Source organism: Cellulosimicrobium sp. 22598 (genome assembly GCF_052044445.1).
GTDB classification, from domain to species: Bacteria; Actinomycetota; Actinomycetes; order Actinomycetales; family Cellulomonadaceae; genus Cellulosimicrobium; species Cellulosimicrobium cellulans_G.
Window position 1 is genome coordinate 56,287 of record NZ_JBQEMZ010000006.1, and the last position, 57,018, is coordinate 113,304.

The window sequence follows — 57,018 nt, forward strand, 5'->3', positions numbered from 1 at the left end:
GACGTCGAGCTCCTCGACCTTGCGGCGCGCGGGCTCCTCGTCGAAGATCCGCGGCGGCACCTCGACGCCCGCGTTCTGGCCGCCCGGCACGGCGTCGGCGTTCTGGTTCGCCGCGTCGCCCGAGCCGACCACGGTGAACGTCGGGGCGGGCGACGGCTCGACGGGGACCGGGCCCGAGCCGCCGTCGAGCGTGACGGGCACGTCGTCGGCCTCCGGCTGGATCGGCACCACCGGACGGGGCAGCGTGTGGGCGCCCGTCGTCGGCGCCGGCGCCGGCGGCACCGGGCGCGCCGCCGGGACGGCCGGGATCGCGCTCGTCGCCGGGCGCTGCGCCCCGGCCACCTGGCCGAGCGCGCGGGCGTCGCCACGGACCTGCGGCGCACCGCCGTCGAAGCCCGCGGCGATCACGGTGACGCGCACCTCGTCGCCCAGCGCGTCGTCGATCACCGCGCCGAAGATGATGTTGGCCTCGGTGTGAGCGGCCTCGTGGACGAGACGCGCCGCCTCGTTGATCTCGAAGAGCCCGAGGTCGGAGCCACCCTGGATCGACAGGAGGACGCCGTGCGCGCCGTCGATGCTGGCCTCCAGGAGCGGCGACGAGATCGCCATCTCGGCGGCCTGGACGGCGCGGTCGTCGCCTCGCGCGTTGCCGATGCCCATGAGGGCGCTGCCCGCCCCCTGCATGACCGACTTCACGTCGGCGAAGTCGAGGTTGATGAGGCCCGGCGTCGTGATGAGGTCCGTGATGCCCTGCACGCCGGAGAGCAGCACCTGGTCCGCCTGGTGGAAGGCCTGGAGCGCGCTGACGTTGCGGTCGGACATCGACAGGAGGCGGTCGTTGGGGATGACGATGAGGGTGTCGACCTCGTTGCGCAGGTTCTCGATGCCCTGGTCGGCCTGGACCGAGCGACGACGACCCTCGAACGTGAACGGGCGGGTCACGACACCGACGGTGAGCGCGCCGAGCGAGCGAGCGATCCGCGCGACGACGGGCGCGCCGCCCGTGCCGGTGCCGCCGCCCTCGCCCGCGGTGACGAAGACCATGTCCGCGCCGCGCAGCACGTCCTCGATCTCCTCGGCGTGGTCCTCGGCGGCCTTCTTGCCCACCTCGGGGTCCGCGCCGGCACCGAGCCCGCGCGTCAGCTCGCGGCCGACGTCGAGCTTGACGTCGGCGTCCGACATGAGGAGCGCCTGCGCGTCCGTGTTGATGGCGATGAACTCGACGCCCTTGAGGCCGACCTCGATCATCCGGTTGACGGCGTTCACGCCCCCACCGCCGATGCCGACCACCTTGATCACTGCTAGGTAGTTCTGCGGAGTTGCCACGTCAATGCCTCTCGATCGGTCAGCCCTGAACCTTCACCCTCAACTAGAGGGTTATAGTTATGTCAGGTCGTTCATGGGTCGACCGTAGGTGTCGACGTGCCCATCATCAACGACCGCCTCGCGCGTGTCGGGTATCGCCGTCCACGGCGCTCCCGTGCTGCTCACCGCGTCACCGGCATCGTGGGTGCCGAGACGTCGTAGAGCGTCACGCCCGCGTTCTCGGGGACCGCGCGCAGCGTCTGCAGGACGCGGACCTTGAGCGCCGCCTCCTCCGCGCTCCCCCACTCCACCACCACGCCGTCCCGCAGCGTCATCCGGACCGCGTCGCGCGTCGGGGCCGACACCTCGGCGACCTGCGCGTGGAGGTCGGCCGGCAGCGCGTTGAGGAGCACGAGCGCCGCGTCGAGCGCCTTGGCGCCACGGTCGTCGAGCGGGGCGTCGATCTCCGGCAGCCCCTCCGGGGCGGCGGGGTCGGTGCGCACCTGCACGCCGTCCGCGTCGAGCAGCGCGAACCCGCCGTCCACCGGGACCGCGACCACCGGCTCGCGCGACTCGAGCAGCACGGTCAGCCCGGCCGGCCAGGCGCGGCGGATCTCGACGTCGCGGACGCCGTTGAGGGCCAGGACCCGCTCGCGCAGCGCGACCGTGTCGAGCCGCGGCAGCGGCACCCCGGCGGACTCCGCGACCACGGCCTCGACCTGGGCCGGGTCGATCACCGTGCCCTCTCCCGAGATCGTCACGTCCTCCGGGTCCAGCCCGAGCACCGACGAGAAGAACGCGACCCACACGAGCGCGGCCACCACGAGCGCACCCGAGACCCACCCGAGCACGCGCGTGCGCACGCGGTGCCGGCGCATCGCGTCGCGCTCGGCCAGCCGCTCGGCCATCCCGTGCGACACCACGCCGACCGGGGCGGTCGGCGTCCCGCGCGGGGCGGTCGGCGTCCTCGCGGAACCCCGCGGCCGCCCTCGGACGCTCTGCGGACCCGTCGCGGGCCCGCTCGCCCGGGGGCGCTCGGTGGTCGACGGCACGAGCTCGCGCCCGGCGGAGGTCACGCGGCGGACGGGCCGTGTGGGCGTCTCCTCGGCCGGCGCCCGGGTGACCGGCTTCGGCGTCCCCGACCGTGCCGGGGACGCGGGCCGCGCCGCGCGCTCCCCCGCCCCCGACCGGTCCGGTCGGGGTGCGGCGGGTCGGGGCCGGGGCGGCGGGCGCATCAGGCCGCGCCCCCTCCGGGAGCCCCGGCGCCGGCGGTCCGCTCGGCGATCCGCGCGAGGACCACCGCGCCCAGCTCCGTCACGTCGCCGGCGCCGACCGTGAGGACGAGGTCCCCCGGCCGCGCGGCGTCGGCGACGCGGCGCGCGGCCTCGACCCGGTCCTCCACGGCCGCCACCACCACGCCGGGAGCGTCCATCAGGTCCGTGATCGTGCGCGGTCCCACGGTCGGGTCGGGGTCCTCGCGCGCGGCGTAGATCCCCGTGACCACGACCTCGTCCGCGGCCGCCAGCGCCCGCGCGAACTCGCGCGCGAACGTCGCCGTGCGCGAGTAGAGGTGCGGCTGGAAGAGCACGAGCACCCGGCCTCCCGCGGCGACGGGCCGCGCGGCAGCCAGCAGCGCCGCGACCTCCGTCGGGTGGTGCGCGTAGTCGTCGACGACCCGCACCCCGCCCGCCTCGCCGCGCGCCTCGAACCGGCGTCCCGTGCCGAGGAAGCCGTGCGCCGCGGCGACGGCCGCCGCCGGGTCCACGCCGAGCACGACCGCCGTCACGACGGCCGCCGTGGCGTTCAGCGCGTTGTGGTGGCCGGGCACGCGCAGCCGCAGCTCGAGCCCGTCGAGCGTGGCGCCCCCGACGGCCCCCGCGAGCGCCGCGCGCACGCCCGCGCGTCCGTCGTCGGTGGTCGGGCGCACGTCCGACGCGCGCACGTCGGCGTCGGCGGCGGTGCCGTAGGTGACGACCGCGCCCCCGCCCGCGGCGTGGGCGGCCGCGAGCGCGCGCGCCCCGGCGTCGTCGGCGCACGCGACCAGCGTCCCGCCCGGGACGATCCGCGCCGCGAAGTCGACGAACGCCTGCTCGAACGCCGCGCGCGACCCGTAGTGGTCGAGGTGGTCCGGCTCCACGTTCGTCACGACCGCGACGTCGGGCGCGTAGTTGAGGAACGAGCCGTCGGACTCGTCGGCCTCGGCCACGAGGACGTCGGACCCGAGGTGCCCCCCGGCGACGGGCCCGTCCGCCGTGAGCACCGTGCCGCCGATCGCGAAGGACGGGTCGAGACCCGCGCCGCGCAGGACCGTCGCGATCATCGCGGACGTCGTCGTCTTGCCGTGCGCGCCGGCGACCGCGACCGAGCGCCCGTGGGCCATGAGCGACGCGAGCGCCTGCGAGCGGTGCAGCACGCGCAGTCCCGCGGCGCGCGCGGCCACGAGCTCCGGGTTCGACGCGCGGACCGCGCTCGACACCACGACCGTGTCCGCGCCCGTGACGTGGGCGGCGTCGTGCCCCGCCCAGACCTGCACGCCGTCGGACCGCAGGGCCTCGAGCGTCTCGCTCTCGCGCGCGTCCGAGCCCTGCACGCGGACGCCGTGCGCCGCGAGCAGTCGCGCGACCACCGACATGCCTGCGCCGCCGACCCCGACGAGGTGGACGGTGCCCAGCTCGTCGAGCGGGACCGGGGCGGAGTCGCCGTGCGTCGTCACGAGCGCGTCCCGGTCTCGTCGGCGGCGACCGCCTCGGCGACGAGGTCGGCGACGCGCGCCGCGCCGTCGCGCACGCCCGCCCGCGCCGCCGCGCCCGCCATCGCGTCGAGGCGCCCCGGGTCGCCGAGCAGCGCCGGGACCTCGCGCGCGACCCAGGCCGCGTCGAGCTGTGCGTCGTCGACGAGCAGGCCGCCGCCCGCAGCGACGACCGGGCCGGCGTTGAGCCGCTGCTCGCCGTTGCCGATCGGCAGAGGGACGTACACGGCCGGGATGCCCAGCGCCGCGAGCTCGCCCACGGTCCCGGCGCCCGCACGGCACACGACCAGGTCCGCGACGGCGAGCGCGAGCTGCATCTCGGCGAGGTACTCGCGCACGTCGTACCGCGCGCCCGGACGCGCGGCGACCGCGGCCGCCGCCGCGTCGCGGACGGCCGCGTCCTTCCCCTTGCCCGTCAGGTGGAGGACCTGCGCGCCCGCGCCGAGGAGCGCGTCGGCCGCCCCCGAGACCGCCTCGTTGAGGCTCTGCGCCCCGAGCGACCCGCCCGTGACGACGAGCGTGCGCCGACCCGGGTCGAGCCCGAGCCGCGCCGCGGCGTCCGCGCGCACGGCCACCGCGTCGGCCGCGCGGGCGGCCACGAGGTCCTGGATCTCGCGGCGCAGCGGCAGGCCCGTCACCACGCCGCCCTTGAGCGGCGTGCCCTCGAACGTCACCCCGACGCGCGCGGCCCACCGGGCACCGAGCCGGTTGGCGAGGCCGGGACGGGCGTTCTGCTCGTGGATCACGACCGGCACGTCGCGGCGGCGCGCCGCGAGGTACGCGGGCGTCGACACGTAGCCGCCGAATCCCACCACGACGCGTGCGCCCGTCTCGTCGATGACGGCGCCCGCGGCGTCGACCGCGGACTTGAGGCGGCCCGGGAGGTTGACCCACTCGGCGCTCGGCCGCCGCGGGAGAGGGACGCGCGGCACGTGCCGCAGGGGGTAGCCGCGCGCGGGGACGAGGTCGTCCTCCAGCCCGCCCGCGACCCCGAGCGCGGTCACCACCACACCGGGCTCACGCGCCCGCAGCTCGTCCGCCACCGCCAGGAGCGGGTTCACGTGCCCCGCCGTCCCGCCGCCTGCGAGCACCACCGAACCGATCGTCGTCACGTACCTCGTCGTCCTTCCTTGCGGCGGGTGCCGCGTCCTGGCTGTGGTCTGAAGCTGTGGGCCGCCGGAGCCGGGCGTCGCCCGGTCCCGGGGACGGGGGTCATCGCGCCCGGCGCCGGGGCCGCGCCGCCCGGCCGACGACCGCGAGCGAGCGCCGCACGACGCTCCCCCGCGCCGCCAGCGCCTCCGCCGCGCCGGGCTCGGTGCGGGCGAAGGAGATGAGCACACCGAGCGCGGCCATGGTCATGATGAGCGCGGAGCCGCCCGCGGAGACGAGCGGCAGCGGGACGCCGATCACGGGGAGCAGACCGATCACGACGCCGATGTTGATGAACGCCTGCCCGACGATCCAGCACGCGATCGCGGCGGTCGTGATCTTCACGAACGGGTCCGGGTGCCGCCGGATGATCCGGCTCGTCGCGACGCCGACGATCACGAACAGGCCGAGGACGAGCAGCGTGCCGAAGAGCCCCAGCTCCTCGCCGATCACGGCGAAGATGAAGTCGTTGTGCGCCTCGGGCAGGTAACTCCACTTCTCGCGGCTCGCCCCGAGGCCGACGCCCGTGAGGCCGCCGGTGCCCAGCGCCCACTGCCCGTGCAGGGACTGGTAGCACTCGCCGAGCGTGTCCGTGCACTCACGGTAGGTGGCCATGATGCGCCCCAGCCGGTCGCCGCCCGACTGGTTGAGGATGAACACGTAGCCCACGACGAACGCGGCGATGCCGGCACCGAGCGCGAGCAGCCGGCCGTCGGCGCCCGAGACGAAGAACGCGCCGGCGACGAGCGCCATGAGCACGAGGGCCGTGCCCAGGTCGTGTCCCGCCAGGACGAGCCCGATCACCACCACGGCGACCGGCACCGCGGGGACGAGCACGTGGCGCCACTGTCCGAGCAGCCGCTGCTTGCGCCCGAGCACCGCGCCGAGCCACAGCGCGAGGGCGAGCTTGGCGACCTCCGACGGCTGCACGTCGAAGGCGCCCAGGTCGATCCAGTTCGTGTTGCCGTTCACGTTCTTCGCGAGCGGCGTGAAGATAAGGAGCTGCAGCGCCACGGCGGCGACCAGCGCGGGCCAGGCGAGGCGCCTGTACCACGCGACCGGAATCCGTGTCGCGACCAGGAGTACCGGCAGCCCGATGAGAACGAACTGGGCCTGCTTGGCGAACGCGTTGAACGGGGACTTGCCCGCGGCGATCTCCGTGACGGCCGAGCTCGAGAACACCATGACGAGCCCGATGATCGTCAGCAGCGCGGTCGCCCCGACGAGGAGGTAGTAGCTCGTCACGGTGCTGTTCCACTGCCCGAGCCAGGGCCGCTCGGCCGGGACGGCGGTCGTGCGAGGGCGCGCCCCGCGGCCGACCGGCGGCTTCGCCCGGCCCCGTGCCGACTTCCGACCCGCGCCCGTGCGAGGGGTCGTGCGCGTCGACGGCGCCCCTCGTCCGTTCGCGGTCTGTGTCATGGCCGGACCGGCCTACCCGTGGTCGGGGCGCAGCGCGCGCGCCGCGTCGGCGAACGCGTCGCCGCGCGCCGCGTACGAGCGGAACTGGTCCATCGACGCGCCGGCCGGGGCGAGCAGCACCGTGTCGCCGGCCTGCGCGAGGCGGCGGGCGGAGTCGACGGCGCGGGGCATCACGGTCCCAGTGTCGCCAGGATCGACCCGCACGACCGGGATATCGGGCGCGTGTCGGGCGAGCGCGCCCGCGAACGGCTCCGCGTCCACGCCGATGAGCACCACGGCCCGCAGCCGGTCGGCGCGCGCGGCGACGAGCTCGTCGAACGAGGCGCCCTTGGCGAGGCCGCCCGCGACCCACACGACGGTCCCGGGCGCGAACGACGCGAGCGACGCGGAGGCCGCGTGCGCGTTCGTCGCCTTGGAGTCGTCGACGTAGGCGACGCCGTCGACCGACGCGACCTGCTCGATGCGGTGCGCGCCCGTGCGGAACGCACGCAGGCCGTCGCGCACGGCGACGGCCGGGACGCCGTGGGCCCGGGCGAGGGCGGCCGCGGCGAGCGCGTTCGCGACGACGTGCGCGGGCACGACGCCGTCGGCCCCGGCCAGGTGCGCGAGGTCGCCCAGCGTGGCGAGCTCGGCCGCGTGCGTGTGCCGGTCGGGAGCGTCCGCGGGCGCGTGGAACGCGCGGTCCACGAGCACGTCCTCGATGACGCCGAGCTGGCCGCGCGTCGGGGCGCCGAGCGTGAAGCCGACGGCGCGCGCGCCCTCGACCACGTCGGCCTCGCGCACCAGCGCCTCGGTGCGCGGGTCCGCGGCGTTGTACACGCACGCCACCTGCGCGTCCTCGAAGACCCGGCCCTTGTCCGCCGCGTACGCGTCGATCCCGCCGTGCCAGTCGAGGTGGTCCGGGGCGACGTTGAGCACCGCGCCCGCCTCGGGCGACGTCGTGTGCGTGAAGTGGAGCTGGAAGCTCGAGAGCTCCACGGCGAGCACGTCGAGCGTCGGGTCCAGCACGGCCTCCACGACCGGCGTGCCGACGTTGCCCACCGCCGCGGCGCGCAGGCCCGCGGTCCGCAGGATCGTCTCGAGCATCTCGACGGTCGTCGTCTTGCCGTTCGTCCCGGTCACGGCGAGCCAGGGCGCGGGACGCCCGGACGGGCCGTCGACGCGCAGGCGCCAGGCGAGCTCGACCTCGCTCCACACCGGGACGCCCCGCTCGGCCGCCGCCACGAGGAACGGGTGGCTCGGCGGCCACCCGGGCGAGACGACGACGAGGTCGGTCGCCGCGAGGTCGACGTCCTCCGCGGCGTGCAGGTCGGCGTCCTCCGCGCGGTCGTCGAGCGTGACGACGGCGGCGGCCCGGGTCGCGAGGGCGGCGGCGGCCGCCCGGCCCGAGACGCCGAGGCCGGCGACGACCACGCGCGCCACGTCGAGCGGGACCGCGAGGTCGTGACGGTCGCGTGCCACTAGCCGACCACCCACTCGGCGTAGAAGATGCCGATGCCCAGCGCGGCGAACAGCCCGGCGATGAGCCAGAAGCGGATCACGATGGTGACCTCGCCCCAGCCCGACAGCTCGAAGTGGTGGTGCAGCGGAGCCATCTTGAACACGCGCCGACCGGTCATCTTGAAGAAGCCGATCTGGATGACGTCGGAGAGCACGATGATGACGAAGAGGCCGCCGATGATGAGCGCGAGGAACTCGGTCCGCGTGAGGATCGACAGGCCGGCGAGCGCGCCGCCGAGGGCGAGCGACCCGGTGTCGCCCATGAAGATCTTCGCCGGGCTCGCGTTCCACCACAGGAAGCCGAAGCACGCGCCGACGATCGCCGCGGCCACGATCGCGAGGTCCTGCGGGTCTCGCGTCTCGTAGCAGCTCGGACCGGCCGAGGCGAGGCGCTGGCACGTCTGGTTGAGCTGCCAGATCCCCACGAGCACGTACGAGCCGAACACGATGAGGGACACGCCCGTCGCGAGGCCGTCGAGGCCGTCCGTGAGGTTCACCGCGTTCGACCACGCCGTGATGAGGAAGTTCGCCCAGATCACGAACAGGATCAGCCCGACCGTGGCGCCCGCGAACGCGAGGTCGAGGTTCGTGTCGCGCAGGAAGGAGATGCGCGTGGACGCCGGCGTGCGGCCGTGCTCGTTCGGGAACTGCAGCGCGAGCACCGCGAACGCGATGCCGACCGCGCCCTGGCCGATGATCTTCGCGCGGGCCGTGAGCCCGAGGCTGCGCTGCTTGCGGATCTTCGTGAAGTCGTCGAGGAAGCCGACGATCCCGAGCCCCGTCATGAGGAACAGGACGAGCAGGGCGGACACGCTCGGGAACCGCCCCGAGACCACGTACGACATCGCCCAGCCGAGCAGCGTCGCCCCGATGATGACGACCCCGCCCATGGTGGGCGTCCCGCGCTTGGTGAAGTGCGCCGTCGGGCCGTCCTGGCGGACGAACTGCCCGTAGTTGCGGTGGACGAGGAACCGGATGAACAGCGGCGTGCCGAACAGGGCGACGAGCAGGGAGACGCCCGCCGCGACGATGATCGCGATCATGCGCCGTCACCTCCGGACGTGTCCGCGCCGGCCGCGGCCAGCTCGTCACCGAGCCGCCACAGGCCGGACCCGTTCGAGGCCTTCACGAGCACGACGTCCCCTTCCCGCAGCTCGTCGCGCAGCAGCGCGGACGCCGCCTCGACGTCGGGGACGAACCGCGTCTCGTCGCCCCACGACCCCTCCTGGGTCGCGCCGTCGTGGATCCCGCCGGCGCCCTCGCCGACCACGACGAGCAGCTTGACGTTCAATCGGACCACGAGCCGGCCGATGTCGTCGTGAGCGACGCGCGAGTCCTCGCCGAGCTCGAGCATCTCGCCGAGCACCGCGACGGACCGCCGGTCGCGCCCCGCCATGACCGCCAGCGCCTTGAGCGCGGCCCGCATCGAGTCGGGGTTGGCGTTGTACGAGTCGTCGATCACCGTCACGCCGTCGGGGCGCTCGGTGACCTGCATCCGGTGCGGGCTCAGCGCGCGCGCGTCGGAGAGCCGCGCGGCGACGTCGGGCAGCGCGACGCCGAGGCGCAGCGCCGCCGTCGCGGCCGCGAGGGCGTTCGTCACGTGGTGCTCCCCGACGAGGCCGAGGGTCACGCGCGCGTGCGCCTCCGCGCCCGTCGCCCCGGACGCTCCCGGGCGCACGCGCAGCGTGAACGACGCACGGCCGGTCCGGTCGATCCCGAGGTCCTCGGCGCGCACGTCGGACGCGGGGATCGTCCCGAACGTCACGACCTCGCCCGGCGCGGCGTCGGCCATCGCGGCGACGCGGAGGTCGTCGGCGTTGAGCACCGCGACCCCGCCCGGGGCCAGGCCCGTGACGATCTCCGCCTTCGCGCGCGCCACGGCCTCGATGCCGCCGAACTCCCCGAGGTGGGCGCTGCCCACGACGAGGACCACCGAGACGTCGGGGGGCGCGATGCGGGTCAGGTAGGTGAGGTGGCCGGCGCCGCTCGCCCCCATCTCCAGCACGAGGAAGCGCGTCGAGTCGTCCGCCTCGAGCACGGTGAGCGGGAGACCGATCTCGTTGTTGAACGAGCCGCGCGGCACGACCGTCGCGCCCTCGGGCCGCAGGAGCTGCCCCAGCAGGTCCTTGGTGGTGGTCTTGCCCACGGAGCCGGTCACCGCGACGACCCGCAGGTCGCCACGCTCGCGCAGCGTCGCGAGCACGTGCCGGGCGAGCTCGCCCAGAGCGGTCTGGACGTCGTCGACGACGACGCACGGCACGTCGAGCTCACGGGCCGCGAGGACCAGGGTCGCACCGGCGGCGACCGCCCCGGCCGCGTAGTCGTGGCCGTCGACGTGCTCGCCGGGCAGCGCGACGAAGAGCGATCCCGGCTCGACCCGGCGCGAGTCGACGACGACGGGCCCCCCGACCCGCGCCTCCGGGTCGGCGGCCAGCCGTCCGCCGGTCGCTGCGGCCACCTGCGCCGCAGTGAGCTCGATCATGCGTGGTGCTCCTTCAGGTCGTCGGGGGTTCCGTGGGGTGCGCCGCCCGCGTCCCGCTCCTCGAGCGCGGCGCGCGCCTCGACACGGTCGTCCAGGGCGTGGTCGACGCCGGCGATCTCCTGCCACACCTCGTGGCCGCGGCCCGCGACGAGCACCGTGTCGTCGGGGCCGGCGGCGGCGATCGCCTCGCGGATCGCGCGTGCGCGCGGCGCGACCTCGAGCACCACGACGTCGCGCGCCTCCGGGGCGGCGGCTGCCGCCGCGCGGGCGGCGAGGGCCCCCGGGAGGACCTCGGCCCGGATCGCGGCCGGGTCCTCGCCGTGCGGGTCGTCGTCCGTGACGACGACGACGTCGGCCCCCTCGACCGCGACGCCGCCCATCGTGGGCCGCTTGCCGCGGTCGCGGTCGCCCGTGGCGCCGAACACGACGACCAAGCGACCGGGCGTCGTCGGGCGCAGCGCGTCGAGCGCGAGCGCCAGCGCGTCGGGGTTGTGGGCGAAGTCGACGACGACGCGCGGGCGGTGCGGAGGACGCGAGACGAGCTCCATGCGTCCCGGGACCGCCGGGGTGAGCCCGCCGGCCGCCTCGAGCGCCGCCTCCAGGTCGCGCGGGTCCGTGCCCGCCTCGAGCACGAGCGCGAGGGCGAGCGCCGCGTTGGCGACGTTGAACGCACCGGGCAGGGCGGTCGTCGTGCGCACCCTCCGCCCGTCGCGGTGGCGCAACGTGAACGCGGAGCCCCCCGCCGCCGACGGCTCGACGTCGTGCACGGTCCAGTCGGCGGCAGGCTGCGCGTCCGCGGCGTCCTGCGTGCCCACGCGCAGCGACGCGACCGGGATGCGGGCCGCCGCGACCATGCGCTCGCCCCACGCGTCGTCCACGACGACGACGCCGCGGCGGGCGTGCTCCGGCGTGAACAGGAGCGCCTTCGCCTCGAAGTACTCCTGGAGGTCGCCGTGGAAGTCGAGATGGTCCTGGCTGAGGTTCGTGAAGCCCACGACGTCGAACACGAGGCCGTCGACCCGGTGCAGCGCGAGCGCGTGCGACGAGACCTCCATCGCGAGGGTGCGCACCTCGTCCTCCCGCATCGCCGCGAGCAGCGCCTGCAGGTCGGCGGCCTCCGGGGTCGTGAGGCGGCTCGGCAGGACGCGGTCGCCCGACCGCATCTCGACCGTGCCGATGAGGCCGCCCTTCCAGCCGAGCGCGCGGAGCGCGTGGTCGACCAGGTAGGTGGTGGTGGTCTTGCCGTTCGTGCCGGTCACGCCGAACGTCGTGAGGTCCTGCGCGGGGCTGCTGTAGACCCACGCGGCGACGGGGCCGAGCAGCGCGCGCGGGTCCGCGGCGACGAGCACCGGGACGCCCAGGTCCGCCTCGGCCGCCAGCGCCGCGCCCTGCTCGTCCGTGAGGACGGCGTGCGCCCCGCGCGCGACGGCCGCGGGAGCGAAGCGCGCCCCGTGCGCCCGGGCACCGGGGAGGGCGACGAAGAGGTCGCCCGCGTCCGCCGTGCGGTCGTCGGAGGCGACCCCCCACACCTCGACGGGGCCCGGTGCCGACGGCGCTGCGGGCCCGTCACCTGCGCGGACGTCGAGGCCGAACCGTGCTGCCAGGTCCTCGACCGACCGACGGGTGGTCGCGGCAGGACGAAGGCGGTCGATCGGGGATGTCACGTGTAGAACCTACCGTGCCGCGACCGCCACCCCCGCAAGCCGTCCCGCCCTCGCCGCCGCTCCGGACCATGATTCACCGGACCTCCACGGACGCCGCCCCGGACGGAGCGACGGGCTCGCCGGGCGGGGCCGACCGACGAGGTGAGGTTCACCACGTCGTCGGGAGCGGCACGTACGGCTCCGTGCTCGGCTGCACGCCCTCGTGCTCGAGCGTGAAGCCCATGATCTCGCTGAACACGGGTGCCGCGACGACACCGCCGAAGATCGACGAGTGGGGGTCCTTGAGGAACACGGACACGGTGTAGCGCGGGTCGTCCGCGGGCGCCACGCCGATGAACGACGCCATGATCGAGGACAGCCTCCCGTCGGAGCCGGCCATCTGCGCCGTGCCCGTCTTGCCGGCCACCCGGTAGCCGGGCACCGCGGCGCTGGAACCCGTGCCCTCCTCGACGACCGACTCCATCATGTGCAGCACCGTGTCCGCCGTCTCCTGCGAGACCACGCGCACCGGGGCCGGGCGCTCGGCGGGGACGAACGCTCCGCGCTCGTCGGTCGTGCCGGCGACGATGCTCGGCGTCGTGCGGACGCCCCCGTTCGCGATCGTGGAGAAGACGCTCGTAGCCTGGATCGCGTTCACGGACACGCTCTGGCCGAAGAGCACGGCGTACTCGGTGCGGCCGTCCCACGCGTCGGCGGGGTGCAGGATGCCGGCGGACTCTCCCGGCAGGCCGAGGCCGGACTTCTCGCCGAACCCGAACTTGTGCAGATAGTCGTAGCGCACCTGCTTGGGGATCTTCTCCCCGACCTGGACGGTCCCGGTGTTCGACGACTCGGCGAGCACCCCGGCGAGCGTGAGCCGCTCCACCGGGTGCTCGTGCGAGTCCCGGAAGGTCTCGCCGTTGGGCGTCGTGTAGAGGTAGGGCACCTCGAACTGGGTCGCCGGGTCGGCGTACCCGCCCTCGATGGCGGCGGCCATCGTGACGACCTTGCCCGTCGACCCGGGGTCGAACACGTTCGACACCGCGCGGCTCGGCCGCGCGACGGCGTCCGTCGTGCGGTCGTTCGGGTTCACCGTGCCGGAGTCCGCGAGCGCGAGGACCTCGCCCGTGCGGACGTCCTGCACGACGGCGATCGCGTACTCCGCGCCGGTCTCGCTCACGGCGCGGTCCACCGAGTCCTGCGCCTTCCACTGCACGTCGCGCGCGACCGTGAGCTGCACGTTGCGCCCGGGCACCGCCTCCACGACGTCGCACCGGCCGGTCGGGATGACCTGGCCGCCCAGCCCGGCCTCGCACTCGCGCGACCCGGAGACGCCGGCGAGGACGTCGTCGTAGGACGCCTCGACCCCGCCGCCGCCCGCCTGCTCCTCGTTGACGAAGCCGACGAGGTTGCCCGCGACGGTGCCCGCCGGGTACGTCCGCTCGCTCGTCATGGTGGTGCGCACGTAGGCGGAGAGCCGGAGGTCGGCGATCTGGCGCTGCACCTCGGGCGTGACGTCCTTGGCGAGGACGACGTACCGGGACGTCCCGTTGAGCTGCGCGGCGAGCTCCGGGGCGGACCGTCCGAGGATCGGGGCGAGCAGCTTGGCCACGCCCACGGCACCGCCCTCCTCGAGCGGCTCGCCGTCGACGAGGTCCGCGGTACGGGGCGTGAAGTCGGCGATCGTCTTCGGGTCCGCCGCGACCGTGTACCGGTCCACCGAGGTCGCGAGCACCACGCCGTCGGCGTCGGTGATGTCACCACGGTGGGCCAGGAGCGTCGAGCTGCGCGTACGGTCGGCGCGCGCGTCCGCCGCGAGCGCCGGCCCGCGGAGCACCTGGACGTTCACGAGCTGACCCACGAAGACCGCCGTGATCACGCCGGCGACCACGATGAGCCACCGCTGGCGCCGCTCGGGACGCCCCGGCTCCCGGCTCGCCCGCGCGGGGCGGGCGGGCGGGCGGGCGCCGTCCCGCGGGGCTCGGGAGCCGGTGCCCCTCGACGACCGGGCGGACGCGGCCACGCTCCGCGTGCCGTTCGCCGGCGTCCGCGACCCGGTGCGCGCCGCGCCGCCCGCCGCGGCCCGGCCCGCGCCGGAAGCACCGCGGCCTCCCGGCGAGGGCCGGGAGGCCGTGGGGGCGGGTCGGGTCCGCTGCGTGCTCGCTGCGGGTCGCGACCGGCGGTCGCGTCCCGCTCCGGCGTCGCCCGTCACTGCCCGGCCTCCTCCAGCACGCCGCCGACGACCGTGCCGTCGGACAGCCGGAGCATCGCGGGGTCCTCCGCGGGAACCATGCCGAGGGACGCCGCGGTGTCCGGCAGCGAGGTCTTCCGGGCATCGACCTGCGCCTGCAGGCTCTGCGTGTCCTGGGCCACGCGGCTCACCTCCCGGCGCAGCTCCGACATCTCGTAGGAGTTGCGCGCCATCGTCGTGTTCACCAGGAGAGCACACAGGAGCGCGGCACCGAGGATCGACATGCAGACGACGAGGAACGGGATCTTGGACCGCGCCTGCAGCGGCGCGCGGACGATCTCGAGCCGCGAGCGGAGCGCGCGCTCGGACGCGCCACCCGGCAGCGCCGTGAGCGACGGGCGCGGTGCCGGGCGCGCCGTGCGCGGGAGCGGGCGGGCGGCGGTCGACCTCTGTGCGCTCATCGTGTCCTCTCCCCCGGGTCGTGCGGTCGGTCGGTCTGGCGGTGCGTCGGGCGCCGGTGCTGCGGCGTGGGTCGGGTCCGCTCGGCGGCGCGGAGCCGGACGGACGCGGAGCGCGGGTTGGACTCCCGCTCCTCCGCGGGTGCCTCCTCCGCGCCCCGGGTGAGGAGCCGCAGGTAGGGCTGGTCGTCCTCCGGCACCACGGGCAGCCCGGGCGGGGCGCTGACGGTCGCCCCCGCGGCCAGCACCCGCTTGACGATCCGGTCCTCGAGCGAGTGGTACGACTCGACGACGATGCGTCCCCCGACGGCGAGCACGTCCACCGCGGCGGGGACCGCGCGCTCGAGGACCTCGAGCTCGCCGTTCACCTCGATCCGCAGCGCCTGGAAGGTGCGCTTGGCCGGGTTCCCGCCCGTCGTGCGCGTCGCCGCGGGGATCGCCCCGCGGACGACCTCGACGAGCTCGGCGCTGCGCTCCCACGGGCGCTGCTCGCGACGTCGGACGATCGCCCGGGCGACGCGCTGCGCGAACCGCTCCTCGCCGTAGTCGCGCAGGATCCGCGTGAGCGCGCGCTCGTCGTAGGTGTTGAGGACGTCGGCGGCCGTCTGGCCGGTCGTCGCGTCCATGCGCATGTCGAGCGGCGCGTCGTGCGCGTAGGAGAACCCGCGGTCCGCCTCGTCGATCTGCAGCGACGAGACGCCGAGGTCCATGAGCACGCCCTGGACCGGCCCGCCGACGACGTCGGCCACGACCTCGCCGATCTCGTCGTAGACGGCGTGCACCGCGCGGAACCGGTCGCCGAAGCGCTCGAGACGGCGCGACGCGCGCGCGATGGCCTCGGGGTCGCGGTCGATGCCGACGACGCGCGCGGTCGGGACCTGCTCCAGGACCGCCTCGGTGTGCCCGCCCATCCCGAGCGTGCAGTCCACGAGGACGGCGCCGGGCTGCGCCAGCGCCGGAGCGAGGAGGTCGACGCACCGCTGGAGGAGGACCGGGACGTGCCGCTCGGCGGCGTCGTCGGGAGTGCTCGTCATGTCCGTCTCCTCTCCGTGCTGGTCGGTGGCCGGGTGGCGCGGGACGCGCCGCCGGGTGGTGCTCCTCGTCGGCCCGGCCCCGTACGGTCAGGTCTCCCTCCGCGTCCTTTCTGGCGCCGGGGAAGTGCGTCAGACCGGGCGGGAGGAGGCCTCACCGTGCGGGAGCCGGGGGTGACCCTAGAAGCGCAGGTCCGGGAACACCTCCTCCGCGGTGTCGGAGTACGCCGACTCCTGCTCCGCGAGATACGTCTCCCACGCCTGCGCGTCCCAGATCTCCACCCGCGTGCCGGCGCCGATCACGGCGACGTCGCGGTCGAGCCCCGCGTACGCCCGCAGGGGCGCGGGGATCGAGACGCGTCCCTGCTTGTCCGGGATCTCGTCGCTCGCCCCCGAGAGGAAGACGCGCAGGTAGTCCCGGGCTTGCTTGCTCGTCACCGGCGCCTGCCGGATCTGGTCGTACATGCGCCGGAACTCGTCCATCGGCAGCAGGAACAGACAGCGCTCCTGCCCCCGCGTCATGACGAGACCCGGTGCGAGCCGCGACCGGAACTTCGCGGGGAGGATGAGCCTCCCCTTGTCGTCTAGCCGTGGCGTGAAGGTGCCCAGGAGCAGGCCGGAGGAACCGCCGAGCACGTCGTCCACGAAACCGGACATGCACCAGGCACCTCCTCTCCTGCTCCCTTCTCCTCCACGGTACTCCACTTCCCTCCACCGCTCTCGGTGAATCCACCGGCTTTCACCCGCCTTCGCAGGATCTCCGCAGGTCAGGCGCGTGGAGCGCGGTGGAGGGGAGTGCTCCCCATGGCGCGTCGCGGCGGCGGCCCGCCCGCAGTGCCCCGCGGCGGGCGCGTGCCGGCGCGGCGCGTTCCCGCCCTCGCGACGACGCTCGGCGCACGGCCGGCGGTCCACTAGGCTCTTCCCACCCGCGGTCTCCCTGGTCCGCGGCCCTGCGCCATCGACGACGGAGGTCTCCGTGCTCCCCGACATCGCCCCTGTCGCGCCCTCCGACGAGCCCGGGGGCGGCCCCCTCGCGGGACTCGACGAGCTGGTCGAGACCACGGGCCGGATCCGCTCCGGCATCGAGTCCGTGGTCACGGGCCGGCCGGACCTCGTGACGGTCACCGTCGCCGTCCTCCTCGCCCAGGGTCACCTCCTCATCGAGGACGTCCCCGGCGTCGGCAAGACGACGCTCGCCAAGGCGCTGGCCCGCACGATCGACTGCAAGGTCGGCCGCATCCAGTTCACGCCGGACCTCCTGCCGAGCGACCTCACCGGCGTCAACATCTACCGCGCGGCGAACCACGAGTTCGAGTTCCGCCCCGGCCCCGTCTTCTCGAACATCGTCATCGGCGACGAGATCAACCGCGCCTCGCCCAAGACGCAGTCGGCGCTCCTCGAGTGCATGGAGGAGGGACAGACGACGGTCGACGGGACCACCCACCCGCTGCCGAGCCCGTTCCTCGTCGTCGCGACGCAGAACCCCGTCGAGATGGAGGGCACCTACCCGCTCCCGGAGGCGCAGCGCGACCGCTTCATGGCGCGGCTGACCGTCGGCTACCCCGACGTCGACGCCGAGCTCCGGATGCTGGACCGGCAGGAGTCGGACAACCCGCTGGCGCACCTCCGCCCCGTGACGACCGGCGCGGCCGTCCTGCGGTTCGCCGAGGTCGCGCGGGCCGTCTACGCGTCCACCGCCGTCAAGCGGTACGTGCTCGCCCTCGTCACCGCGACGCGCGAGCACCCGGGCCTGCGGCTCGGCGCCTCGCCCCGCACGACGCTCCAGCTCCTGCGCGCGGCGAAGTCCCTCGCGGCCATGGCGGGGCGCGACCACGTGCTCCCCGACGACGTCCAGTACCTCGCCGTCCCCGTGCTCGCGCACCGCCTCGTCATCACGACGGAGGCCCGGCTCTCGGGCCAGGACGCCGAGGCCGTCGTCGCGTCGATCGTGGCGCAGACGCCGATCCCCGCCCTGGACGCGACCGAGCGACGCTGACGTGCGCGCCCCGTCGTTCCTCGCGCGGCTCCGCGGCAGGGGCAGGAGCCTCGCCAGCGCGCGCCTGACCCGCCGCGGCACGGTGGTGCTCGCCGCCGGCGCCGCGCTCGCCGTCCTGGGCGTCACGCTCGGGCTGCCCGACCTCGTCGGGCTCGGCGTCGCCGGGGCGCTCGCCGTCGGCGCCGCCTGGTGCTGGATGGCCGTCCGTCGGATCGACCGCGGTCGTGGTGCCCTGCACGTGTCGCGCCGCGTCCAGCCGAACCCCGCCGTGCGCGGGCAGTTCACGACGGCGCGCCTCACGGTCGCGGCCGCGCGGGCGACGTCGTCCACGGCCACGACGCTCGCCCGCCTGCGGATCAGCGAGCAGGCGGCGCACGAGCTGTGCGACCAGGGCTCCCTGCGCGCCCAGGTCGCGACGGTGGGCGACCACATCGCGGTGCGCTACCGGCTGCGCCCCCTCCGCCGCGGGCGGTGGCCGCTCGGCCCGCTGCTCACGACGCGGGTCGACCTGTTCGGCCTGGTCAGCGCGACCCAGGAGCTCGGCGAGCCGACCGCGGTGGCCGTGTGGCCGCGCACGGTGGAGCTGCCCGTCCGCGGGTCGCGCGCGTTCGGCGAGCACGAGCGCTCCGCGTCGGGCGCCCGGCTCGCGTCGAGCGACGACTCGGTGCTGCGCGACTACGTCGCCGGCGACGACCCGCGGCGCGTGCACTGGGCCAGCGCGGCCCGGCACGGTCAGCTCATGGTCCGCGCGGACGAGAGCGCGGGCCTGCCGCCCGTCAGCGTCCTCCTCGACCGCGGGCTGCTGCCCCACCCGGAGCTCGCCGCGTCGAGCCCGCGCGCGCTCGCCGACGGCGAGTGGGCGGTCGAGTGCGCGGCGTCGATCGGCGTGTCGCTCCTCCAGGCCGGCCACCCTGTCCGGCTCGTCCCGACGTCGCTCGCGCCGGTCGTGTCCGGCACGGGCTTCCGCGTCAACCGCTCGGGCGAGGGCCCGGCCGACCTCCTGGACGCCACCGTCGACCTGCACGGGCACCACGTCGTCGCGGACGCCGACCGCTCGGTCGTCGCGACGTCCGAGGCGCTGCGGCGGGACCGGCGCCCGGGCGAGATCACCGTCGCGGTGCTCGGCCCGCTCGGCTCGGTCGCCCGGCACACGGTCGCGGCCATGGCCGGGGACGGCCTGCACCGCGCGCTCGTGGTGAGCGCTCGTCCCTGGGCGCCCGAGCACGCGGACGCCCTCGAGACGGTCGCGGCCCTGCGCTCGACCGGGTGGCACGCCGCGCTCGTCGACCCGTCGGCGTCCCTGGAGCACGCCTGGACCCTGCTCGTGGAGGGCTCACGATGACCACGTCCCGCCCCGACTCCACGACCTCGGTCGGCCTCCGCGTGCTCGCGACGACCGCGCTCGTCGCCGTCGCGGTCACGGCGTCGACCTACGCGCTCGGCAGCGTCATCGGTCCGGGCGGCTGGACCGGCACCGCCGTGCGGACCATCGCGGTCCTGGCCCTCGTGACCGGCGTCTCGCGGTACGCCCTCGAGCGCGGCCACGCCGCTCGCGGGGAGACCCTCGCCCCGCCGGCCGCGCTGCTCCCCTCGCTCGCTGGGCTCGTCGTCGGGCTCTGGGCCCTGCTCGGGCTCTACGGCGGCCCGACCGACCGGTTCTCCCTGCTCATCGGCCTCTCCAACGTCGACCGGGTCCTGTCCCGGCTCTCCACCGCGCGGGACCTCACGCTCGCCGAGGTCGCCCCCATCGACCCGAGCCTGCCGATCGCGCTCATGGCCGTCGGCGGCGCCGTCGTCGTGTTCCTCGTCGCCGACCTCATGGCCGGCGGTCTCCGGCTGGGTGCGGGCGTCGCGGTGCCGCTCCTCGCGCTGTGGGTCCCCGGACTCGTCATCATGGGCGAGATCCCGCCCCTGGCGTTCGTCGTGACCGTGACGGCGCTGGTCCTGCTCCTCGCGGTCGACAACCCGCACCGCACCGTGCGGCGTGGCGCGGCCGCGCGACGGGCCGAGGACCGTGCGGCCGGTGGCCTGCGTGCCGCCGGGGCGCTCGTCGTGGCGGTCGCCGTCGCGGTCGTCGCCCTGGGCCTCGGGTCGGCGAGCGCTTCTCTCCCCGAGGTCGCGTCGGCGTCGTGGTCCCGGCTCTTCTCGTCGACCGGGCAGACCGTGCGGCTCTCGGACGACCTGGACATGCGGCGCGACCTCGCCGAGCGCTCGGGCGAGGTCGTGCTGCGCTACCGCACCGACGGCGACGAGGTCGGCCCGCTCCGCGTGTTCACCCTCACGGGCTTCGACGGCACCAACTGGCGGCGCGGCGCGGACCGCGACGGCACCCCGATCGAGGCGGCCGACCAGATGCTGTGGCCCACCGACCCCGGCGGGGTCGAGGAGCCGACCTCCGTGCGTGTCACGCTCGAGTCGCTGCGGGACACGAAGCTCCCCCTCCCGACCGAGCCCCGCACCGTGGACATCGACGGCGACTGGTCGTACGACGACGTCCGCGACGAGGTGCTCGGCGAGCAGCCCACCGGCGCGGGCACCGCCTACGAGCTCGCGGTCTTCTCCCGCCCCCTCGACGCGGAGTCGCTCCGCGGGGCGAGCGGCGCGGACCCGGACGACCCCAACTACCTCGACGTCCCGGCGACCGAGCACGAGCAGGACATCCGCGACCTGGCGGCCGCGGTCGTCGAGGGGGCGCCGACCCGCTACGACCAGGCGCTCGCGCTGCAGACGTACTTCCGCGACGTCTCGCAGTTCACGTACTCGACCGAGGTCCCCCCGGGCGACTCCGGCGACGCGGTCTGGGACTTCCTCCAGGACCGCACGGGCTACTGCGTCCAGTTCGCGACGTCGATGACGATGATGGCGCGGACCCTCGGGATCCCCGCGCGCCTCGGCGTCGGGTTCCTGCCGGGCGAGCGCGTCGACGACTCGAGCTTCCAGGTCACCGGCCGCGACTCCCACGCCTGGCCGGAGCTCTGGTTCCCGGGCCAGGGCTGGGTGCGGTTCGAGCCGACCCCGGCCCAGCAGACGGGGCCCACGCCGCGCTGGGCGACGCCCGTGGCCGTCACCCCGGGAGGCCCGCAGGACCCGGGCAACGTGCCGACCCCCGGCGCGACGACCGGGGCGCCCTCGGCCCCCGCGAGCCCGGCACCCACGACGTCCGGGACCGGTGGGACGACCGGCGGCGGTGCGGACGAGGGCGCGCCGTGGCCGCTCGTCGTGGGGGTCGCGCTCCTCGTCGCGGTCGCCGTCGGCGGGGCGCTGTGGCTCGTGCTGCGGCGTCGGTCCGAGACGCCGAGCCTACGTGACGCCGAGGACGCGTGGGACGAGCTCGTCGACAGGCTCGGGGCGCTCGACGTGCGGTGGCCGACGTCCACGACTCCCCGCCGCGTTCCCGCCGCCGTCGTCGCGAGCCTGCAGGCGCGTCGCGGGCAGCACCCGCGCGACGAGGACGTGGCCGAGGCGGTCGCCGGGCTGGCGTCTGCCCTCGAGGCCGAGCGTTACGCCCCGGAACCGCGGACGGTCACCCGCCCGGAGCGGCTCCAGGAGCTCGTCGACGCGGCGGTCGACGCGGTCGACGGATCGCTCAGCGACCGTCCTGCTCGCGCCGACGGTCCCAGCGCTCTTCCAGTCGGCTGAGGAACGGCTTGCGCGTCGACTTGCTCGGCGCGGCCGGGCGGACGGTGCCGTCCGCCTCGACGGTCCCGACCGGTCCCTTGCGCGACGAGCGCGGGGACTGGAAGACCAGGACGACGCCCCCGAACATGAGGACGAAGCCGATCACCCCGAGCCAGGTCTGCGAGAGCGCAGCGCCCAGCACGAGGAGGAGGAGGCCGCCTACCACGCCGACCCCGGCCAGGACGTAGCGCAGCGCCGAACGTCGTCGTGGCGCCTGGAGCGTGTTCGCCAACCGCGGGTCGTCCGAGGTGAGCGCGCGCTCCATCTGCTCCAAGACCCGCTGCTCGTACTCAGACAGAGGCATGAGCACCCCGTTTCTCCACGCTGGTCGTGTGTCACCCTCAGGATAGATCGACATCCGCGGGGGTGGTAGTCGAGCGGGCCCTGGCGGGCCCCATGGCGATGGATCTCACGCCGAACCGCCCTCGGACCGCGTCGACGGCCTCCTCCACGCGGCGCCGCGCCGCGCTCGTCTCCTCGACGGCCTCCTCGAGCGTGGGCTGCACGACGGCCTCCGCGCGCGGCTCGAGACCCTCCGCGCGGACCCCCACGAGCCGGACGGCCAGGCCCCGCAGGTCGACGCTCGAGACGAGCTCCCGCGCCACGAGGTAGATCTCCCGCGCGACGTCCGTCGGGGCGCCGAGGGTCCGCGCGCGGGTGACGGTGCGGAAGTCGCTCGTGCGGACCTTCACGCTCACGGTGCGTGCGACGAGACCCTGGTGGCGCAGCCGGCCCGCGCACCGGTCCGCGAGCTCCAGGACGCGCGCCTGGACCGCCGTGAGGTCGCGCAGGTCGTGGGCGAACGTCGTCTCGGCGCCGATGCTCCGTTCCGACCGCTCGGGCTCGACCGGCCGGGGGTCGCGCCCCCACGCGAGGTCGTGCAGGTGCGCGCCCGCGACCTTGCCGACCGCTGCCTGGAGGGAGGCGACGTCCGTGTCGGCCAGCTCGGCGACGGTCCGGATGCCCCACTGCGCGAGGGCGCTCTCGGTCCGCTCCCCCACCCCCCACAGCGCGCCCACGGGCAGCGTGCGCAGGAACGGGACCGTGGCCGCGGCCGGCACGAGGAGCACGCCGTCCGGCTTCGCGTGCGTCGAGGCCAGCTTGGCGACGAACTTGTTCGTCGCGATGCCGACCGAGCAGGTGATGCCGTGCTCGGCCCGCACGCGGCGCCGCAGCTCGGCCGCGATCCGCGTCGGCGGCCCGAGCCGTCGCCGGGCCCCGCTCACGTCGAGGAACGCCTCGTCGACGCTCACCTGCTCCACGAGCGCCGTGATCTCGCCGATCGCCGCCATGACGGACCGGGAGACCTCGTGGTACCGCGTGTGGTCCGGCGGGACGACGATCGCCTGCGGGCACAGGCGGCGTGCCGTCACCATCGGCATCGCCGAGTGGACACCGAAGGCCCGCGCCTCGTACGTCGCCGCGAGGACGACACCCCGTTCCGCGCCGCCGACGATCACCGGGCGACCGACGAGCTGGGGGCGCCGGGCGAGCTCGACGGACGCGAAGAACGCGTCCATGTCGACGTGGAGGATCGAGCACCCCTCCTCGTCGTCGCCCCAGTCGCGGCGGACGCTCGCGCGCGGACCGCGGCTCATCGCCGCCTCACCGGGCGCTCGACGCAGGCAGCGCCCGGGTCACGACGCCACCGTCCGCAGGCCGGGCATCCGGACGAACCCGGCGTCGGGGTCGACGAGCATCGCGACCTCGTCGCGGAAGTCCTCGGCGCACGCCACGAGCTCGTCGGCCCGGCGCGGGTCCACGGCGTCGAACCGGCCCGCGTCGACGGCGGCGCGGACGCGCGCCCCGCTCGCGAAGTAGCCGGACCAGGCGGCGAGCGACGGCTCGGCGTCCGCGAGCTGGTCCCACACCGAGCGGGCCCGGCCGCGGCGCACGGGCCGGGCACGCAGCGCGACGACCGCCGCGGCGGCGCGCAGCGCACCGAGGTGCGCGTGCACGAAGCGCTCGCCCGCGTCCTGCGCGAGCGCCGCCGCGACGAGCTCCGCGTCCGCACGGTCCAGCAGCCGACGGACCTCGGCGGGGACGGCGACCGCCCCCTTCGCGCCTGCTTCGTTCGACATCGCGCACCTCCTCCTCCACTATCGAACACCTGTTCGATCCTGTCAACGTCCGGTGCCGGCCGGCCCTACGGTGAGCACATGGCTCGCCGCACCTCCCGACGTTCCCCAGGGTCCTCCGCGCCACCCACACGGTCCCGGCGCCGGGCGAACGGGAGCCGTGGCGCGGCCCCCGACCTGCCGACCGGGCCCGTGGCCACGTCGACGGGGACGGCGCACGTCGAGCGCGACCCCGACCACCCGTCGGCGGTCACGCTGTACGTCAACGGCGTCCCCAGCTCCTACCTCGACCTCGACGACCCCGGGATGCTCGCGTTCGAGTACATGCAGCAGATGGCGGCCGTCGTGGACGAGCTCGCCCCCGGCCCTCTGCGCGCGCTGCACCTCGGCGCGGCGGGGTGCAGCCTCCCGCGCTGGGTGGAGCACACCCGGCCCGGCTCGTCCCAGCTCGGGGTCGACCTCGACTCCCGCCTGCTCGAGCTGGTCCGCACGTGGTTCGACCTCCCGCGCTCCCCCCGGCTCCGGCTGCGCGCCGACGACGCGCGGCACGCGGTGGCGAGCCTTCCCGACGCCTCGTACGACGTCGTCGTCCGGGACGTGTTCGACGGCGACCGCACGCCCGACCACCTCGCGACCCGCGGCATGGCGGACGAGGTGCACCGCGTCCTGCGCCCGGGCGGGGTCTACCTCGTCAACTGCGCCGACCGGCCGCCGCTCACGACGGCGCGCCGCGAGACCGCGACCCTCGCGGCCGCGTTCGGAGAGGCGTCCTGCGCGGAGGACCGGGTCGCGGCGATCGCGGAGCCCGCGCAGCTCAAGGGCCGCCGCTACGGCAACGTCGTCCTGGCCGCGGTCCGTGCCGGGTCGGGTGCGCCGAGCCTGTCGAGCGCGACGCTGGCGCGTGCGGTCCGCTCGCTCGCCGTCCCGGCACGCGTCGTCACGGGCGACGAGCTGCGCGCGTTCGTGGGCACCGCCCCGGTGCTCGACGACCCCGAGGTCGCGCCGGCCGACGGCCCGGCGGCAGACGGGTCGTGAGACGCGACAGGAGCCGCGCCCGAGGGACGCGGCTCCTGCGACGACCGGGTGATCCGGCCGCGAGACGTCGTGGACGCGCGAGACGTCGTGGACGTCAGAGCGGACGAACCTTCTCCGCCTGCGGGCCCTTCGGCCCCTGGGTGATCTCGAACTCGACCCGCTGCGCCTCGTCGAGCGTGCGGTACCCGTTCGACTCGATCGCCGAGTAGTGCACGAAGACGTCGGCACCGCCGCCGTCCTGCGCGATGAAGCCGTAGCCCTTCTCGGCGTTGAACCACTTCACAGAACCCTGCGCCATGCTCTTCCTCTGACCTTCTGTCCGTCCGGGGACATCAGCGAGCGGACCCTTCGTCCACCCCCGTGCGCCGCAATGCCATGTCCCACGTCCTTCGCCGGCGCCCGGCCGTGTGCGGCCGGCAGGCCCGACGCCGGACCACCCCGCCGGGCGGACCCACGTACCGGCCCTGCACCGGGTCGTGCGCAAGTACGTCACTGCAACGGGTGACAGTGTGGCACGGACCACGTCCGGTCCGCCACGGAACTCGCCACCTCTCGTGATGATTTTTCGGCACATTCCGCCCCGGTCCGCGGACCGGGGCGGGTGGGGCGAGCCGCGGCTCAGTCGCCCGACTGCTGGGCGAGGAAACGCTCGAACTCCGCACCGAGCTCGTCGGCCGTCGGGATCGGCGCGGACTCGGCGAGCAGGCTCGTCCGACCCACGGAGCGCGCGAACGCGTCGTACTGCTCCTCGAGAGCGCGCACGACGGCGGCGACCTCCTCGGAGTCCCGCACCTGACGCTCGACCTCGGCCTTCGCCTCCTGCACCGCCTCCGCGAGCCCGCTCGTCGCGAGGTCCAGGCCCGTGACGCGCTGCACGTGCTCGAGCGCGACCACCGCCGCGGGCGGGTACGACGACTGCGCCAGGTAGTGCGGCACGTGCACGGTCACGCCGAGCGCGTCGTGCTCGGCGCGGCCGAGCCGCAGCTCCAGCAGCGCGGCGAGGCTGGCCGGGACCTTCACGGTGCCGAACCACGACGTGTGCTCGCCGAGCAGCTCGGGCCGGGTCGCGTGCGCCGTGACCGAGAGCGGGCGCGTGTGCGGGATCCCCATCGGGATGCCGTGGAAGCCGACCGTGAGCGACACGCCGAGGCGCTCGACGACGTCGCGCACCGCAGCCACCACGCGCTCCCACTGGACGTCCGGCTCGGCGCCGTGCAGCAGCAGGAACCCCGTCCCCTCGGCGTCGCGCACGTGGTCGATCACCAGGTGGGGCTCGTCGTAGTCGGACCAGCGGTCGGTGCTGAAGGTCATCGTGGCCCGCTTGGAGCGGTAGTCGAGGAGCTGGTCGACGTCGAACGTCACCACCCGGGTGACCTCGCCGAGCTCCAGCAGGTGGTCGACCGCCACCGCGCCCGCGCTGCCCGCGTCGACGAACCCCGCGACGGCGTGCAGCAGCACGGGCCCGGCGCCCGGCTCGGGCGGCGTGGGCCACAGGCGGGCCACCGCCTGCTCGTCGAGCTCGTAGATCCCGCGAGGGTCCAGCATGCATCCTCCTCGTGACGTCCTTCGCCCGCGCGCTGCCGACGGCGCGGCGGGCCTGACGAGGACAACACGCCTCGGCCCGCGGTTCTTCCCGGAGCGGCGGCCCGCACGCGCCCGCCCGGGACCGCGCCCAGGTCAGCGACCGGGCAGGCGCACCACCGAGACGAAGAAGTCGTCGATCTGGCGCACCACGTCGATGAAACGGTCGAAGTCGACGGGCTTGGTGACGTACGCGTTGGCGTGCAGCGAGTAGCTGCGCACGACGTCCTCCTCGGCCTCCGACGTCGTCAGGACGACGACCGGGATCTTGCGCAGCGCCTCGTCCGCCTTGAGCTCGGCGAGGACCTCGCGCCCGTCCATCCGGGGCAGGTTGAGGTCGAGGAGGATGAGGTCCGGCGTCGGGGCGTCAGCGTGCTCGCCCTCCTTGCGCAGGAACTGCAGCGCGCTCACGCCGTCGGAGACCACCGACAGACGGTTCGTCACCTTGTGGTCCTCGAACGCCTCGCGCGTCATGAGCACGTCGCCGGGGTCGTCCTCCACCAGGAGGACGTCGATCGGCTTGCTGCCGTGGCTCATGCGGGGCTCTCCTCGTCGTCGTCGCGCGCGCGGGCAGGGGTGACCTGCTCCGCGCCGTCGGGGTCGGAGCGAGCGTAGCCGACCTGCGCGTGCACGTACGCGTGGGCGAGCGTGAAGCGGATCGTCGTCCCGCCCTCGCGCGGCTCGATCCAGATCCGGCCGCCGTGGTACTCGACGATGCGCTTGCACAGCGCGAGCCCGATGCCGGTCCCCTCGTACACGTCCTTGGCGTGCAGACGCTGGAAGATGACGAACACGCGCTCCGCGTACTGCGGGTCGATCCCGATCCCGTTGTCCTCGACGGAGATCTCCCAGTGCGTGTCGCGCGCGAGCACCCCCAGGTGCACGGCCGGCGGCCGGTCCGGGTCGCGGAACTTCAGCGCGTTGCCGACGAGGTTGGCCAGCAGCTGGTGCAGGAGCGCGCGCTCGCCGACGACGACGGGCAGCGGGTCGTGCGTGATGCTCGCCCCGGTCTCCGCGACCTTCTCGGACAGGTCCTCGAGCACGCCCTCGAGCTCCCGCTCGAGGTCCACGTCGACGCGCTCGCTGCCCGTCCGGCCGACGCGCGAGAAGCCGAGCAGGTCCTGGATGAGGCGTTGCATGCGCTTGGCGCCGTCGACCGCGAAGTCGATGTACTGGTCCGCACGGTCGTCGAGCTCCCCGCCGTACCGCTTCTTGAGGAGCTGCGTGAAGCTCGCGACCTTGCGCAGCGGCTCCTGGAGGTCGTGGGACGCGACGTAGGCGAACTGCTCGAGGTCGCGGTTGGACCGCTCGAGCTCGCTCGCCTGCTCGGCGAGGAGCTCGTGCGAGCGGGCGGCGTCCTCGTGCGACGCCTTGATCTCCGCGACCTGGTTCACGAGCTCGACGCGCATGTGCTCGACGTCCTGGGCGAGGTCCGCGATCTCCGCCGGGCCCGAGGTCACGACCGGCTCGTCGAGGCTCCCGGAGCTCACGAGCCGCACGCGGTGCGCGAGCTCGGCCATCGGCTCGGTCACCCACCGCTTGAGGCACACCCAGAGGATGATCCCGACCGCGAGCGCCGAGCCGACCAGGACGAGGACGCTCCCGAAGAGCGCCCGGCTCCACCGGTCGAGCGCGTCGAGCCGCTCCACGCGCTCGGCCCGGAGCGCGTCGACGTACCGCGCGGTGTCGGCCCGGGCGGCCGCGAACAGCTCGGCACCGTGGGCCTGGTCGACCGCACGCACCCGTCCCGGTCCGTCGTCCTCGGTGGTCTCGATGGCCGGCTCGGCGTAGTCGGCGACCCAGGCCCGCACGGAGGCGTCGGACCGCCAGGCCAGCGCCGCGAGCTCGGCGTCGAACCCGAGGCGGTCGACGAGGGTGGCGTCCGGGACGACGCCCTCGGCGTCCGTCCCCACCGCACGGGTGTAGGCCTCGAGGGCGGTGTCGTCGCCGGTCGCGACGTACGCACGGACCGCGACCTCGGCGTCGAGGAGGCCCACGTACGCGGCGTCCGCCCCGGTCACGGCGTCGAAGAACGGCCCGGTGACCTCGTTCTGGATGGTGAGCACGCGCGAGAGCGCGATGGCCGACGTCGCGAGGACGCCGAGGAGGATCACGCCCGCGACGACGAGCGCCCACCCGAGCCGGCGGCGCAGGGTCGGGGCACGCCGGCGCCCGGCGCGTCCCGCGACGGCCGTCTCGCCCACCGGGGGCGTCACCGGGCCCACTCGTCCGAGTCGGCGAGGGTCGCCGTGCGCTCGCCGGGGGTGCCCTCGTCCCCGCCCCAGCCGAGCACGAGGAGCGCGGCGTCGTCGGCCAGCGGGCCGCCGTGCAGGTCGCGCACGCGGCGGAAGACGCGCTCCACGACCCCCTCGACGCCCTGCTCGAGAGCGCTGTCGACCGCGCGGCGCAGGCCGTCGACGCCGACGCGCTCCGGTCGGGCGCGCGGCCCGACCACTCCCCCCGGCCCCGCGACGGTCGCCTCGACGAGCCCGTCCGTGTAGAGCATGAGCGCCCAGCGTTCCCCGAGGTCGACGGACTGCGACGTCCACCCGCCCTGCACGGGGATGCCGAGCGCACGGCCGCGCGCGGTGGGCGTGATCTCGGTCGCGGTGTCGCGCAGCAGGAGCGGGGCGAGGTGCCCGGCGAGGTACACCTCCGCGCGGCGGCGGTCCGCGGAGACCACGACCTGGCAGAGCGTGACGAAGACCTCGGGACGGGCGCGCTCGGGCACGAGGACGCGCTCCAGGAGCGGGAGGATGCCCTCCGGCTGGGTGTCCGAGAGCACGATGGTGCGCCACGCGGTGCGCAGCGTCGCACCGAGCGCGGCCTCGTCGGGGCCGTGGCCCGCGACGTCGCCGATGATGCACAGGACGGTCCCGTCGGGTCGCTCGACCGCGTCGAAGAAGTCGCCGCCGAGGAGGCCGTTGCCGCCGGGGACGTAGCCCACCATGACGTCGAGCCGGTCGTCCTGGACGAGCGGCGTGGGCAGGAGCGCGCGCTCCAGCCGCGCGGTCTCGGCCGCTCGGACCTCGCTGCGGTACAGCGCGCGCTGCTGCTCGACGGACATGCGGCGCTGCACGGCGTAGCGCACCGACCGGCTCAGGAGGTCGCCGTCGACCTCCCCCTTCACCAGGTAGTCGTCGGCGCCGGCCGCGACGGCCTGGACGCCGAGGTCGATGCCGGAGTGCCCCGTGAGGACCACCAGGGCGGGCGGGTGGGTGCCGGTCCGCACCCGCTCGACCGCCGACAGCCCGACCGAGTCGGGCAGCCCGAGGTCGAGCAGGACGCAGTCGACGTGCCAGGAGACGAGCATCTCGAGCGCGGCGTCGAGGGTCGTCGCACGGTGGAGGTCGACCGTGAGGTTGCCGTCCGCCAGCAGCTCCTCGACGAGGATCGCGTCGCCGTCGTCGTCCTCGACGAGGAGGATGCGCAGCTCGTCCGTCGGGGCGAGGACCGCGCGCTCGGACAGCGCCTGGTCGCGCGCGTCGGCCTCGTCGCCCCGCGCCGAGGGCCGCGCGGGGACCTGACGGTCGGTCCCGGTCACGACGCCCGCTCCCCTCTGGTCGCCATGGCCCACGATCCTAGCGTCAGCCGCGCGTCCGGCCCGGTCACGGGCCCGGGACGCGCCGAGGACCGGTCCCGGGCCCGGCGCCCGTGCGCCATAATGGACGGCCGTGTCACGGGCGGGCGCCCGGGCGCGACGCCCGGCCGAGGGAAGGGACAGCGTGGGACGCAACGACGAGCTCCGGCTCGAGCAGGAGGTCGTGGACACCCTCTACGCACGCCTCGACGAGCTGCGCGCCGCCGCCCGCGCGCGGCTCGACGCCGTCCGCCGGTCCGGACCGTCGGGCTCGCCGCAGAACCGGAGCGAGCGCGACGCGTTCGCGACGCTGTACGAGGACCGCGTCGCGCAGCTCGACGCGGTCGAGGACCGGCTCGCGTTCGGCCGCCTCGACCTGGACGACGGCACGCGCCGCTACGTCGGGCGCATCGGCCTGACCGACGCCGAGCACACGAGCCTCCTCACCGACTGGCGCGCGCCCGCGGCGCAGTCGTTCTACCGCGCGACGGCGGCCCACCCCGACGGCGTCGTCCGGCGTCGGCACCTGGTGACGCGCGGGCGCGACGTGACGGGCCTCGAGGACGAGCTCCTGGACCTGGACGCGCCCGAGGCCGTCACCGGGACGACGCTCTCCGGCGAGGGCGCGCTCCTCGCCGCGATGGCGGCAGGACGCACCGGGCGCATGGGCGACATCGTGGCGACGATCCAGGCCGAGCAGGACGCGATCATCCGGTCCGGGCTGGCCGGTGCGCTCGTCGTGCAGGGCGGGCCCGGCACGGGCAAGACCGCCGTCGCGCTGCACCGCGCCGCCTACCTCCTCTACGCGCACCGGCGGCTGCTCGAGCGCTCGGGCGTCCTCCTCGTCGGCCCGAGCCACTCGTTCCTGCGCTACATCGACCAGGTGCTGCCGTCGCTGGGCGAGACGGGCGTCGTCAGCACGACGATCGCCGACCTCCTGCCGGGCGTCGTCGCCGACGGCACGGAAGACCCCCGCGTCGCGCGCGTCAAGGGGCGGGCGGTCATGGCCCGGGCCGTGCGACGCGCAGTGCAGGCGCGCGAGCGCGTGCCCGCGGCGGACGTCCCCGTGCGCCTCGACGGCCACGACCTGCTGATCCGGCGCCGCGACGTCCGCGACGCCATCGCGAAGGCCCGGCGCACCCACAAGCCGCACAACCTCGCGCGCGTCACGTTCGTCCGCGAGATGCTCTCGCGCCTCGTGGACCAGTACGGGCGCCAGCTCGGCGAGCCGCTCGTCGGCGAGGACCGCGCGCTCGCGCTCGAGGACCTGCGCTCGCACCGCGACGTGCGCGTCGCGCTCAACCTCGCGTGGCTCCCCCTCACGCCGGAGCGCCTCGTCGAGGACCTGTGGACCAAGCCGCACCGGCTCGCCGAGGCGGCGCCCGAGCTCTCGCCCGCCGACCGGCGGCTGCTCGAGCGGCCGAAGGGGGCGCCGTGGACGCCCGCGGACGTGCCGCTCCTCGACGAGGCCGCGGAGCTGCTCGGCGAGGACGACCAGGCGGAGCGGGCCGAGGCCGCCGCACGGGCGGCGCAGCGGGCTCAGGACCTCGAGTACGCGCGGCAGGTGCTCGAGTCGTCCGGTGCGGGCGGCGGGATCGTCGGCGCGGACGTGCTCGCCGAGCGCTTCTCGGCGAGCGGCCCGCGCCTCACCACCGCGGAGCGCGCCGCGCAGGACCGCACGTGGACCTACGGGCACGTCGTGGTCGACGAGGCCCAGGAGCTCTCGGCCATGGCGTGGCGCATGCTCGTCCGCCGGTGCCCGACGCGCTCGTTCACGGTCGTCGGCGACGTCGCGCAGACGTCGTCGCTCGCGGGGGCGCGCTCGTGGAAGGGCATGCTCGACCCGGTGTTCCGCGACGCGTGGCGGCTCGCGGAACTGACCGTGAACTACCGGACCCCCGCCTCCGTCGCCGACGCCGCCCGCCGCGCCGCCCTCGCCGCCGGGCTGCCCGTCTCGCCGCTCACGTCCGCGCGCGACGTGGAGGACGCGCTGCGCGTCGTCGAGGCGACGCCCGACGGCCTCCCCGCCCAGGTCCGCGCCGAGGCCGACGCGGCGCGCGCGGAGTTCGTCGCCGCGGAGTCGGGGCGCGTGGCCGTCGTCGCCGCGGCGCAGGCCGTGCCCGCCCTGCGCGCCGCCCTCGGTCTCGTGGACGCCGGACCGGACGCCCCCCTCACGGTCCTGGACCCGGTCCAGGTGAAGGGGCTCGAGTTCGACGCCGTGGTGCTCGTGGAGCCCGCCGAGATCGCGACCGGCCCCTCCGGCGCCTCGGACCTCTACGTCTCCATGACCCGCCCGACCCAGCGCCTGGTCGTCGTGCACGCCCGCGCGCTCCCGGAGGGCGTGACCGGGACGGGCTCGACGACGGCGGGCACGGCCGCGCGCGACGGGGCGCGCGTCGCGCCCTGACCCGGTCGGCCGCCGGCGCGTCCGGCCGTTCGGATCGGTCGTTCACCTCGTCCCGAGGGTCAAGACCCGTTTGGCCCGGACCATGGACCGGGCGCACCATGGGAGCGTGCTACGCGCCCTCCTCCTTGAAAACCTGCACCCTCTCGCCGCCTCGAACCTCGAGGCGGCGGGGATCGACGTCACCGTCCGCACCGGCGCCCTCGACGAGTCCGAGCTGATCGAGGCCCTCGACGGGGTCCACCTCCTCGGCATCCGGTCCAAGACGAACGTCACCGCGAACGTGCTCGAGAACGCCCCCGACCTGGTGGCGCTCGGCGCGTTCTGCATCGGCACGAACCAGATCGACCTGCGCTCCGCCGCGTCGCAGGGCGTCGCCGTGTTCAACGCCCCGTTCCAGAACACGCGCTCCGTCGTCGAGCTCGCGCTCGCCGAGATCATCGCGCTCACGCGCCGGCTCACCGAGCGCGACCGCGCGCTGCACGAGGGCCGCTGGGACAAGTCGGCGGAGGGGGCGCACGAGGTCCGCGGCCGCACGCTCGGCATCGTGGGGTACGGCAACATCGGCACCCAGCTCTCGGTCGTGGCCGAGAACCTCGGCATGTCCGTGGTCTTCTACGACACGGCGGAGAAGCTCGCGCTCGGCAACGCGCGACGCATGGACACGCTCGACGAGCTGCTGGAGCAGGCGGACGTCGTCACGCTGCACGTCGACGGCCGCCAGGGCAACGCCGGGCTGTTCGGCGCCAAGCAGTTCGCCCGCATGCGCCAGGGCTCGATCTTCCTCAACCTGTCGCGCGGGTTCGTCGTGGACTACGGCGCGCTGCGCGAGGCGATCGAGGAGGGCCGCGTCTCCGGCGCCGCCGTCGACGTGTTCCCGCACGAGCCCAAGCGCAAGGGCGACGCGTTCGACTCCGAGCTGCGCGGCCTGCCGAACGTCATCCTCACGCCGCACATCGGTGGCTCGACCGAGGAGGCGCAGGAGGCGATCGGCCAGTTCGTCTCGGCCAAGCTGCGCGACTACCTCACGACGGGCTCGACGACGCTCAGCGTCAACGTGCCGAACCTCGCGCTCGAGCAGACGACCGGGATCACGCGCATCACGCACCTGCACCGGAACACGCCGGGCGTCCTCGCGGCCGTCAACGCGACCCTCGCGGAGCACGGCACGAACATCGAGGGCCAGCTCCTCGCCACGCGTGGCGAGATCGGCTACGTCGTCACGGACGTCGGCTCGCGCGTCGAGCCCGCCGTCATCGAGGCCCTGGCCGCGATGGAGCAGACGATCGCCCTGCGCGTCCTCGACTGACGCCCACCGCGAGCGCCTTCGCCGCGTGCACCGGGTCGCCCCGGCGCACGCGGCGAAGGTCCTCGGGCGGCATGACCTTCGCCGCTGAGCGCCCCGCGCTCGGCGGTGCCACGATGAGGCATGACCGGATACACGCACGACGGGCCGCAGATCCTCGACGCCGACGCGTCGTGGGACCTCGTGGAGGGGACCCACGTCGCACGCCTCGCCGTGAGCGTGCGGGGCGAGCCGGACATCTACCCCGTCACGGTGCGGGCGCACGAGCGCACGCTCGCGTTCCGCACCGTCCCCGGGACCAAGCTCGCGACCCTGGCGACCAACGAACGCGTCGCTCTCGAGTGGGACCACGTGGACGACGACGGGGCGTGGAGCGTCGTCGCCCGCGGCACCGCGCACCGGCCGCGCAGCGAGCACGAGGTCGACGCCGTCCAGGAGGACGCCGCACCCCTCGTCCCCGTCGTGGACGTCCCGACCGAGGAATGGGTCGTCATCGAGGTCCGTGAGGTGACGGGGCGACGCTTCGCCCGATCGGAGGCCTAGCCACACTTCCCCGTCAGGGTCGCCGACGCACGTCGTCCGGCCGCCCCCGACGGGGCGACCGGACGACGACGAACGCTGAGCCGGAGGCGGCCGTCAGCCGGACTTGCGGCGGAACGTGCGCTGGACCGGCCCCACGGTCTCGGACCCGTGCACCGACCCGGTGTTGGACTCGCCGTCGGCCGTGCGGTGGCGCGCCGCGTTCTTCCGGTCGAGCGCCTCCCGGAACTTCGCCTTGGCCTCGTCGGTCGGTGCGGTGTCTGCAGCGGATCGCTGCTGGTCGGACGCCATGGCGGTCTCCTCGTCGATGGGGGAACTCGGTCGTGCACTGCGGTCGGCCCGACGGTGCGGGCACCTCGCCAGCCTCCCGCACCGCGTCGCCGGACGCCACCTGATTTGTCCGCCGGTCGGCCGGTCTCCGACGGACGGCCGGACGGTGTCGGGTAGCGTCGGCCGCGTGCCGACCGACTCCTCCGCCTCCGCCGCTCCCCCGTCCCCGGACCGGGCCCCGCTGCCGCACCGCCGTCTCGGTCGGTCCGGGCTGGCGCTGCCGGCGGTGTCGCTGGGCCTGTGGCAGAACTTCGGCGACGCCGACCCGCGGGCGACGCAGCGCGAGATCGTGCTGCACGCGGTCGACCGCGGCGTGACCCACCTCGATCTCGCGAACAACTACGGCCCGCCGGGCGGAGCGGCCGAGGAGTCCCTGGGGCACCTCCTCGCGCGCGAGCTGCGGACGGTGCGCGACGAGCTCGTCGTGACGACCAAGGCCGGCTACCGCATGGGGCCCGGCCCCTACGGCGAGGGCGGCTCGCGCAAGTACCTGCTCTCCTCGCTCGACGCCTCGCTGCGTCGCCTCGGGCTCGACCACGTCGACATCTTCTACTCCCACCGCTTCGACCCGACGACGCCGCTCGAGGAGACGGTCGGTGCGCTCGCCACCGCGGTCCGTTCGGGTCGCGCGCGGTACGCGGGCATCTCGTCCTACTCGGCGCGTCGCACCCGGGAGGCGCTCCGGGTCGCGGAGCAGGTGGGCGTCGACCTCGTCGTGACGCAGGTGTCGTACTCGATGCTCAACCGGTGGGTCGAGGAGCCCGACCCGCACGACCCCGCGGGCGCGTCCGTGCTCGACGTCGCGGGCGCCGCGGGGCTCGGGGTCGTCGCCTTCTCGCCGCTCGCCCAGGGGATGCTCACCGACCGGTACCTGCGCGGGGTTCCGGACGACTCGCGCGCGGCGCGCGGGGGGCCGCTCCGACCGGCGTTCCTCTCGGAGGCGAACCTCGACCACGTCCGCCGGCTCGACGACCTCGCCCGCGCCCACGGGCGCAGCCTCGCCACGACGGCGATCCTCTGGGCGATGCGGGACGAGCGCGTCACGTCCGTGCTGCTCGGCGCGAGCTCGACCCGGCAGCTCGACGAGAACCTCGCCGCGCTCGACGCGCCGGCGCTCTCCGCCGAGGAGCTCGCTGCCGTCGACGCGCTGCCCGCGGACACCGGCATCAACATCTGGGCGTCGCGGTCCAGCGACCTGTAGGCCCGCCGGACGCGCGCCGACGACGCGGGACCCCTGCCGGGGCCGCGACGTGCCCTCGCGCGTGCGGCCTCAGGCGTGCGGTGCGACCTCCCCGCGAACGTCCGCCCCCGGAGCGGTGCCGCTCGAGCCCTCCTCGGCCCGGGCCGCGGCCGTCTCGCGCTCCTCGCGCTCGACGCGCAGCGACGTGATCGCGCTCTCGAAGTCCTCGAGCGAGTCGAACGCCTGGTAGACGCTCGCGAAGCGCAGGTAGGCGACCTCGTCGAGCTCGCGCAGCGGCCCGAGGATCGCGAGCCCGATCTCGTACGCGTCGAGCTCGGCGCTGCCGCTCGCCCGGATGGTCTCCTCGACGCGCTGCGCGAGCACCGCGAGGTCGTCCTCGTTGACGGGTCGCCCCTGGCAGGCCTTGCGCACGCCGTTGACGATCTTCTCGCGCGAGAAGGGCTCCGTGACGCCGGAGCGCTTGACCACGGACAGGCTCGCGGTCTCGATCGTCGTGAAGCGGCGGTTGCACTCGGGGCACTGGCGGCGCCGACGGATCGACGCGCCGTCGTCCGAGGTGCGCGAGTCGACGACGCGGGAGTCCGCGTGGCGGCAGAACGGGCAGTGCATGGCGGGCTCCTCCGCGGGGTTCGCGCCGACAGGTCGGCGCGACGAACGTATGCCGTCGCGGCGGGACCGTGCAACACGCCTCCGACGCCGGCCGCTCGCGCCCGCCGCGTCGTCGGCGCGCAGACGGCTGCACCGGGGCTCGTGGACGGCAGAACGGGGGCGGCCGTGGTCGACCGCCCCCGTCGGGACGCCCCCGTCCCCATCTCGCGCGTGACTCGCCTCACGCGCGGCGACGTGCACAGGAGTCGCGGTGGACCGCGCGCTCCTCACCTCGTCCGCCCAGCCCCCCAGCCGGCGTTGTGAGGTGACACTAACTTAGGGCGACCTAAATGATGCCGCAACCCCTGCGCACCGCACGGGGACCGGTTTCGCCCGTGTCCTGCGTCACAGCGCGCTCTCGCGTCCGCACCGAGGGCGCCCAGCCGGCCTCAGGCGGACGCCGGGAGGAGGATCTTCTGGCCGGCCTGGAGGCCCGAGGACGAGAGCCCGTTGAGCTCGGCGAGCCCGCTCACGACGTCGCGCAGGTCCTCTCCCGGCGCCGCCACCCCCTGCGCGAGCTCCCACAGCGTCTCCCCCGAGCTCACGACGTGCACCCGGACCTCCACGGGCTCGCCCGGGCCGCTCGCGACGGCGACGCCCACCCGCGCGGCCAGCAGCAGGACCGCGGCGGCCAGGAGCACGAGGACCACGCGGCCCCGGCGCGTGAGCCGCAGCGGCCGCTCCTCCGCACGCCCCGTCGCCCCGCCCGCAGGGCCGAGGGGCCCGACCGTCGAGATCGCCATCGCATCCATGCCTGCTCCGTCCCGGCCCGCGGGCCCGATCGCCTTCCCCGGTCGATCGGACGCCGCGAGCCCTTCGCCTCCGCGCCGACCGGGTCGGTCGAACACGTGTACGTAGAACACCTGTACGAAGGTCTATCACGAACGACCGACAGAGTCGAGACATGCTCGAACAGGTGTTTGATTCGTGTCGCAACCTCCCCTAGCCTGGGGTCAGGTCGGTTCGCCGGACATGTCCGCTCGGACCCGGAGGGGCGACCGAGGTCCCGGAGCGCACGCCCCGGGGAGGGGAGGCCGCACGCCCGGGAGGCGTCGGCGGCCGCGACGGACGAAGGCGGAGCGACCATGGCGGGACGAGGCACGGACAGGGCACGGGGGCTCGCCGAGGTGCGGGAGCTCCCGGACGGGTCGGCGGGGGGTGACGGGCTCACGCCGCGCCAGCGCCTCGTGCTCGAGACCATCCGCGCGTGCGTCGAGCAGCGCGGCTACCCGCCGAGCATGCGAGAGATCGGCGAGGCCGTGGGCCTGACGAGCCCGTCGTCGGTGAAGCACCAGCTCACGACTCTCGAGCGCAAGGGCTTCCTGCGTCGCGACCCGAACCGCCCCCGCGCGATCGAGGTCGTCCAGCCGGACGACGCGCGCCGCGCCACCCCGCTCACGGCAGCGGGCTCCGCGCCCGAGCCCGCGTACGACGAGGCGCACCCGGCTCCGTCCTACGTCCCGGTCGTCGGCCGCATCGCCGCCGGCGGCCCGATCCTCGCGGAGCAGGTCGTCGAGGACGTCTTCCCGCTGCCTCGCCAGCTCGTCGGCGAGGGCGAGCTCTTCCTCCTGCGGGTGCAGGGCGACTCGATGGTCGACGCCGCGATCTGCGACGGCGACTGGGTCGTCGTCCGCCGCCAGCCCGTCGCGGAGAACGGCGAGATCGTCGCGGCGATGATCGACGGCGAGGCCACGGTGAAGTCCCTGCGCCGCGCGGACGGTCGCGTCTGGCTCATGCCGCACAACGCCGCGTACGACCCGATCCCTGGCGACGACGCCCAGGTCCTCGGCCGCGTCGTCTCCGTGCTGCGCAGCCTCTGAGCCGCACGGACCGTCCGTCGCCGCACCCTCCCGAGCGGTCCCTCGCGGGGCGGACGAGGCGGGCGCCGGTACCTCGAGGGCGGAAGCGCCGAGAGCCGGGTGGTCGTCGACCACCCGGCTCTCACGCCGTTCCGGACCCGCCGGCGAACCGGTCGGTCAGAGACCGAAGCGCCGGGCGACGGCGTGCAGCGACTCGGCGGACGAGCGCAGCCCGGCGAGCTCCGCGTCGGACAGCGGGACCTCGACCCGCTCGGTGGCGCCGCGCCGGTCGACGAGCGTCGGCAGCGAGAGGCACACGTCGTCGAGCCCGTACGCGCCGTCGAGCAGCGTCGAGACGGGCAGGATGCGGTGCTCGTCGTCGAGCACGGCCTCGATGATGCGCGTGCCCGCGAGCCCCACGGCGTAGTTCGTCGCCCCCTTGCCCTCGATGATCCGGTAGGCCGACTGCACGACCTCGCGCGCGATGTCGTCGCGCACGTCCGCCGTGAGCGGACCGCGACCGCCCAGGCCCGGCCACTCGAGGAGCGGGACGCCGCCGATGGTCGCCGAGCTCCACAGCGGGATCTCGCTGTCGCCGTGCTCGCCGGCGATGTACGCGTGGACGTTCTGCACCGCGACGCCGCAGTGCTGGGCCACGAGGAAGCGCAGCCGCGAGGAGTCGAGGACGGTCCCGCTGCCGAAGAGCTGCGACGGCGGCAGCCCGGAGAACTTGAGCGCCGCGTAGGTGACGATGTCGACGGGGTTGGTCACCATGACGTAGACCGCGTCCGGGGCGACCTCCACGAGACCCGGCAGGATCGTCCGCATGAGGCCGATCGTGCCCTCGGCGAGGTCGAGCCGCGTCTGGCCCGGCTTCTGCTTCGCCCCGGCCGTCACGACGACCACGTCGGCCCCCGCGCACACCGCGACGTCGTCCGACCCCTCGACCCGGGCCATCGGCATGAACTGGATGCCGTGCTGGAGGTCCGCCACCTCCGCGTCGACCTTCGCCCGGTTCACGTCCAGGAGCGCCACGGTGCGCGCGGCCCCGCGCATGAGGGCCGCGTACGCCAGGGTCGACCCGACCGCACCCGCGCCGACGATCGCCAGCTTGGTCGTCCGCGCTCCCCCTCCGGGCCCACCCGTGCTCGCGTCGCCCGTGCCCTGCGGGGACGTGCTCGTCGTCATGTCGCCTCCGTGAAGTCGCTGGAATCGTGAAGACCGCGGAAAGGACTCAGCCTAGGGCGGCGAGGCGCCGGAGCGCACCGGTGGCGACGTCGCGGTCGGTCGTCTGCCAGAACCCCGGCATGGACCGCGTGAGGAACGTGCCGTAGCGCGCGGTCACGAGACGCGGGTCGAGGACCGCGACCACGCCTCGATCCGTGGTGGACCGGACGAGCCGGCCGGCGCCCTGCGCGAGCAGGAGGGCGGCGTGCGTCGCGGAGACCTGCATGAAGCCGTTGCCGCCCGCCGCCTCGACCGCCCGCGCCCGGGCCGACTTCACCGGGTCGTCCGGACGGGGGAACGGGATCCGGTCGATGAGCACGAGCTGGCACGACGGCCCGGGCACGTCGACGCCCTGCCAGAGCGACAGCGTGCCGAACAGGCAGGTGGCCGGGTCGTCGGCGAACTCGCGCACGAGCGTCGGGAGCTGGTCGTCGCCCTGGCACAGGATCGGCACGTCGAGCCGCTCGCGCATCGCCTCCGCCGCGGCGACCGCCGCACGGCGCGACGAGAACAGGCCGAGCGTGCGCCCGCCCGCGGCCTCGACGAGGGCCGCGATCTCGTCGAGCTGGTGCTCCGTGGAGGCCTCACGGCCCGGCGTCGGGAGGGCCTTGGCGACGTAGAGGATGCCCTGCCGCGCGTAGTCGAACGGGCTGCCGACGTCGAGGCCGCGCCACCGTGGTCCGTCGGCGTCGCCGCCCTCGCCACCGCCCCCGAGCCCGAAGGTGCGCGCGACGGCGTCGAAGCTGCCGCCGAGCGCGAGCGTCGCGGACGTGAACACCCCGGTCCGCTCGGCGAGCAGGTGCGTACGGATGAGGCCCGCGACGCCCAGGGGGGCGGCGTGCAGGCGGCTCGCGCCCTCCCCGAACCGGTCGGCCGACCAGCCGCCCTCGCCGGGGCGCGAGCACCAGAGCACGTCGTGCCCGGTCGGGTCCGCGGCCATGCGCTCGGCGACCTCGAAGAGCTGCAGCATCGTCGACTGCGCCATCTTCAGCCCGGAGTCGGGCTGGGCCGGCTTGGTCACCCCGGTCTCGGGCTTGAGCGTCGAGAGGACCTCCCGCGCGGCGTCGCGCACCGCGGCGACCGCCGAGCGCGCGCCGTCGGGCAGGCCGTCGGGGAACCGCTCGGCGGGCAGCGACCCGACGACCGTCCCGAACGCCGCCGACGCCGCGTCGAGCGCGTCCGTGGTCACGCCGCCGTGCCGCCGCGCGAGGCGTGCCGCGCTCTCGATCGCCGGTACCGACAGGTCGACCGTCGCGGCCGCCGTCACGCGGTCGGCGAGCTCGTGCGCCTCGTCGACGACGAGCACGTCGTGCTCGGGCAGCACCCCGGGCGACCCCATCGCGGCGATGCCGAGCATCGCGTGGTTGGTCACGACGACGTCGGCCTCGCGGGCCGTCGCGCGCGCCTTCTCGGGGAAGCACTCCGCGAGCAGAGGGCACCGCTGGCCCAGGCACTCGAGGGCGGTGACCGAGACCTGCCGCCACGCCTTGTCGCTCACGCCGGGCACGAGGTCGTCCCGGTCCCCGGTCGACGTCTCCTCGGCCCACTCGCGCAGGCGCACGACCTGCTCGCCGAGCGCCGCGGCGCTGGTCCCGCCGCGCGCGGCGGGGTGGTCGGCGGCGCCCGCGGACTCGCCCGGCAGGTCGAACAGCGTCGGTTCGTCGGCCGGGTACCCGCCCGCGATCTTGTGGACGCACAGGTAGTTGTGCCAGCCCTTGAGGAGCGCGATGGTGACGGGGCGCGGGAGGCGGTCCGCCACGGCGTCGGCCACCAGCGGGAGGTCGCGCGTGATGACCTGGCGCTGCAGCGCGAGGGTCGCCGTCGAGACGATCACCCGCTCGTCGGTCGCCACCGCGTGCCGCACGGCCGGCACGAGGTACCCGAGCGACTTGCCCGTGCCCGTCCCCGCCTGCACCACGAGGTGCTCCGACCCCTCGATCGCGTCGGTGACCGCGCGCGCCATCGCGTGCTGGCCGTCGCGCCGCGCGCCGCCCAGCCGCGTGACGGCGACGTCGAGCAGCGCGTCGACGTCGGGCACGTCGCCTCCCGCGGTGCCGGCCGGGGTCCGCGGCCCTCCGGCGTCGACGCGGTCGGGGGCGGGTCGCGTGGAGGGGGGCACCTGCCGAGTCTACGGTCGGTCGCCCACGGGGCGGCGGCCCTGTGGACGACGGTGGCGGACACGCCGCGACCCCGTGCGGCGGGTGCCGCACGGGGTCGCGGAGAGCGTCGAGCCGGGGTCCGGCGCGGGCCGCTCAGCCCTGGGCCGAGGCTCCGACGAGCTCGGTCGCGAGCGCCTGGGCGACGCGTCCGCGCAGGAGCGTGCCCTCGGGCGTGTGCTCCTCGTGGTCGATCTCGCCCTCGGTGTGCACGCGGTGCACGAGGTCGCCGCGGTGGTAGGGCACGACGACGTCGATCTCCACGTCCGGGCGCGGGAGCTCGTGCGCGATGAGCTCGCGCAGGTGCTCGATCCCCTCGCCCGTGTGCGCCGAGACCACCACCGTGCGCCGCTCGCGCAGCCGGATCCGCGCGATCGTCTCGGGGTCCGCGACGTCCGCCTTGTTGAGCACGATCACCTCGGGCACGTCCTCCACGCCCGGGATGTCGGCCAGGACGTGGCGCACCGCGGCGATCTGCCCCTCGGGGTCGGGGTGCGAGGCGTCCACGACGTGGAGCAGCAGGTCGGCGTCGCCGACCTCCTCGAGCGTCGACCGGAACGCCTCGACGAGCTGGTGCGGCAGGGCACGCACGAACCCGACGGTGTCGGCGAGCGTGTACACGCGACCGTCCTCGGTGCGCGTGCGGCGCACCGTGGGGTCGAGCGTCGCGAACAGGGCGTTCTCGACGAGCACGCCCGCACCCGTGATGGCGTTGAGCAGGCTCGACTTGCCCGCGTTCGTGTAGCCCGCGATCGCGACGGACGGGATCGCGTGCCGCTTGCGCGACGCGCGCTTGGTCTCGCGGCCCGGGGCCATCGCCTGGATCTCCCGGCGCAGCTTGGCCATGCGGTTGCGGATGCGGCGGCGGTCCAGCTCGATCTTCGTCTCACCCGGACCACGCGAGCCCATGCCCGCGCCCGCCCCGCCGACCTGGCCACCGGCCTGCCGGGACATCGACTCGCCCCACCCGCGCAGGCGCGGGAGGAGGTACTCGAGCTGGGCTAGCTCGACCTGCGCCTTGCCCTCCCGGGACTTGGCGTGCTGGGCGAAGATGTCGAGGATCAGGGCGGTCCGGTCGATCACCTTGACCTTGACGATGTCCTCGAGCGCGCGCCGCTGGGAGGGCGCGAGCTCGCCGTCGATCACGACGGTGTCCGCGCCGCTGGCCGCCACGACGTCCGCGAGCTCCGCGGCCTTGCCGGAGCCGAGGTACGTGCCGGGGTCGGGCTTCGCGCGGCGCTGGATGACGCCGTCGAGCACCTGGGAGCCCGCCGTCTCGGCGAGGGCCGCGAGCTCGCGCAGCGAGATCTCGGCCTCCTCCGCGGACGTGGGCGCACCGTCCTCGCGCGGGTCGGAGCCGGGGCTCCACAGCCCGACGAGCACGACCTTCTCGAGGCGCAGCTGCCGGTACTCGACCTCGGTGACGTCCTCGAGCTCGGTCGACAGACCGACCACGCGGCGCAGCGCGCTGCGCTCCTCGAGCTCGAGCTGCTCGCCGTCGTGCCGTGCGTGGACCGTGCCGCCCTCGGCGCGCGCCGTCCCGGCCCGAGCGAGCACCCGCGCCACGACGTCGCTCGCGATGTCCCGCGTCGCGCCGGTCGGCTCGTCCTGAGCCGGGGTGGGGTTCGCCGGTGTGTTAGCCGGGGTAGCGCTCATGTGCCGCCTTTCGTCGGGGAGGGGCGCGCGTGCGCCCGGTTGGCACAACAAGCGTGGCACGGGAAATCGTCCCGGGGCCAGCGGATAAGCGGGTGAGGCCGCGCGGACGCGCCCGGCCGCCCTCGTCCGCGCGCCCGCCCGCGTAGGATCGGCCGACGTGACCGAGGACCAGGACCCCGCCGTCGACCCCGCGCACGACGGCACGCAGGACCACTACTTCACCGCGAAGCCGGCGTCCGCCGCCGAGCGCCGCACGATCTCCGTGCGGCTCGCGGGCCGGGACGTCGAGGTCGAGGTCGCGTCCGGCGTCTTCTCCCCCGGCCGCCTCGACCTCGGCACGCAGGTCCTGCTGCGCACCACCCCACCGCTCGACGACGTCGTGGCGGCCCGGTCCGCCCGCGCGGACGACGGGTCCGACGGCGACGCGGCGCACGTCCTCGACCTCGGCTGCGGCTGGGGCCCGGTCGCCCTGACGATGGCCCTGGAGGCCCCGGCCGCGACCGTGTGGGCCGTCGACGTCAACGAGCGCGCGCTCGATCTCGTGCGGCGCAACGCGGAGCGGCTCGGCCTGTCGAACGTCCGCGCGGTCGTCCCCGACGACGTGCCCGACGACGTCGCGTTCGCCGCGCTGTGGTCGAACCCGCCGATCCGCGTCGGCAAGGACGTCCTCCACGCGATGCTGCTGCACTGGCTCCCGCGCCTCGCGCCGGGCGCGAGCGCGCACCTCGTCGTGCAGCGCAACCTCGGGTCGGACTCGCTCCAGCGGTGGCTCGCCGAGGCGCTGCCGCCCCTGCTGCCGGGCGCGGTCGTCGAGCGCGCCGCGAGCGCGAAGGGCTTCCGGGTGCTGGAGGTCGTGGCCCCGGCCTGAGCCCGGCGGTCAGGCGGAGGCGCGGTCCGTCCCGGCCGTCTCGGGCGCGCGACCGTCCGCGGGCGCAGGCACCTCGACGGCGGCGGGCTCGTCAGGTCCGGGCGACGTCTCGCCGTCGGCGGCGCGCTCGGGCGCCGGCGCGGCCGGTGCCGGCAGGAACGACGCGAGGTCGACCTCGCCCGAGTAGACGAGCTCGGCGGGCCCGGCGAGCTCGACGCGGTCGCCCTCGAGCGCCCGGACGCGGACCGTCCCGCCCGGGACGTCGACGAGCCAGGTGTCCGGCGCGTCCGGACCGCCCCAGACGCGGACCGCGAGCGCCGCGGCGCACGCACCCGTGCCGCACGACGGCGTCTCCCCGACGCCGCGCTCGTGCACGCGCATGCGGACGCGCCCGACGAGCGTGCCGTCGTCGGCCGTCGTCTCGCCCAGCGGCACCACGAGCTCGACGTTGGTGCCGTGCGCCGGGTGCGGCTCGACGACCGGCGCCTGGGTGAGGTCCGCGCGCGCCAGCACGTCCTCGCGCGCGACGGCGAGGACCGTGTGCGGGTTGCCCAGGTCGACGCTCAGCGCGGGGCGCGGGACCTCCCAGCCACGGACGACGACGGTCGCGTCGTACCCGTCGTGCAGCGCGGGCCGCCCGCCCGGGAGGAACCACGGGCCCATGTCGACCGCGAACCAGCCGTCGTCCTCCTTGCGCACGCGCTTGACGCCCGCGCGCGTCCCGACGGGGACCTCGGTCCCGCCCGCGAAGCTCACGAGGCCGAGCCGCTCGGCGAACGCGGCGAACACGCGCACGCCGTTGCCGCACATCTCGGCGACGGAGCCGTCGGCGTTGCGGTAGTCCATGAACCAGATGGCGTGCGGGTCCTCCGCGAGCACCTCGCGCGACTCCGGCACGAGCGCCGTCGGGACGAGGCGGATGACGCCGTCGCCGCCGATCCCGCCGCGGCGGTCCGCGAGCGCGCGCACGAGCTCGGGCGTGAGGTCGAGCTCGCCCGTCGTGTCCGCGAGCAGCACGAAGTCGTTGCGGGTCCCGTGGCCCTTGGTGAAGCGGGTGCGCGTCATGAGCCCAGACTACGGCGCACCGGGGCGGCGCTGTCCGCTTCGTCCGCCTCCGTGGCCGCGCCCCGGCCGGGTGCGGCGGCGTGCTCGTCGGCCGCGGCGACGAGGGCGAGGGCGTCCTGGACACGGGTCGGGGACTGCGCGTCGAGCCAGTGCACGCGAGGGTCCCGCCCGAACCAGCCCATCTGCTTGCGCGCGAGGCGGCGCGTGTTGGCGGTGACCGCCTCGCGCGCGGCCTCCTCCGTCGTCTCCCCGTGGAGCGCGGACAGCACCTCGGCGTACCCGACGGCGCGGCGCGCCGTGCGCCCCATGCCCCGCGCCTCGACCCGACGGACCTCGTCGACGAGCCCTTGCGCCCACATCCGCTCGACGCGGCCCGCGACGCGCGCGTCCAGCACCGTCCGGTCGCAGTCGAGGCCGAGCTGGACGGTCGGGCGCACGAAGGCCTGCCGCGGGAGGTTCGCCGTGAACGGCGCCCCGGTGAGCTCCATGACCTCCAGGGCGCGCACGATCCGCCGCGTGTTGGCAGGGCCGATGCTCGCGGCGGCCGCCGGGTCGCGCCGGGCGAGCTCGTCGTGCAGCGCGCGCGTCCCCTCCCTCTCGGCGCGCGCCTCGAGCGCCGCGCGCACGGCGGGGTCGGTGCCGGGGAACCGCATGTCGTCGAGGAGGGCGCGCACGTAGAGTCCCGACCCCCCGACGACGACGGCGCGCGCCCCGCGTGCGGCGATCTCGTCGAGCGCCCGACGCGCGTGCTCCTGGTAGCGCGCGACCGACGCGTCCTCGACGGGGTCGAGCACGTCGAGGAGGTGGTGGCGCACCCCGCGGCGCTCGTCGACGGGGACCTTCGCGGTGCCGACGTCCATGCCGCGGTAGAGCTGGTACGCGTCGGCGTTGACGATCTCCGCCGCCGCGCCGGGCACGGACAGCCGCTCGGCCAGGTCGAGGGCGAGGTCCGACTTGCCCGTCGCGGTCGGTCCCACGACGGCGACGACGACGCGACGGCCGTGCGGGTCGTCGCGGTGCTGCGCGCCGGTCGGGTCGTGCTCGGTTTTCACCCGCGCAACGGTACCGGCCGGGTGGTCCGAGCCTGGGTCGTGTGGGCGGTGATGCGTAGTGTGTCCGGTGGACGGTCCGCCTGCTCGCGGGCCCGCCACCGACCCCGTCGCGTGCCCCGACCCGCCCTCTCGCGGGTGGCGCACGGACGCACACACCGACGACAAGGACTCGAGACATGGGTTTCTTCACCAAGCCGGACGCCGCCCCGACCAGCCAGAACGCGCCGGTCACGCGCGAGCGGGTCGAGGCGTTCCTCAAGAGCCGCGACTGGCGGTACTTCGTCGACTCCGACGGGGACCTCGGCGGCAACTGGGACGGCAAGGTGTTCTTCTTCTTCCTCATGGGCGAGAAGCAGGAGATCCTGCAGGTCCGCGGCCGGTGGAACCGGACGCTGCCCGCGGCCGCCGAGGCGCAGGTCGTGCTCGTCGCCAACGAGTTCAACCGCGACAAGATCTGGCCCAAGGTCTACACGCGCGTCGAGGACGACCAGGTCGCCGTGTACACGGAGGTCGCCACGGACCTCGAGTTCGGCGTCGCCGACGACCAGCTCGGCCAGCTCGTCGAGTGCGGCCTGTTCACGGGCCTGCAGTTCTTCGACGCGCTCGACGAGCGCTTCCCCGACACCGCGGCGCAGGCCGTCGTCACCGACGGCGCCGACGTCGACGCGCGGTGAGCGCGGCGCACGAGCGCACCGACGGCGGGGGCTCCCCGCACGGCACGGCCCCGGGCGGGGAGGCGACGGCGGCGTTCCAGGTCGACCTGCGCGGCGTCGTCGACCTCCTCGCCCGGCACCTGTACTCCAGCCCGCGCGTCTACCTGCGCGAGCTCCTGCAGAACGGGGTCGACGCGATCACGGCGCGGGTCGCGCTGGAGGGCCCGGAGGCGCCGAGCCGCATCCTGCTGCGCCCGCTCGCGGACGGCGGTCTCGAGGTGCACGACTCGGGAGTGGGCCTGACCCGCGACGAGGCGCAGGAGCTGCTCGCGACCATCGGGCGCAGCTCCAAGCGCGACGTCGAGCTGGGCTCGGGCCGCGAGGAGTTCCTGGGCCAGTTCGGCATCGGGCTGCTCTCGGCGTTCATGGTCGCGGACGAGATCGAGCTCGTCTCGCGCTCGGCCCGCCCGGACCCGTCGGGCGCGCCGGTCGCGCCGGTGCGCTGGCGGGGCCGCGCGGACGGGCGGTACGAGCTCGTCGAGCTGGGCCCGGACGACCCGGACGCCCCCGTGGAACCCGGGAGCGTCGTGCGCCTGCGCCCGCGCCGGGACACCGAGCACTGGCTCGCTCCCGAGACCGTGGTCGCGCTCGCGCAGGACTTCGGCTCGCTCCTGCCCGTCGAGCTGCTCGTCGAGACGCGCCTCGACGAGGCGCCGGGCGGCGCGGACGCGGTCGGTGCGGACGCGCGCGTCGTGCTGCGCCGGCTGAGCGGCGACGAGCTCCCGTGGCGCGCCGCGCACCCGACGCCCGCGGCGCGCGACGCGGCGCTCACGGGCTACGCCGAGCGGACGCTCGGCTTCGCTCCGCTCGCCCGGATCGACCTCGACCTGCCCCTCGCGGGGCTGTCCGGCGTCGCGTACGTGCTGCCCGCGGCGGTCGCGCCGACGACCACGGCGCGGCACCGGGTCTACCTCAAGCGCATGCTGCTCGGCAGCGCGGTCGACGACCTGCTGCCCCCGTGGGCGTTCTTCGTCCGGTGCGTCCTCGACGCGTCCGTGCTGCGTCCGACCGCGTCGCGCGAGGGCCTGTACGAGGACGAGGTCCTGCTCGCGACCCGGGACGCGCTCGGCGCGCAGGTCCGCCGGTGGCTGCTCGAGACGCTCGCGGCGGACACCGTCCTCGCGCGACGCTTCCTGGAGACCCACCACCTCGCGGTCCGGGCGCTCGCGCTCACCGACGACGAGATGCTCGACGTCGCGGCGCGCGTGCTGCCGTTCGAGACGACCGCCGGGACCGGGACGCTCGCCGACCTCGCGGAGGCCCACCCGGAGGGCCGCCTGCTCTACACCTCGAGCGTCGAGGAGTTCCGCCGCATCGCCCCGGTCGCGGCCGCGCAGGGCCTCGCCGTCGTCAACGGCGGGTACGTCTACGACGCGGACCTGCTCGAGCGCGTCGCCGCACGGTTCCCGCGGTGGCGGTTGTCGCCGGTCGCCGCGACCGACGTGGCGCACGTCCTCGCCGAGGTCGAGCCGCTGCGCGAGCTCGAGGTGGCGGACGCGCTGGCGTCGGTCGACGCCGCTCTCGCCGAGCAGGACTGCGACGTGGTGCTGCGCCGGTACGAGCCCGACGCCCTGCCGGCGATGCTGCTGCACGACCGTGACGGCGACCACGCGCGCGAGGCGGCCCGGGTGGCCGAGACCGACGACCTCTGGGGCGAGATCCTCGCGGGGATCAGCGGACCGGCCCGACCGCGCCGGCTCGTCCTGAACGACGCCAACGACACCGTGCGCGACCTGCTCGCGAGCCCCGACGCCGAGGTCCGTGCCGCCGGCGCGCGGTCCTTGTACGTCACGGCGGTGCTGGCCTCGGGAAAGCCGCTGCAGCCGGTCGAGGCCGCGCTCATGAACGACTCGTTGTCGCTCCTGCTGGCCCGCGCCCTCGCGACCCCCCGCCCCGACCAGCACACCGACCCGCACATCGACCCGCACACCGACGAGGAGAACCGATGACCCGGTCCGTGGACCAGGTGAACGCCGCCCTGTACGACGTCCGCCGCATGCCCTACGGCCTCGCGCGCTCCACGGCCGCCGCGGCCGAGGTGGAGCGCGTGGAGGCCGAGGGGCCGGACGGGGCGCGCGCGTACGCGCTCTTCGTCCTCGTCGAGTCCTTCGTCTGGGGCGGCGAGGTCACCAAGGCCTACCTGCCGTTCACCAAGATGCTCCGCTGGTGGGACGAGCACCCCGAGCACTTCGACGCCGAGGACGCGCACTCGCTCTTCTGGTCGTTCAAGTGGATGGTCGGGCACCTCATGGAGTTCCCCACGGTCCCCGCCGCGCAGATCGAGCGCACGCTCGACGACATGGCGCGGCGCTACGCGCTCGCCGGGAACGGCACGAACGCCGTCGCGCTGGAGCGCTTCGAGTGGGCCCGCGAGCGCGGCGGCGCGGACGTCGAGGACGCCTATCGCGCGTGGGTCGCGACCCCGCGGGACGAGTACTCCCAGTGCGAGGCGTGCGAGCCGGGCGACCGCGCCGCGTACCTCTTCGAGACGGGTCGCCACGAGGAGGGCATCCGGCTCCTCGAGCAGGTGCTCCAGGGGTCGCCCTCGTGCGCCACGGAGCCCGGCGACATGCTCTCCCACCTGCAGCTCGCGTACCTGGAGGTCGGCGACGCGGAGGCGGCCGCCCGTACGCACCGGCGCGGGGTGCGGCACCTCGACACCGGCGTGTCGATGACGGGGCCGAAGGGCCGGCACGTCGAGTTCCTCGCGCGCACGGGCAACGCGTCGCGCGCGCTGCGCCTGCTCGCCGAGCACCAGACGTTCCTCACCGAGGCCGACTCGCCGGGCGACCGGCTCGGCTTCCTCACGAGCGTGAGCGTCGCGACGGGCGTGCTGCGGGCCGAGCACGCGGACGCGCCGCTCGCCCTGCGCGACGTGCCGGCGACGACCGTCGCGGAGCTCGACGACTGGGCGCGTCGCGAGGCCACCGGGCTCGCGCGCGCGTTCGACGAGCGCAACGGCACGACCGCCGCGTCGGAGCGGCTCCGCGCCGCGTGGGACCACGGGACCCGCTCCCTGCCCGTGGACCTCTCGGTCCTGTCGGCCGCACCGGAGCCCGTGGTCGGTGCTCCGGCCGGACAGACCGTCGGCGGCGCCGACGTGGCGGACGACCGGGCGGCGGTGCTCTCGTCGGACGGCCCGGCCCCGTCGCCCACCGGAGACGTCCCGGGCGCGGACCTCGTGCGCACCGCGCTCGGCGCGGACGACGCCGGGCACGCCACGGACGAGCCCACCGACGCCGAGGGACTTCTCCGGCTCGCCGACGAGGTCACGCGCGAGGACCCGGTGCGCGCCGCGCAGCTCCTGCGGCGCGCGTCGGCGCTGCTGGAGGCGGCGGGCCACCTCGATCGGGCAGGGTTCGCGCTCGCCGAGGCCGCGCAGCTCGCGGCCGTCGAGGGCGACGACGAGGGTGCCGCCCCGGCGTTCGTGCACGCGCTCGCGCTGGTGCGCGCCGGCGGTGTCGCGCCCCGGTTCGTCGGGCCGGTCGTGCGTGCGTACGCGCGGCTGGAAGCCGGGCGCGGCGACGTGACCGGCGCGCTCGCGCAGCTCCAGCGCACGCTGGACGACCTCGACGCGCCGGGCCCGGACGCCTCCGAGCAGGCTCCGCGCGCGGCCGACCTCGTCGAACGGGACTCCGCGGCCGACGAGCGGGAGCGCCGCGACCTGCGGGACACCCGTGCCCGGCTGCTGGCGACCGCGGGAGAGCTCGACGCCGCGGCCACGCTCGCCGAGGCGGTGGCCGAGGAGTTCGCCCGCGCCGGCCAGGTCGCCGACGCCGCGCACGCGTTCTGGCTCGCGGGTCGCTCGCGGAGCGAGGCCGGCGCGGACGCGGACGCCGTCGACCTCCTCGAGTCCGCGATGGAGGGCTTCGCGATCGTCCACGACCGCGACGCGCGGACGATGGTCGCGAACGAGCTCGTCGCGACGCTGCGGCGTCTCGGGCGCGAGCAGGACGCCGCCGCCGTCGGGGCGGGGCTCAGCGGCTGACGGACCTGGCCGGCCCCGGCGCGGCGAGGGCGCCGTCGTCGTACCAGCGCACCTCGTAGCCGCGCCCCTCGTACTCCCCGGTCGTCACGTGGCGGTGGCCGGTGCCGGGCGTCGCGCCGAAGCCGGCGAGCACGGCGTCCGGTGCCGCGCTCCGCGGGTCGTGCACGACGACGAGCCGCGCTCCCTGCCGCGCGAGGTCGGCGCCGAGCGCGTGCGCGGCGGCCGGGTCGTCGTCGAGCTCGACGACGTCGGCGGGCCCCGTCCAGCCGGCGCCGGCGAGGGCGAGGAGCCCGACCGACGCAGCCGTCCCCGCCACGGCGGAGCCCGGCCCGTCCGCACGGGTAGCGACGGCCCACGCGGTGTCGAGCCAGGCGTCCGCGACGCCCGCCGCCGCGAGCGACGCCCGTGCCGGTCCGCGCGTCCGCGCGGTTCCCGGCGCCACGACGACCACGGAGGCTGGGGTGGACGGGTCCCGCCGCAGAGGCGGGACGCCGTCCACCAGTCGACCCAGCGCCAGGAGCGCCGCGGTGCGCGTGGCGTCGAGCACCGAGGCGGCGCCCGCCGCGCCGGGGACGAGGAGCGGGGTGCCGGGCAGGACGACGGCGCGGACGGTCACGCGCCCACCGTAGCGGTCGTCGCGACGACGTCGGCGATGCGACGTCCGGGGGCGTGCGCGAGTACGGTGGGTGGGTGAGGTTCTTCGGGGCGCGGGACGACGACGACCGGCGGGACGGTGATCCCGGCGGGGCTCCGGACGGCGGCGGTGTGCCCGGCCGCTCCGGGGACGAGCTGCAGTCGCAGGTCGAGGACCTCCTGGCGCGCGAGCTGGGTCAGGTCGCGACGGACGTGCTGCGTCCCCCGACTCCCCTGTCCCTCTCGCGGGTCGTCGAGTGGATCACCGACAGCGGCTACAGCTACTTCGTCGACTCCGACGGCGACGTGGGCGGGCTGTGGCACGGACGGCTGTTCTACTTCCTGCTCTTCGGCCACGGCGACGAGATCCTGCAGGTCCGCGGTCAGTGGAACCGTGACCTCGCCCTCGAGCGGCTGGAGGAGATCCTCGAGTTCTGCAACGAGTGGAACGCGGACCGGATCTGGCCCAAGACGTACACGCGCGTGCGCGACAACGGGATGATCCAGGTCTTCACCGAGGTGACCGTGGACCTCGAGCACGGCGTGACGGACGACCAGCTCGACCAGCTCCTCCAGTGCGGGCTGAGCACCGGGTCGATGTTCTTCGACGCGCTCGACGAGTTCTACCCCGACCCGGCGAGGCAGGCGCCATGACGCAGGCCCGTACCAACTGGTTCACGCGTCTGTTCGGCAACCGCCGCCCCAAGGCGCCCGACTCGCTCCCGCGCGAGGAGGAGCTGCCGCGCGCGCTGTCGATGGCGCGCATCGGCGACCACCTCACCCGTCGCGGCTACCACTTCCGCGTGGACGACGACGGGGACATCACCGGGACGTGGGACGGGCACCGCTTCTGGTTCCTGCTGCTCGGCGACCGCTCCGAGATCCTCCAGGTGCGGGGGCGCTGGTCGACGTCGCTCCCCCTCGAGTCCCGGCTCGTGACGCTGCAGGCCGTGAACGACTGGAACCGCGAGCGCATCTGGCCCAAGGTCTACGTCCGCGAGGAGGCGGGCCGGCTCGCGCTCTACGCCGAGGTCTCCGTGGACCTCGAGCACGGCGCGACGGACGACCAGCTCGCCCAGACCGTCTCGTGCGGTCTCGGCACCGCCGTACAGCTCTTCCACGCCATCGGCGCGCAGCTCCCCCCGGGGACGCTCGACGACTGACGCCGGTCAGGACGTCCCGGCGCGAGCGGCCGGTTCCGCCGGTGGGGTTCGCTGCTCAGGCGCGGACCGTGGGGAGGCCGAGGACGACGGGACCGGACGCGGCGCCACCGCCGTGACCGTGCCCGTGGTCGTCGTCGCCACCGCCGAGACGGGCGCGCTCGCGCGTCGCCCACGCGTCGCCGGACCGGGTGCGACGCACCGCGAACGTGCCGCCGTCCGCGAGCGCCGAGTCGGCGATGAGGTGGTGCGGCGCGGAGCGTGTGACCTCGACCGTGACGACGTCGCCGGGCCGTGGCAGGCGGCCGTCGAGGTCGTCCGCGAGGCGCGGGTCGACGGACCCGGGCGTTCCCGCGCCGGCGGACGCGGCGTCGTCGGGCACCCCGGGCACGACGTCTTCGGGGAGCGCGAGGTGCACGAGCCGGTTGTCGGGGGCGCGGCCGGTCACGCGGTGCGTCGCGCCGTCCTTGCGTCCCGCGCCCTCACCCACGAGCACGTCGATCGTCCGGCCGACCTGACGGGCCGACTCCTCGCCCGCGATGCGCTCCTGGAGCGCCTGGAGCCGCTCGAACCGCTCCTGCACGACCTCCTTGGGGAGCTGCTCGTCCATGGTCGCGGCGGGCGTGCCCGGGCGGGGCGAGTACTGGAACATGAAGGCCGAGGAGAAGCGCGAGGCCTCGACGACGCGCATCGTCTCCGCGAAGTCCTCCTCGGTCTCGCCCGGGAAGCCCACGATGATGTCGGTGGTGATCGCGGCGTCGGGCATGACCGCCCGCACCCGGTCGAGGATCCCGAGGAACCGCTCGGAGCGGTAGGAGCGGCGCATCGCGCGCAGGATCCGGTCGGAGCCCGACTGGAGCGGCATGTGGAGCTGGGGCATGACGTTCGGCGTCTCGGCCATGGCCGCGATGACGTCGTCGGTGAACGCAGCCGGGTGCGGCGACGTGAACCGGACGCGCTCGAGGCCGTCGATCGTCCCGCACGCGCGCAGGAGCTTGGCGAACGCGCCGCGGTCGCCGAACTCGACGCCGTAGCTGTTGACGTTCTGGCCGAGCAGGGTGACCTCGATGGCTCCGGCCTCGACGAGCGCCCCGACCTCGGCGAGGACCTCGCCCGGGCGCCGGTCGCGCTCCTTGCCGCGCAGGTGGGGGACGATGCAGAACGTGCACGTGTTGTTGCAGCCGACGCTGATCGACACCCAGCCCGCGTAGACCGACTCCCGCTTGGTCGGCAGCGTGGACGGGAACACCTGCAGCGACTCGGCGATCTCGACCTGGGCCGCCTCGTTGTGGCGCGCCCGCTCGAGCAGCACGGGCAGCGCGTCGAGGTTGTGCGTGCCGAAGACGACGTCGACCCACGGCGCCTTCTCGACGATCGTGCCGCGGTCCTTCTGGGCGAGGCAGCCGCCCACGGCGATCTGCATCCCGGGCCGCGCGGCCTTCACCGAGGCGAGCTGGCCGAGGTTCCCGTAGAGACGCGTCGCGGCGTTCTCCCGGACGGCGCACGTGTTGATGACGACGACGTCGGCGCGGTTCGCGGCCTCGTCGTCCGCGCTCGCGCGCGTGTAGCCCGCCTCCTCCAGCATCCCGGCCATGTGCTCGGAGTCGTGGACGTTCATCTGGCAGCCGAGCGTGCGGACGACGTAGGTGCGCGGGCGCGCGTCGTCGGCCGACGCGGCGGGGACGGCGCGAGGCGCGAGTGCGGCCGGGACGGGGGCGGGGGCGATCGTGGACATCACCGTCCAGGGTACGGCGCCGGGTGCCGTGTTACGGAACTGTTGCCCGACTGTTGCCGGATGAGGTGGCACCGTGCAACAGAAGGGACATAGTGTCCAGGAATGGCCGACGAAACCTCTTCGCCGTCCGACGCGCAGCGCAGCGCGCAGGACGCTCAGCCCCGCCCCGCCGAGCAGGTCCTCGGTGAGCCGCTCGTCGAGCTGCGCGACGTCAACAAGCACTTCGGGGAGCTGCACGTGCTCCGCGACATCAACCTGACCGTCCGGCGCGGGGAGGTGCTCGTCGTCATCGGCCCCTCGGGGTCGGGCAAGTCGACGCTCTGCCGGGCGATCAACCGGCTGGAGACGATCGACTCCGGCGAGATCCTGGTGGACGGCGAGCCGCTGCCCGAGGAGGGCAAGGCGCTCGCGCGGCTGCGCTCCGACGTCGGCATGGTCTTCCAGTCCTTCAACCTCTTCGCCCACAAGACGATCCTCGACAACGTCACGCTCGGCCCCGTCAAGGTGCGCCGCGAGAAGGGGAAGGTCGCGAAGGACCGTGCGCTCGCGCTGCTCGACCGCGTCGGCGTGAAGAACCAGGCCCAGAAGATGCCCGCCCAGCTCTCGGGCGGGCAGCAGCAGCGTGTCGCCATCGCCCGCGCGCTCGCGATGCAGCCCAAGGTGATGCTCTTCGACGAGCCCACGTCGGCGCTCGACCCGGAGATGATCAACGAGGTCCTCGACGTCATGGTCGCGCTCGCCAAGGAGGGCATGACGATGATCGTCGTCACGCACGAGATGGGCTTCGCCCGCAAGGCCGCGAACCGGGTCGTCTTCATGGCCGACGGCCAGATCGTCGAGGAGGCCCACCCCGAGGTGTTCTTCACGGCGCCCACGAGCGACCGCGCCAAGGACTTCCTCTCGAAGATCCTCACCCACTGAACCCCCGGGCACGCACGAGCCCGGCCCGACAGCCCCAGAACCCGGTCGACCGTCGAGGCACACCTTCGACGGGCGGCCACCACTCACGAAGGGTAGGAACGATGCGCACACGACACGCAGGTGCTGCCGTGCTGGCCGCTCTCACCGCGCTCACGCTCGCGGCGTGCGGCGGCGGCGAGGTCGGCGGCGGCGACGACGCGACCGACACGGCCACCGACACGGGCGACACCGGCGGTGGCGCCGAGGGCTCGATCAAGATCGGCATCAAGTTCGACCAGCCGGGGCTCGGGTACCAGGACGGCTCCACCTACACGGGCTTCGACGTCGACGTCGCCACGTACGTGGCAGGCGAGCTCGGCTACGGCGAGGACCAGATCGAGTGGGTCGAGGCGCCGTCCGCCCAGCGCGAGACGATGCTCCAGACCGGCCAGGTCGACATGATCTTCGCGACCTACTCCATCACCGACACGCGCAAGGAGACGGTCGCGTTCGCCGGGCCGTACTTCGTGGCCGGGCAGGACCTGCTCGTCGCCGAGGACAACACCGACATCACCGGGCCGGAGTCGCTCGAGGGCAAGAACCTGTGCTCCGTCACGGGCTCGACGTCGGCGCAGCGCATCAAGGACGAGTACGCCGCGGGCGTGCAGCTCCTCGAGCGTCCCGGGTACGCGGAGTGCGTCACCGCCCTCACCGCGGGCCAGGTCGACGCCGTCACGACCGACGACATCATCCTCGCGGGCCTCGCGGCCCAGCCCGCCAACAAGGGCAAGGTCAAGGTCGTCGGGGCGCCGTTCTCGACCGAGCGCTACGGCGTCGGGCTCCCGCAGGACAACGACATCTGCGAGGACGTCAACACCGCGATCGAGAAGATGATCGAGGACGGCTCCTGGGAGGAGTTCGTCACCAAGAACACCGAGGGCACCGGGTACACGCCCAACGCCAGCGAGAACCCGCCGACGGTCGACCCCTGCGCCTGACCGTCCACGGCCGGGGGAGCCGCGCGACGGCGCGCCGCTCCCCCGGCCGCCGGGCCGTCGACTCGGCCCGGCACGTACCCTCCCGGAGGACCACCAACCGTGGGTGACTACCTGTCGCAGACCTGGGCGCTCGCCCGGGAGTACGACGTGCTCGGCGCGTTCTGGGTCAACATCCAGCTGACGTTCTGGGCGGCGATCCTGTCGCTCGTGCTGGGCACGGCGCTCGCGCTCATGCGCATCTCCCCCGTGCCGAGCCTGCGCTGGGCCGGGACCGCGTACGTCAACGTGTTCCGCAACACCCCGCTGACGATCATCATGACGTTCATGGTGCTGGGGCTGTGGGGCCAGCTCAACGTCACGCTCGCCCCCGACTTCGCGGCGAACTTCTTCCGGCTCGCCGTCCTGGGCCTCTCCATCTACCACGCCGCGTTCGTCTGCGAGTCCATCCGGTCGGGCGTGAACACCGTGCCGATCGGTCAGGCCGAGGCGGCGCGTGCGATCGGCCTGTCGTTCCTGCCCGCGGCGCGCCTCGTCATCCTGCCCCAGGCGTTCCGCGGCTCCGTCGCGCCCCTCGGCAACACGCTCATCGCGCTGCTGAAGAACTCCACCGTCGCGGCGGCGGCGAGCGTGACGACGGAGACGTCGAGCCTCATGAAGAACATGATCGAGTTCAACTCGAACTACATCTACGGGATCTTCCTGACGTTCGCGATCGGCTACGTCATCCTCGTCATCCCCATCGGCCTGCTCACCACGTCCCTCTC

The 57,018-nt window shown here is 75.0% G+C and carries 49 protein-coding genes (2 of these 49 cut by a window edge); 18 read left to right on the forward strand and 31 right to left on the reverse strand.

What is annotated here, in order from left to right; genetic code table 11:
• The 13 genes from ftsZ to mraZ form a co-directional block, all read right to left on the reverse strand.
• Nucleotides 1-1,326, reverse strand: partial view of a cell division protein FtsZ gene (gene ftsZ, locus ACTJIY_RS08165; RefSeq protein WP_253051371.1) — the 5' portion only. 18 nt of this gene lie to the left of the window's left edge; the window shows 1,326 of its 1,344 coding nt (coding positions 1-1,326); it begins with the start codon at nucleotides 1,324-1,326; its stop codon lies off the left edge, out of view.
• Nucleotides 1,327-1,487: 161 nt separating this feature from the next.
• Nucleotides 1,488-2,213 carry a cell division protein FtsQ/DivIB gene (locus tag ACTJIY_RS08170; RefSeq protein WP_440674204.1) on the reverse strand — a complete coding sequence of 242 codons (726 nt, stop codon included), beginning with the start codon at nucleotides 2,211-2,213 and terminating at the stop codon, nucleotides 1,488-1,490.
• 326 nt (nucleotides 2,214-2,539) lie between these two features.
• Nucleotides 2,540-4,018, reverse strand: a complete 1,479-nt coding sequence (murC, locus tag ACTJIY_RS08175; protein ID WP_308202279.1) for a UDP-N-acetylmuramate--L-alanine ligase — start codon at nucleotides 4,016-4,018, stop codon at nucleotides 2,540-2,542.
• Entirely contained in the window at nucleotides 4,015-5,166 is a 1,152-nt protein-coding gene (gene murG / locus ACTJIY_RS08180; protein ID WP_440674203.1) for an undecaprenyldiphospho-muramoylpentapeptide beta-N-acetylglucosaminyltransferase, read from the reverse strand. Before murG ends, murC begins: the two co-directional genes overlap by 4 nt.
• A gap of 100 nt (nucleotides 5,167-5,266) precedes the next feature.
• Nucleotides 5,267-6,448, reverse strand: a complete 1,182-nt coding sequence (ftsW, locus tag ACTJIY_RS08185) for a putative lipid II flippase FtsW (protein WP_440674202.1) — start codon at nucleotides 6,446-6,448, stop codon at nucleotides 5,267-5,269.
• A 186-nt stretch (nucleotides 6,449-6,634) separates the two neighbouring features.
• The gene (murD, locus tag ACTJIY_RS08190; RefSeq protein ID WP_440674201.1) at nucleotides 6,635-8,083 is read right to left on the reverse strand and encodes a UDP-N-acetylmuramoyl-L-alanine--D-glutamate ligase; all 1,449 of its coding nucleotides are present in this window, start codon (nucleotides 8,081-8,083) and stop codon (nucleotides 6,635-6,637) included.
• A complete protein-coding gene (gene mraY, locus ACTJIY_RS08195; RefSeq protein WP_253051366.1) occupies nucleotides 8,083-9,165 on the reverse strand; it encodes a phospho-N-acetylmuramoyl-pentapeptide-transferase in 1,083 nt (360 codons plus the stop codon). The genes murD and mraY overlap by 1 nt, the downstream gene beginning before the upstream one ends.
• Nucleotides 9,162-10,604: a UDP-N-acetylmuramoyl-tripeptide--D-alanyl-D-alanine ligase gene (locus ACTJIY_RS08200; protein WP_440674200.1), complete on the reverse strand. Its 1,443-nt coding sequence runs from the start codon at nucleotides 10,602-10,604 to the stop codon at nucleotides 9,162-9,164. Before ACTJIY_RS08200 ends, mraY begins: the two co-directional genes overlap by 4 nt.
• Nucleotides 10,601-12,268, reverse strand: coding sequence for a UDP-N-acetylmuramoyl-L-alanyl-D-glutamate--2,6-diaminopimelate ligase (locus tag ACTJIY_RS08205; protein WP_440674199.1), 1,668 nt, complete (start codon nucleotides 12,266-12,268; stop codon nucleotides 10,601-10,603). The genes ACTJIY_RS08200 and ACTJIY_RS08205 overlap by 4 nt, the downstream gene beginning before the upstream one ends.
• Before the next feature lie 148 nt (nucleotides 12,269-12,416).
• The gene (locus ACTJIY_RS08210) at nucleotides 12,417-14,126 is read right to left on the reverse strand and encodes a peptidoglycan D,D-transpeptidase FtsI family protein (protein WP_253051363.1); all 1,710 of its coding nucleotides are present in this window, start codon (nucleotides 14,124-14,126) and stop codon (nucleotides 12,417-12,419) included.
• Between the two features lie 329 nt (nucleotides 14,127-14,455).
• Nucleotides 14,456-14,899, reverse strand: coding sequence for a hypothetical protein (locus ACTJIY_RS08215; RefSeq protein WP_253051362.1), 444 nt, complete (start codon nucleotides 14,897-14,899; stop codon nucleotides 14,456-14,458).
• Nucleotides 14,896-15,930: a 16S rRNA (cytosine(1402)-N(4))-methyltransferase RsmH gene (gene rsmH / locus ACTJIY_RS08220; RefSeq protein WP_253051361.1), complete on the reverse strand. Its 1,035-nt coding sequence runs from the start codon at nucleotides 15,928-15,930 to the stop codon at nucleotides 14,896-14,898. Before rsmH ends, ACTJIY_RS08215 begins: the two co-directional genes overlap by 4 nt.
• 177 nt (nucleotides 15,931-16,107) lie before the next feature.
• On the reverse strand, nucleotides 16,108-16,542 hold the full coding sequence (gene mraZ, locus ACTJIY_RS08225) for a division/cell wall cluster transcriptional repressor MraZ (RefSeq protein WP_031316739.1): 435 nt from the start codon (nucleotides 16,540-16,542) through the stop codon (nucleotides 16,108-16,110).
• 361 nt (nucleotides 16,543-16,903) lie between these two features.
• On the opposite strand from mraZ, the gene ACTJIY_RS08230 reads away from it, so the two are divergent.
• From ACTJIY_RS08230 to ACTJIY_RS08240, 3 genes are read left to right on the forward strand one after another with little or no spacing between them, the layout of a single operon-like run.
• Nucleotides 16,904-17,923 carry an AAA family ATPase gene (locus ACTJIY_RS08230; RefSeq protein WP_440674198.1) on the forward strand — a complete coding sequence of 340 codons (1,020 nt, stop codon included), beginning with the start codon at nucleotides 16,904-16,906 and terminating at the stop codon, nucleotides 17,921-17,923.
• Nucleotide 17,924: 1 nt separating this feature from the next.
• Nucleotides 17,925-19,265, forward strand: a complete 1,341-nt coding sequence (locus ACTJIY_RS08235; protein ID WP_253051360.1) for a DUF58 domain-containing protein — start codon at nucleotides 17,925-17,927, stop codon at nucleotides 19,263-19,265.
• Entirely contained in the window at nucleotides 19,262-21,562 is a 2,301-nt protein-coding gene (locus ACTJIY_RS08240; RefSeq protein WP_440674197.1) for a transglutaminase family protein, read from the forward strand. The genes ACTJIY_RS08235 and ACTJIY_RS08240 overlap by 4 nt, the downstream gene beginning before the upstream one ends.
• On the opposite strand, the gene ACTJIY_RS08245 is transcribed toward ACTJIY_RS08240, so the two are convergent.
• From ACTJIY_RS08245 to ACTJIY_RS08255, 3 genes are read right to left on the reverse strand one after another with little or no spacing between them, the layout of a single operon-like run.
• Nucleotides 21,510-21,905, reverse strand: a complete 396-nt coding sequence (locus tag ACTJIY_RS08245; protein WP_253051358.1) for a DUF3040 domain-containing protein — start codon at nucleotides 21,903-21,905, stop codon at nucleotides 21,510-21,512. The genes ACTJIY_RS08240 and ACTJIY_RS08245 overlap by 53 nt on opposite strands.
• Before the next feature lie 37 nt (nucleotides 21,906-21,942).
• Nucleotides 21,943-23,199: a DNA polymerase IV gene (locus ACTJIY_RS08250; protein ID WP_439157517.1), complete on the reverse strand. Its 1,257-nt coding sequence runs from the start codon at nucleotides 23,197-23,199 to the stop codon at nucleotides 21,943-21,945.
• Nucleotides 23,200-23,238: 39 nt separating this feature from the next.
• Nucleotides 23,239-23,682 carry an SAV_6107 family HEPN domain-containing protein gene (locus ACTJIY_RS08255; RefSeq protein WP_253051356.1) on the reverse strand — a complete coding sequence of 148 codons (444 nt, stop codon included), beginning with the start codon at nucleotides 23,680-23,682 and terminating at the stop codon, nucleotides 23,239-23,241.
• A 189-nt stretch (nucleotides 23,683-23,871) separates the two neighbouring features.
• Between ACTJIY_RS08255 and ACTJIY_RS08260 the strand changes: the two genes are divergently transcribed.
• Nucleotides 23,872-24,714 (forward strand): spermidine synthase, encoded by an 843-nt coding sequence (locus tag ACTJIY_RS08260; RefSeq protein WP_353709472.1) that lies wholly within the window; start codon nucleotides 23,872-23,874, stop codon nucleotides 24,712-24,714.
• Between the two features lie 94 nt (nucleotides 24,715-24,808).
• Here the strand turns inward: ACTJIY_RS08260 and ACTJIY_RS08265 are convergent, their stop codons facing one another.
• The 5 genes from ACTJIY_RS08265 to ACTJIY_RS08285 all read right to left on the reverse strand — a co-directional run bounded on the left by ACTJIY_RS08265 (nucleotide 24,809) and on the right by ACTJIY_RS08285 (nucleotide 29,839).
• Entirely contained in the window at nucleotides 24,809-25,012 is a 204-nt protein-coding gene (locus ACTJIY_RS08265) for a cold-shock protein (protein ID WP_034655075.1), read from the reverse strand.
• A gap of 320 nt (nucleotides 25,013-25,332) precedes the next feature.
• Nucleotides 25,333-26,259 (reverse strand): proteasome assembly chaperone family protein, encoded by a 927-nt coding sequence (locus ACTJIY_RS08270; RefSeq protein ID WP_253051354.1) that lies wholly within the window; start codon nucleotides 26,257-26,259, stop codon nucleotides 25,333-25,335.
• A gap of 132 nt (nucleotides 26,260-26,391) precedes the next feature.
• Nucleotides 26,392-26,832: a response regulator gene (locus tag ACTJIY_RS08275; protein ID WP_253051353.1), complete on the reverse strand. Its 441-nt coding sequence runs from the start codon at nucleotides 26,830-26,832 to the stop codon at nucleotides 26,392-26,394.
• Complete coding sequence (locus tag ACTJIY_RS08280) at nucleotides 26,829-28,511, reverse strand: sensor histidine kinase (RefSeq protein WP_440674196.1); 1,683 nt, start codon at nucleotides 28,509-28,511, stop codon at nucleotides 26,829-26,831. The genes ACTJIY_RS08275 and ACTJIY_RS08280 overlap by 4 nt, the downstream gene beginning before the upstream one ends.
• Entirely contained in the window at nucleotides 28,508-29,839 is a 1,332-nt protein-coding gene (locus ACTJIY_RS08285; protein ID WP_353709474.1) for a PP2C family protein-serine/threonine phosphatase, read from the reverse strand. Before ACTJIY_RS08285 ends, ACTJIY_RS08280 begins: the two co-directional genes overlap by 4 nt.
• Nucleotides 29,840-30,020: 181 nt before the next feature.
• Here ACTJIY_RS08285 and ACTJIY_RS08290 point away from each other — a divergent pair, with 181 nt between their 5' ends.
• From ACTJIY_RS08290 to ACTJIY_RS08300, 3 genes are all read left to right on the forward strand, one after another.
• Nucleotides 30,021-32,282 carry a HelD family protein gene (locus ACTJIY_RS08290; protein ID WP_440674195.1) on the forward strand — a complete coding sequence of 754 codons (2,262 nt, stop codon included), beginning with the start codon at nucleotides 30,021-30,023 and terminating at the stop codon, nucleotides 32,280-32,282.
• Nucleotides 32,283-32,388: 106 nt separating this feature from the next.
• Nucleotides 32,389-33,588 (forward strand): phosphoglycerate dehydrogenase, encoded by a 1,200-nt coding sequence (gene serA / locus ACTJIY_RS08295; protein WP_253051349.1) that lies wholly within the window; start codon nucleotides 32,389-32,391, stop codon nucleotides 33,586-33,588.
• 120 nt (nucleotides 33,589-33,708) lie between these two features.
• The gene (locus tag ACTJIY_RS08300) at nucleotides 33,709-34,128 is read left to right on the forward strand and encodes a pyridoxamine 5'-phosphate oxidase family protein (protein WP_353706722.1); all 420 of its coding nucleotides are present in this window, start codon (nucleotides 33,709-33,711) and stop codon (nucleotides 34,126-34,128) included.
• 93 nt (nucleotides 34,129-34,221) lie between these two features.
• On the opposite strand, the gene ACTJIY_RS08305 is transcribed toward ACTJIY_RS08300, so the two are convergent.
• Entirely contained in the window at nucleotides 34,222-34,416 is a 195-nt protein-coding gene (locus tag ACTJIY_RS08305) for a DUF5302 domain-containing protein (protein ID WP_047233781.1), read from the reverse strand.
• 166 nt (nucleotides 34,417-34,582) lie between these two features.
• Here ACTJIY_RS08305 and ACTJIY_RS08310 point away from each other — a divergent pair, with 166 nt between their 5' ends.
• On the forward strand, nucleotides 34,583-35,656 hold the full coding sequence (locus ACTJIY_RS08310; protein ID WP_440674194.1) for an aldo/keto reductase: 1,074 nt from the start codon (nucleotides 34,583-34,585) through the stop codon (nucleotides 35,654-35,656).
• Between the two features lie 69 nt (nucleotides 35,657-35,725).
• Here the strand turns inward: ACTJIY_RS08310 and nrdR are convergent, their stop codons facing one another.
• Nucleotides 35,726-36,265 (reverse strand): transcriptional regulator NrdR, encoded by a 540-nt coding sequence (nrdR, locus tag ACTJIY_RS08315; RefSeq protein ID WP_253051346.1) that lies wholly within the window; start codon nucleotides 36,263-36,265, stop codon nucleotides 35,726-35,728.
• Nucleotides 36,266-36,693: 428 nt separating this feature from the next.
• Nucleotides 36,694-37,056, reverse strand: coding sequence for a LysM peptidoglycan-binding domain-containing protein (locus ACTJIY_RS08320; protein ID WP_440674193.1), 363 nt, complete (start codon nucleotides 37,054-37,056; stop codon nucleotides 36,694-36,696).
• A gap of 333 nt (nucleotides 37,057-37,389) precedes the next feature.
• Here ACTJIY_RS08320 and lexA point away from each other — a divergent pair, with 333 nt between their 5' ends.
• Nucleotides 37,390-38,124, forward strand: a complete 735-nt coding sequence (lexA, locus tag ACTJIY_RS08325) for a transcriptional repressor LexA (protein WP_253051344.1) — start codon at nucleotides 37,390-37,392, stop codon at nucleotides 38,122-38,124.
• Nucleotides 38,125-38,280: 156 nt separating this feature from the next.
• On the opposite strand, the gene ACTJIY_RS08330 is transcribed toward lexA, so the two are convergent.
• The 3 genes from ACTJIY_RS08330 to hflX form a co-directional block, all read right to left on the reverse strand.
• Complete coding sequence (locus ACTJIY_RS08330; RefSeq protein ID WP_440674192.1) at nucleotides 38,281-39,291, reverse strand: L-lactate dehydrogenase; 1,011 nt, start codon at nucleotides 39,289-39,291, stop codon at nucleotides 38,281-38,283.
• A 46-nt stretch (nucleotides 39,292-39,337) separates the two neighbouring features.
• On the reverse strand, nucleotides 39,338-41,449 hold the full coding sequence (locus ACTJIY_RS08335) for an ATP-dependent DNA helicase (protein WP_440674191.1): 2,112 nt from the start codon (nucleotides 41,447-41,449) through the stop codon (nucleotides 39,338-39,340).
• Nucleotides 41,450-41,582: 133 nt separating this feature from the next.
• Nucleotides 41,583-43,142 (reverse strand): GTPase HflX, encoded by a 1,560-nt coding sequence (gene hflX, locus ACTJIY_RS08340; protein WP_253051342.1) that lies wholly within the window; start codon nucleotides 43,140-43,142, stop codon nucleotides 41,583-41,585.
• A 157-nt stretch (nucleotides 43,143-43,299) separates the two neighbouring features.
• On the opposite strand from hflX, the gene ACTJIY_RS08345 reads away from it, so the two are divergent.
• Complete coding sequence (locus ACTJIY_RS08345; protein WP_440674190.1) at nucleotides 43,300-44,010, forward strand: class I SAM-dependent methyltransferase; 711 nt, start codon at nucleotides 43,300-43,302, stop codon at nucleotides 44,008-44,010.
• 9 nt (nucleotides 44,011-44,019) lie between these two features.
• Here the strand turns inward: ACTJIY_RS08345 and dapF are convergent, their stop codons facing one another.
• Together dapF and miaA are read right to left on the reverse strand one after the other, a co-directional pair.
• Complete coding sequence (gene dapF, locus ACTJIY_RS08350) at nucleotides 44,020-45,075, reverse strand: diaminopimelate epimerase (protein WP_440674189.1); 1,056 nt, start codon at nucleotides 45,073-45,075, stop codon at nucleotides 44,020-44,022.
• Nucleotides 45,072-46,127: a tRNA (adenosine(37)-N6)-dimethylallyltransferase MiaA gene (miaA, locus tag ACTJIY_RS08355; RefSeq protein WP_440674188.1), complete on the reverse strand. Its 1,056-nt coding sequence runs from the start codon at nucleotides 46,125-46,127 to the stop codon at nucleotides 45,072-45,074. Before miaA ends, dapF begins: the two co-directional genes overlap by 4 nt.
• A gap of 176 nt (nucleotides 46,128-46,303) precedes the next feature.
• Between miaA and ACTJIY_RS08360 the strand changes: the two genes are divergently transcribed.
• The 3 genes from ACTJIY_RS08360 to ACTJIY_RS08370 are packed head-to-tail and all read left to right on the forward strand — an operon-like array spanning nucleotide 46,304 to nucleotide 50,828.
• On the forward strand, nucleotides 46,304-46,801 hold the full coding sequence (locus ACTJIY_RS08360; RefSeq protein ID WP_253051339.1) for a YbjN domain-containing protein: 498 nt from the start codon (nucleotides 46,304-46,306) through the stop codon (nucleotides 46,799-46,801).
• Entirely contained in the window at nucleotides 46,798-48,789 is a 1,992-nt protein-coding gene (locus ACTJIY_RS08365) for an HSP90 family protein (protein ID WP_440674187.1), read from the forward strand. The genes ACTJIY_RS08360 and ACTJIY_RS08365 overlap by 4 nt, the downstream gene beginning before the upstream one ends.
• Nucleotides 48,786-50,828 (forward strand): hypothetical protein, encoded by a 2,043-nt coding sequence (locus ACTJIY_RS08370; protein WP_440674186.1) that lies wholly within the window; start codon nucleotides 48,786-48,788, stop codon nucleotides 50,826-50,828. Before ACTJIY_RS08365 ends, ACTJIY_RS08370 begins: the two co-directional genes overlap by 4 nt.
• On the opposite strand, the gene ACTJIY_RS08375 is transcribed toward ACTJIY_RS08370, so the two are convergent.
• Entirely contained in the window at nucleotides 50,818-51,444 is a 627-nt protein-coding gene (locus ACTJIY_RS08375) for a hypothetical protein (protein WP_440674185.1), read from the reverse strand. The two genes, ACTJIY_RS08370 and ACTJIY_RS08375, sit on opposite strands and share 11 nt — an antisense overlap.
• Nucleotides 51,445-51,518: 74 nt before the next feature.
• On the opposite strand from ACTJIY_RS08375, the gene ACTJIY_RS08380 reads away from it, so the two are divergent.
• On the forward strand, nucleotides 51,519-52,115 hold the full coding sequence (locus tag ACTJIY_RS08380) for a YbjN domain-containing protein (protein ID WP_440674184.1): 597 nt from the start codon (nucleotides 51,519-51,521) through the stop codon (nucleotides 52,113-52,115).
• Nucleotides 52,112-52,624, forward strand: a complete 513-nt coding sequence (locus ACTJIY_RS08385) for a YbjN domain-containing protein (RefSeq protein WP_052877713.1) — start codon at nucleotides 52,112-52,114, stop codon at nucleotides 52,622-52,624. The genes ACTJIY_RS08380 and ACTJIY_RS08385 overlap by 4 nt, the downstream gene beginning before the upstream one ends.
• Before the next feature lie 55 nt (nucleotides 52,625-52,679).
• On the opposite strand, the gene miaB is transcribed toward ACTJIY_RS08385, so the two are convergent.
• Nucleotides 52,680-54,356 (reverse strand): tRNA (N6-isopentenyl adenosine(37)-C2)-methylthiotransferase MiaB, encoded by a 1,677-nt coding sequence (miaB, locus tag ACTJIY_RS08390; RefSeq protein WP_440674183.1) that lies wholly within the window; start codon nucleotides 54,354-54,356, stop codon nucleotides 52,680-52,682.
• Between the two features lie 102 nt (nucleotides 54,357-54,458).
• Here miaB and ACTJIY_RS08395 point away from each other — a divergent pair, with 102 nt between their 5' ends.
• The 3 genes from ACTJIY_RS08395 to ACTJIY_RS08405 form a co-directional block, all read left to right on the forward strand.
• Entirely contained in the window at nucleotides 54,459-55,277 is an 819-nt protein-coding gene (locus tag ACTJIY_RS08395; RefSeq protein ID WP_253051334.1) for an amino acid ABC transporter ATP-binding protein, read from the forward strand.
• Nucleotides 55,278-55,378: 101 nt separating this feature from the next.
• Entirely contained in the window at nucleotides 55,379-56,254 is an 876-nt protein-coding gene (locus tag ACTJIY_RS08400) for a glutamate ABC transporter substrate-binding protein (RefSeq protein ID WP_440674182.1), read from the forward strand.
• Nucleotides 56,255-56,353: 99 nt separating this feature from the next.
• Nucleotides 56,354-57,018, forward strand: the 5' portion of a protein-coding gene (locus ACTJIY_RS08405) for an amino acid ABC transporter permease (RefSeq protein ID WP_253051332.1). The gene runs 25 nt beyond the window's last position; only the first 665 of its 690 coding nucleotides appear in the window; the start codon lies at nucleotides 56,354-56,356; the stop codon falls past the right edge of the window.

Coding starts and splice junctions, on each gene's coding strand:
- lexA (WP_253051344.1), top strand. CDS start 37,390: ATGGCGGGACGAGGCACGGACAGGGCACGGGGGCTCGCCGAGGTGCGG.
- ACTJIY_RS08400 (WP_440674182.1), top strand. CDS start 55,379: ATGCGCACACGACACGCAGGTGCTGCCGTGCTGGCCGCTCTCACCGCG.
- ACTJIY_RS08360 (WP_253051339.1), top strand. CDS start 46,304: ATGGGTTTCTTCACCAAGCCGGACGCCGCCCCGACCAGCCAGAACGCG.
- ACTJIY_RS08320 (WP_440674193.1), bottom strand. CDS start 37,056: ATGGATGCGATGGCGATCTCGACGGTCGGGCCCCTCGGCCCTGCGGGC.
- ACTJIY_RS08370 (WP_440674186.1), top strand. CDS start 48,786: ATGACCCGGTCCGTGGACCAGGTGAACGCCGCCCTGTACGACGTCCGC.
- ACTJIY_RS08240 (WP_440674197.1), top strand. CDS start 19,262: ATGACCACGTCCCGCCCCGACTCCACGACCTCGGTCGGCCTCCGCGTG.
- ACTJIY_RS08300 (WP_353706722.1), top strand. CDS start 33,709: ATGACCGGATACACGCACGACGGGCCGCAGATCCTCGACGCCGACGCG.
- mraY (WP_253051366.1), bottom strand. CDS start 9,165: ATGATCGCGATCATCGTCGCGGCGGGCGTCTCCCTGCTCGTCGCCCTG.
- ACTJIY_RS08250 (WP_439157517.1), bottom strand. CDS start 23,199: ATGAGCCGCGGTCCGCGCGCGAGCGTCCGCCGCGACTGGGGCGACGAC.
- ACTJIY_RS08215 (WP_253051362.1), bottom strand. CDS start 14,899: ATGAGCGCACAGAGGTCGACCGCCGCCCGCCCGCTCCCGCGCACGGCG.
- ACTJIY_RS08170 (WP_440674204.1), bottom strand. CDS start 2,213: ATGGCCGAGCGGCTGGCCGAGCGCGACGCGATGCGCCGGCACCGCGTG.
- hflX (WP_253051342.1), bottom strand. CDS start 43,142: ATGAGCGCTACCCCGGCTAACACACCGGCGAACCCCACCCCGGCTCAG.
- dapF (WP_440674189.1), bottom strand. CDS start 45,075: ATGACGCGCACCCGCTTCACCAAGGGCCACGGGACCCGCAACGACTTC.
- ACTJIY_RS08395 (WP_253051334.1), top strand. CDS start 54,459: ATGGCCGACGAAACCTCTTCGCCGTCCGACGCGCAGCGCAGCGCGCAG.
- ACTJIY_RS08305 (WP_047233781.1), bottom strand. CDS start 34,416: ATGGCGTCCGACCAGCAGCGATCCGCTGCAGACACCGCACCGACCGAC.
- ACTJIY_RS08385 (WP_052877713.1), top strand. CDS start 52,112: ATGACGCAGGCCCGTACCAACTGGTTCACGCGTCTGTTCGGCAACCGC.
- ACTJIY_RS08245 (WP_253051358.1), bottom strand. CDS start 21,905: ATGCCTCTGTCTGAGTACGAGCAGCGGGTCTTGGAGCAGATGGAGCGC.
- ACTJIY_RS08255 (WP_253051356.1), bottom strand. CDS start 23,682: ATGTCGAACGAAGCAGGCGCGAAGGGGGCGGTCGCCGTCCCCGCCGAG.
- rsmH (WP_253051361.1), bottom strand. CDS start 15,930: ATGACGAGCACTCCCGACGACGCCGCCGAGCGGCACGTCCCGGTCCTC.
- nrdR (WP_253051346.1), bottom strand. CDS start 36,265: ATGCACTGCCCGTTCTGCCGCCACGCGGACTCCCGCGTCGTCGACTCG.
- miaB (WP_440674183.1), bottom strand. CDS start 54,356: ATGTCCACGATCGCCCCCGCCCCCGTCCCGGCCGCACTCGCGCCTCGC.
- ACTJIY_RS08330 (WP_440674192.1), bottom strand. CDS start 39,291: ATGACGACGAGCACGTCCCCGCAGGGCACGGGCGACGCGAGCACGGGT.
- ACTJIY_RS08275 (WP_253051353.1), bottom strand. CDS start 26,832: ATGAGCCACGGCAGCAAGCCGATCGACGTCCTCCTGGTGGAGGACGAC.
- ACTJIY_RS08270 (WP_253051354.1), bottom strand. CDS start 26,259: ATGCTGGACCCTCGCGGGATCTACGAGCTCGACGAGCAGGCGGTGGCC.
- ACTJIY_RS08200 (WP_440674200.1), bottom strand. CDS start 10,604: ATGATCGAGCTCACTGCGGCGCAGGTGGCCGCAGCGACCGGCGGACGG.
- ACTJIY_RS08265 (WP_034655075.1), bottom strand. CDS start 25,012: ATGGCGCAGGGTTCTGTGAAGTGGTTCAACGCCGAGAAGGGCTACGGC.